This window comes from Pseudomonas corrugata (assembly GCF_001269905.1).
Classification (GTDB): Bacteria; Pseudomonadota; Gammaproteobacteria; order Pseudomonadales; family Pseudomonadaceae; genus Aquipseudomonas; species Aquipseudomonas corrugata.
Window position 1 is genome coordinate 402,213 of record NZ_LHVK01000008.1, and the last position, 55,959, is coordinate 458,171.

Here is a 55,959-nt window from a genome sequence, read left to right on the forward strand (position 1 = left end):
AAATGCGGCCGGATCCCGCCCACCAGCATGTGGTTGCGGTTGTACAGCAGGTGATGCGCGGTGATGGTTGCGCCAACGTTGGCCGGGGCCTCGTTGACGAACTGCACGGCGTCGCCGGTGGTGATGTGTTCGAACACGACCTTGAGTGTCGGGAAGCGCTCCACGACGCGGCGCATGTGCTCGTCGATGAAGATCTTCTCGCGGTCGAATACGTCGACGTCGCCGCGGGTGACTTCACCGTGGATCAGCAAGGGCATGCCGACTTCGGCCATGGCCTCAAGCGCCGGAAATATCTTGTCGATGCTGGTGACACCGGAGTCCGAGTTCGTCGTGGCGCCGGCAGGGTACAGCTTGGCGGCATGGACGAAGCCGCTGGCCTTGGCATCGCGGATTTCTTCGGGCTGGGTACGGTCGGTGAGGTACAGCACCATCAGCGGTTCGAAGCGGCTGCCGGCCGGGCGGGCGGCAAGGATACGCTGGCGATAGCCGTCGGCCTCGCTGGCGTTGCGCACCGGGGGAACCAGGTTAGGCATGATGATTGCGCGCCCGAAGGTGCGCGCGACATCGGCGACGGTATGGGTCAACACAGCACCATCGCGAAGATGAATATGCCAGTCGTCGGGACGCAGCAGGGTCAGGCGGTCGGACATTGGGGGGCTTCCAGGCGGGTCAAACTCTGGGGAATGCTACCGGAAAAGACCGATACAGGCACCCGCTATCAAGTTTTGCCGCAAGTTACCGATAGCCCCTTCAGGTATGAACCGAATCCGTGCAGTGTCTCGGGCCGGCGTCATACTCTCAGCGAGTATCGAATTTCGTATAAAAGCCAGTGGAGCCTCCCGTGCGCCAGCGTTATCTAGCCTTGCTCAGTGTGTTTGCCAGCCTTCCTGCCATGGCGCTCACTTTCCAGACCCGTCTGGAGAGCATTGAGTGGACGGTTGAAGGCGACAAGTTCGAGTGCCGGCTGAGCCAGCCGATCACCGATTTCGGCAGCGGCGAATTCGTGCGTCGGGCGGGCGAGCAGGCCATATTCCGCCTCAAGGCCTATAACCCGATGATGGGGGGCGGGTCGGCTACCCTGCTGGCGGCGGCTGCACCGTGGCAACCGGGGCGGGGCGACATCAACCTGGGATCGGTCAGGATCGGCAGTGGCGATGTGCTGTTCGACAGCTCCCAGATCCAGGCGGGTCGCTTGATCAGCGGTTTGATGGAGGGGCGTAGCCCGGTGGTGCGTCGCAACACCGGGGATGGGCATGTGTCGGAAGTCCGGCTGCTGCCCGTGCACTTCAACAAGGCGTTCAGTGACTACCAGGGCTGCGTGGCGAAATTGTTGCCAAAAAACTTCGAGCAGGTGAAGCAGACCCAGATCGGCTTTCCTGGCGAAGGGACCGACCTCGATGCACGGGCCAAGGCTCAACTGCAGGTGATGCTCGATTTCATCAAGGCTGACCCGAGCGTCAATCACGTCGAACTCGATGGCCATTCCGATAATAGTGGCAACCGGTTGACCAATCGTGAACTGTCGCGCCGCCGAGCGCTGGCGGTCATGGATTTCTTCAAGGCCAATGGCTTCCAGGAGTCGCAGATCACCGTGCGCTTCCATGGCGAGCGTTATCCCCTGGTGCCCAACACCAGCGCCGCCAATCGGGCCAGGAACCGCCGGGTCGTGGTGCAGTTGTCCCGCGTTGCTCCCACCGAAACGCCGGCGCCGCAGCCGGCGGCCCCCGCTGCGGCTCCGGCCAAGGCACCGGCTCCAGCTCCAGCTCCAGGTAAGCCCGCCGCGGCTGCGACCGCACGGACATCCTGAAGCGCTGTCGTCGCGCGGTCGACATAATCTGTCGCTTCGTCGTCATAAGCTGTCGCGCCTCTGTAAATTATCTGCGCCGGACGTTAGACTTCACGGCTTTCCGTACAACCCGTGGAGTGATGGCATGGCGGACGTAAACAAGGTCGTTCTGGCGTATTCCGGCGGCCTGGACACTTCGGTGATCCTCAAGTGGCTGCAGGACACTTATAACTGCGAAGTGGTGACCTTCACCGCTGACCTGGGGCAGGGCGAAGAAGTCGAGCCTGCACGCGCCAAGGCTCAGGCCATGGGCGTCAAAGAGATCTACATCGATGACCTGCGCGAAGAGTTCGTCCGCGACTTCGTGTTTCCGATGTTCCGTGCCAATACCGTTTACGAAGGCGAATACCTGCTCGGTACGTCCATCGCCCGTCCGCTGATTGCCAAGCGCCTGATCGAAATCGCCAACGAAACCGGCGCCGACGCCATTTCCCATGGCGCTACCGGCAAAGGCAACGACCAGGTGCGTTTCGAACTGGGCGCCTATGCCCTCAAGCCCGGCGTGAAAGTCATTGCTCCGTGGCGCGAATGGGACTTGCTGTCCCGCGAAAAACTGATGGATTACGCCGAGAAGCATGCGATCCCGATCGAGCGTCACGGCAAGAAGAAATCCCCGTACTCGATGGATGCCAACCTGCTGCACATCTCCTATGAAGGTGGCGTGCTGGAAGACACCTGGACCGAGCACGAAGAAGACATGTGGCGCTGGACCGTTTCCCCGGAAAAGGCCCCGGATACCCCGCAATACCTGGAGCTGACCTATCGCAACGGCGATATCGTCGCACTGGACGGCGTGGAAATGAGCCCGGCCACCGTGCTGGCGACCCTGAACCGCATTGGTGGCGAACACGGCATCGGTCGCCTGGACATCGTCGAGAACCGTTATGTCGGCATGAAGTCCCGTGGTTGCTATGAAACCCCAGGCGGCACCATCATGCTGCGCGCTCACCGGGCAATCGAATCGATCACGCTGGACCGCGAAGTGGCGCACCTCAAGGACGAGCTGATGCCCAAGTACGCCAGCCTGATCTACACCGGCTACTGGTGGAGCCCTGAGCGCCTGATGCTGCAACAGATGATCGACGCCTCCCAGGTCAATGTGAACGGTGTCGTACGCCTGAAGCTGTACAAGGGCAACGTGATCGTGACCGGACGCAAGTCCGACGATTCGCTGTTCGATGCCAATATCGCGACCTTCGAAGAAGACGGTGGCGCCTACAACCAGGCCGATGCGGCCGGGTTCATCAAGCTCAACGCCTTGCGCATGCGCATTGCGGCGAACAAGGGTCGCAAGCTGTTCTGATCCTGCCGATGTGAAAGCGGCCTGCCTTGAGCAGGCCGTTTTTTTTGCTTTTCCTGCCTGTGCTGCGTTCTGCTGTGGCGCTTTCTCCTGATCTTCATCCGTCCGGCACAACGCCGGTCCTGTCGTTGGTTATACATGACCTACACGACGATCTCTGCGTGCTCCATAGCCTGTTTTGACCCTGTTGCCCGACTGACTTCGATCAGTCGTTCCGAAGGGGAGCACACGAGAAGAATCACACGCTGTGGGTCGTGCTTTGCCCGCTGACGGCGCACCCGCCATTTCTTTATCTTGTAGGGATGACGGAACGCGCGTTTACCGCGGCACGTCGGGTCATCCATGGTCTTGACGAAGTGTTTGTTCTTGCGAAAGTCTGAAGGGGAATACAACGAGCGATAGTTGAAGTTGAGCGTGACGAAAAAAAGAAGCAGGAGATAAAAAGGAAAGCTGATCAGGAACCACAAATAATATTTACGATCCTGATCATCCAGGAACGGCAAGGAAATCGCCGCGGAGGTTTCGGATAAGGTTGCGAATATGGCTATGAGAGTCATGGGGGCTTGCAATGGTTTTCAACGGCTTGTTCATGGTAAACGCTCATGCGTGGTCCAGTTCGATAGTTTAAGTGGGGCAAGGTTTAATGGATTGCAGGGTTCAATGAGTTTGAGTGTATAAGGGGCTGGCTGTCTTGTTGTGATCGCTATTTGAGGGTTCTGTTCTTTTATATGAATTCTGCTGGGGTGGGTGGGAGAAAATGCCATTTATGGATAAATAATTCAGTTACTTTTCATGAGCGGCCGAGTCTCTATGCATATGTACTAAGGACGGTTACACAAGGATAAAGTCGCGCTATTCATAGAGCGGCGGGAGCCATGAAAGCGCAGTCCGCGTTCTGCTGACCCATTCATGGCACATTATTTCCACGGGAATTTGTAGGAATTTTCTGTGTTGCCTGTAGGTTGCGTCTTTCGGTGTGGGCGGCCAGGGGGCGCGGCATGCCAAGGTAGAAATGACTAGGCTATTGTGCCTGCTCTAAAAATTCGAACAGCGAAGTTGGATTTGCCCATGAATAAAGTGCTGATCGTCGATGATCATCCCGTCATTCGTCTTGCTGTACGTTTACTGATGGAGCGTCATGGTTATGAAGTTATTGCCGAAACGGATAACGGCGTCGATGCGTTACAACTTGCCCGGGAACAAGCGCCTGATATTGTCATCCTGGATATTGGAATTCCGAAACTGGATGGGCTGGAGGTCATAGCGCGTCTGACTGCCAACCCCTCGCCGTTGAAAGTGTTGGTACTGACTTCCCAGGCACCCGGGCATTTTTCGATGCGATGCATGCAGACGGGGGCGGCCGGATATGTCTGCAAGCAACAGGATCTCACTGAACTGTTGAGTGCAATAAAAGCAGTCCTCTCCGGCTACAGCTACTTTCCCAACCAGGCGTTGCACACTGTGCGTTCGAGTCTTGGCAATGCCAGCGAATCCGATATGGTGGATCGCTTGTCCGGACGAGAAATGATGGTACTGCAGCAACTGGCTCGCGGAAAAACCAACAAGGAAATTGCGGATGGGATGTTTTTGAGCAACAAGACCGTCAGTACTTACAAGACCCGTTTGTTGTTGAAGCTCAATGCCCGTTCGCTGGTCGACCTGATCGAACTGGCGCAGCGTAACGGGTTGGTGTGAGGTCTCGGTCACGCGTACTCAGTAAAAAGCCTCCACCAGGGAGGCTTTTACGTGTCAGAGGTCAAAATCGTAATCGGCCAGCTGCTTTTGCAGGCGACGCTCTTCCAGCAGGTTGTCGATGGTGCGGCGCTTGCTCAGATTGGTCTTGGGCACTTCCACCACCGGTTCGGTGTCTTCGGTTTCAACAGCGATGAAATCGTCTTCTACATCCAATTGTTCTTTGCCAGTACTCATGGGTTCGACTCCAGGCTAAGACTGCCTTTGGGGCTCCTTATATCGATAAACCACGGGCGGGTAAAAAAGATTTTTTCAATCGATGGATCGATAAAAGCAATAACGCCTCAATCGTCAGAGGTCTTGTCCTTGTATTCGCACAAGTCTTCGATCCGGCAACTGCCGCAGCGGGGCTTGCGAGCCAGGCAAACGTAGCGCCCATGCAGGATCAGCCAGTGATGGGAGTCGAGAAGATACTCCTTGGGTACGAACTTCATCAGTTTCTTCTCCACTTCCACCACGTTCTTGCCCGGCGCCAGGCCGGTCCGGTTGCTGACGCGGAAGATGTGGGTATCCACTGCCATGGTCAACTGGCGGAATGCGGTATTGAGCACCACGTTGGCGGTCTTGCGGCCAACCCCGGGAAGGGCTTCCAGCGCTTCGCGGGTCTGGGGAACGACGCTGCCATGGCGCTCGATCAGCAGGCGGCAGGTTTCGATCACGTTTTTTGCCTTGCTGTTGAACAGGCCGATGGTCTTGATGTACTCCGATAGCCCCTCGACGCCCAAGGCATGGATCGTCTCTGGAGTGTTGGCCACCGGAAACAGCTTGGCCGTGGCTTTGTTGACGCCGACATCGGTGGACTGTGCCGAGAGGATCACCGCGATCAACAGCTCGAACGGTGAGGAATAGGCCAGCTCGGTTTTCGGTTCGGGGTTGTCTTCGTGAAAGCGACGAAATATTTCCAGGCGTTTTGCGGCGTTCATGGGCGCGGCGTTTCCTCAAGAGTTGATTGGGTTTTGGCAGGCCTCCAAGCCTGGTGCGCCGCCAGCAACAGGCCGAGCAGCAGGAATCCTCCCGGGGCCAGCACGGCCAGAGGCGTGCCGTTGCCGATCAGTTCGCGCAGGGCGCCCAAGCCGATCATCAACAGGCCGAACAGCCCTGCCAGCATGATATAGCCTGGCCAGCGTGACTCGATGAAAGAGCGGTCGTGTTCCAGCGCCACACAGCTCAAGGCTATCCAGCCGACGTAAAGGTCCAGCGGCCGGTACCATTCCAGCAGCCAGGCCTGCGCGGCGAGGCTGGCGCAGGCGGTCAAGGTAGCGGCCAGGACGATGGACGTCAGTAAGCGCTGATGAGCGCTCAGGCGCGGCCGCACAAGGCCCATCGCCAAGCCATGGCCGCCGCTGATCAACGTCCACGCCACCCATAGGCCCAGCGCATTGACCAATGAATTGCTGGCGCCAACCAAAGGCACGAGCAGAAGGCCGTGGGTCAGTGACTGTTTATTCATGGGCAACGCCTCTGGTCAAGGATGCCTTGTGTTCGTCGAAATAGCGCAGCGCATCGTGAACGGCCTGGAGCACTGCCCGGGATGTCACCGTCGCGCCGGCCAGTTGATCGAATTGCCCCTGGTCCTTTTTCAAGGCCCAGCCGCTGTCGCTGGGGGCCTCACGGGATTTGCCGTTGAAACTCTGCAACCAGGCGTTCGGCCAACCGGCAATTGCCGCGCCCAGGCCCGGCGTTTCGGCCTGGCGCAGGGTTTTCACGCCCAGCAGGCGACCCAACGGGTCGATGGCGATCAGTAGTTCGATGCTGCCTTCGTAGCCCAACGCCTGACTGCGTAACAGCACGGCAGCGGGCTGGCCGTTACGGGTCGCGAGGTAACCGTCCAGCAGGGTGCTATGGGCCAGTGGGACCGGGTCTGTCAGAACCGGTTGTGACAATGGCTGGTTGTCGTAAAGGTTGGTCGGCAACACCTCGAGCAGCGTTCTGTTCGCGAGGGTCTGTTGCTGGACCTCAATACGCTCGGCAGTGCCGATTTGCGTGAGATAAGTGGCGCCGAGACCCAGAGCGGTCAACAGCGCCAGGAGGGCGAGGCCGCCGGGGTTTCTCATGGCGCTTGCCGTCCTTGCCGGGCTTCGACGAAACGCTCCAGCGCCGGCACCCCGAGGTTCATCAACAACACCGCAAACGCTACGCCGTCCGGGTAGCCGCCCCAGATACGGATCAGGTAGACCAGCAAACCCACGCCTGCGCCGAACAGCAGGCGCGCATGCGGTGCCTTGGGCCCTGAAACCGGTTCGGTCACGATGAAAAACGCTCCCAGCAGGGTCGCCCCCGTCAGCAGATGAAACAGCGGTGAACCATGAGAGTCCGAGCCGGAGCCGTTCCAGCACAACAGGCTGATGGTGAACAGGCCGGCTAGCATCCCCACCGGCGCGTGCCAGCTGAATACACGTTGCTGCAGCAGAAACAGGCCGCCCGCCAGGAACGCCAGGTTGATCCACTCGGCCCCGCGCCCGCCGAAACGTCCGAACGCCGGATTGCTGGCGAACAACTCGTCAATAGTCAGGCTGTTGTTGATGCGCAGGCTGTCCAGCGCTGTCGCGCCGGCCCAGGCATCGGGTGTGGAATGAATGCCTGACACCTGTTGCAGGCTTTCAAGCAAGCCGACGCCGTGGGGCAACGGCCATTGGCTCATGTGGGCGGGAAACGCCACCAGCACCAGGGCGTAACCGAGCATGGCCGGGTTGAACGGATTGTTTCCGACGCCGCCCCAGAGATGCTTGCCGAACAACAAGGCGCAAGCGGCCGCAGTAACCGTCAGCCACCATGGACAGTAGGCCGGCAACGCCAGGGCCAGCAACGTGGCGCTGACCAGCGCGCTGCCGTCGTTCAGCTCGGGTTTGAGCGGTCGATGCCGCAAGCGCAGCACCAGTGCTTCGACTGCCAACGCGGTGATCCCGGACAGCAACAGGTTGAGTAATACGCCCCAGCCATAAAACCACATCAGTGCCAGCACGCCGGGCAACGTGGCCAACAGCACGCGCATCATCGCTTGCCGTAGGCGCTCATCCGGGGCCTCAGGAAGTGACATGGGCGTCGACCTGACGTTCGGCGATTCTTACCGCTTGTTCCAACGCCTGTACCTCTGCGTCCGAGGCTTGCGCCGCCCGGGCTTTGCTGAGTTCGGCGCGCCGCATCGCCAGCTGGATCTTCGCACGTTTCAATTCAGCGTCCTGCGACGGCGCGGGGGCGGGTGCGATGGACGGCGCGGTGTTTTCCAGCTGCGCCAAGGCCTGCTCCGCCGCTTCGTATTGGCGTTGCAGCAGAATCAATTGCGATTGCTGCTCAAAGGTCGGCGGATGGCCGAATGCTTTCAAGGATTTGTTCAATTGTGCCCGGCTCATGGCCAGGTCGACCTTGGCCTTTTTAAGCGCGGCATCGGCACTGGCGGCTTTTTGCGCGCGTACTCGCTCCAGTGCGGTTTGCACCGGATCGAGCTCCTGGGGTTGAGCTTGGCTTTTGGCGGCGTGCTGGGTTCGGGCCAGGCGCTGGGCCTGACGCTGTTCTTCTTCACGATGCAAGCGCGCATTGCGTTGTTCGAAGCGCCGTCGGGCATGGTTGCGCTTGGCCGTACGTGCCTGTTGTTCCTCGGGACTGAAGGCCAGGCCTCCGACAATCGGCAGCACGGTGGTCATCGGCAAGGGTCGCATTTCAATGCAGTCGACCGGGCAGGGGGCCACGCAAAGATCACAGCCCGTGCATTCGTCGATGAGGACGGTGTGCATCAGCTTTGCCGCGCCGACAATCGCGTCCACCGGGCAGGCCTGGATGCACTTGGTGCAGCCGATGCATTCGGCCTCACGGATAAAGGCCATTTGCGCAGGGGCCGAGCCCCGGCTGGTATCCAGCTCCAGTATCGGTATTTTCAACAGGTCGGCCAGGGCGGCGATGGTTTCGCTTGCACCGGGTGGGCACTTGTTGATCGGCTCGCCCTTGGCGATGCCTTCTGCATAGGGCTTGCACCCCGGATGACCGCACTTGCCGCATTGGGTTTGCGGTAACAGGGCGTCGATGCGTTGAATCAGATTCATGTTTTGACCAGCCCGCGTAATCCAAGGAACGCCACCGCCATCAACCCGGCGGCAATCAACTGAACAGGCAGGCCTCGAAAGGGCAGGGGAATATCGTTATCGAGCGTGCGCTGGCGCAAATCGTCGAACAGGCTCAGCACCAGCCAGAAGCCCAGCCCGGCACCCAGGCTCAAGGCGATGGCGTGGGCCAACCCCTGGTCGTCCAGGCTATTGATCAGTGTGACACCCAGTATGCCGGCATTGCCAAGCAACAGTGGCCACAACCCTTCGAATGGCAATGCTGGCTGCCAACGCGCCAGCAGACGCAGCAAAGGCCTGATCAGCAGGATGCTCAAGGGCAGCCAGGCGAACAGGCGCAACGATGTCAGGTTAGCCGGGATCAGCAACCAGTGGTCGATCAGATAACCCAGGGTGCCGACCATCAGCATCAGGCATGTCGAGGCCAGGCCCAGGGCATGGACCTGCCGTCTTCCGCCTGCCTTCAACAGCGAATCGACGCCCAGTGGCCAATGCAACACCAGGTTGTTGATCAGGGCAGTGCCGAGCAATGTGAGAAGGATGTCGGACATGATGTATTAGGCGACAAAAGGACCTGTTACAAGATTAGGCATTATCCGGCAGGCCAGATATGAAAATCCCACAGCCGCTGGCACAGCGTCTGTGGGATCGGTACGGCGCGCAGTCGTCTTATTTGATCCGCTGACCCGGCTTGGCGCCGCTGTCGGGGCTCAGCAGATAGATTTCCTCTCCGCCTGGGCCCGCCGCCATCACCATGCCTTCAGAGATGCCGAAGCGCATCTTGCGAGGCTTGAGGTTGGCGATCATCATCGTCAACCGGCCTTCGAGCTTGGCCGGGTCCGGGTAGGCGCTCTTGATGCCGGAGAACACGTTGCGTTGCTCATCACCGATGTCCAGGGTCAGGCGCAGCAGCTTGTCGGCGCCCTCGACGGCCTCGGCCTTGACGATCAGCGCTACGCGCAGGTCAACGGCGGCAAACGCGTCGAACTCGATTTCTGGCGACAGCGGGTCCTTGACCAGTTCGCCGTTGCCGGTTGCAGCGCCGGTGTCGGTCTGGCTGGCAGCCAGGTCTTCCTTGGAGGCGTCGGTCATGGCTTGCACCTTGGCGGCATCGATGCGGGTCATCAGTGGCTTGAACTCGTTCAACTGATGGTTGCTCAACAGGGTCTGGTGATCGTTCCAGGTCAGCGGCGCGACGTTCAGGAACGCCTCGGCATCGGCGGCCAGCAGCGGCAGCACCGGCTTGAGGAAAATCACCAGTTGGCGGAACAGGTTGACGCCCAGTGCGCAGATCGCCTGGACCTCGTCCTGCTTGCCTTCCTGTTTGTTCAGCGACCACGGCGCCTTATCGGCGATCCAGGCATTGGCACGGTCGGCCAGGGCCATGGTCTCGCGCATGGCACGAGCAAAGTCGCGGGACTCGTAGGCTTCGGCGATGCTTGGTGCTGCGGCCAGGAACGCGTCGGTCAGTTCCGGTGCCGCATTACCCGCTACCAGCACACCGGCGTTGCCCTTGTGGATAAAGCCGGCACAACGGCTGGCAATGTTGACGACCTTGCCCACCAGGTCCGAGTTGACCTTCTGCACGAAGTCCTCGAGGTTCAGGTCCAGGTCGTCGACGCCACGGCCAAGCTTGGCCGCGTAGTAGTAGCGCAGGTATTCCGGCGACAGGTGATCAAGGTAGGTGCGGGCCTTGATGAATGTGCCGCGGGACTTGGACATTTTCTGACCGTTGACGGTCAGGTAGCCGTGGACATTGATGCCGGTCGGCTTGCGGAAGCCGGCACCTTCGAGCATTGCGGGCCAGAACAGGGCGTGGAAGTTGACGATGTCCTTGCCAATGAAGTGGTACAGCTCGGCGGTGGAGTCCTTGCCCCAGAACGCGTCGAAGTCCAGTTCCGGCGTGCGGTTGCAGAGGTTCTTGAAGCTGGCCATGTAACCGATGGGCGCGTCCAGCCAGACGTAGAAGTATTTGCCCGGCTCGTCGGGGATCTCGAAGCCGAAATACGGCGCATCGCGGGAGATGTCCCACTGCTGCAGGCCAGCGTCGAGCCATTCGGCGATCTTGTTGGCGACGGCGTCCTGCAAGGTGCCGCTGCGGGTCCAGGTCTGCAGCATCTGCTGGAAGTCCGGCAGCTTGAAGAAGAAGTGCTGGGAGTCCTTGAGCACCGGGGTAGCGCCGGAGATCGCCGATTTCGGGTCCTTCAGATCGGTGGGTGCGTAGGTCGCGCCGCATTTTTCGCAGTTGTCGCCGTACTGGTCCTCGGTGCCGCATTTCGGGCAGGTGCCCTTGATGAAACGGTCGGCGAGGAACATTTTCTTTTCGGGGTCGAAATACTGGGTGATCGAACGGGTGGCAATGTGCCCGGCGTCACGCAGCTTCAGGTAGATCTGGCTCGACAGCTCACGGTTTTCTTCGGCGTGAGTGGAGTGGAAATTGTCGAAGTCCACCAGGAATTCGGCAAAGTCGGCGCTGTGTTCGGCCTGGACGTTGGCGATCAGTTGCTCCGGGGTGATGCCTTCCTTTTCCGCGCGCAACATGATGGCCGAACCGTGGGCGTCGTCGGCGCAGACATAAATGCATTGGTTGCCGCGATGTTTCTGGAAGCGCACCCACATATCGGTCTGGATGTACTCCAGCATATGGCCGAGGTGAATCGAACCATTGGCGTAGGGCAGGGCGCTGGTGACGAGGATCTTGCGTGGCTCGGACATGGGGCTCGGCTACTTGATGAAACGGAGGTCGGCCACTATAAAGCGGCGGCGGCTTTTTTTCATCCTTCGGGCCGGTTTCGGGGTGGCTAAAGTGTGAACTGTGGCGAGGGGATTTATCCCCGCCGGGGTGCGAAGCGCCCCCAAGTCAGTCGACTCGAATGGGCAGGCACACCGGGTTGGCAGATTCAAGGGGCTGCTTCGCACCCCAGCGGGGCGGTGCGACGTTTCGCTAAATCCCTCACCACAAAAGTATTCACAAATCGGTAATCGGGTCTAGGATAGCGACCTGTTTTTCCAGTCCTGCTATCGGAGTTGCCCATGAGCGCCGTCAATCGCGCAACGGTGGAAGCCGTCCTTCGCCAATACACCGACCCCTACCTGAACCAGGACCCGGTCAGCGCCGGATGCGTGCGCGGTATCGACATCCAGGGTGATCGTGTCAGTGTCCAGCTGGAAATCGGCTACGCTGCCGATCTGTTCAAGAGCGGTTGGGCGCAGATGCTGCAAATGGCTATCGAGGCCCTGGACGGTGTGAGCACCGCCAAGGTCGATGTCACCAGCGTGATCGTCCCCCACAAGGCCCAGGCGCAGGTGCCGGGGTTGGCGAACGTCAAGAATGTGATTGCCGTGGCCTCGGGCAAGGGCGGCGTGGGCAAGTCCACCACCGCCGCCAACCTGGCCCTGGCCCTGGCCCGTGAAGGGGCCAAGGTCGGGATGCTCGATGCGGACATCTACGGTCCGAGCCAGGGCATCATGTTTGGCATTGCCGAAGGCACCCGGCCGCAGGTCAAGGACCAGAAATGGTTCGTGCCGATCCAGTCCCATGGCGTGGAGGTCATGTCCATGGCCTTCCTGACCGACGACAACACGCCGATGGTCTGGCGCGGGCCGATGGTGTCCGGCGCCTTGCTGCAACTGGTGACGCAAACCGCCTGGGGCGACCTGGATTACCTGGTGATCGACATGCCGCCCGGCACTGGGGATATCCAACTGACCCTGGCGCAGAAAGTCCCGGTGGCCGGCGCAGTGATCGTCACCACTCCCCAGGACCTGGCCCTGCTGGATGCTCGCAAGGGTGTGGAGATGTTCCGCAAGGTGAACATCCCGGTGTTGGGCGTGGTGGAAAACATGGCGGTACACATCTGTTCGAACTGTGGGCACGCTGAACATCTGTTCGGCGAAGGCGGCGGGGAGAAGCTGGCGACTCAGTACGGCGTCGAATTGCTGGCTTCGCTTCCGTTGTCGATGCTGATCCGCGAGCAGGCCGACGACGGCAAGCCGACGGTGATCGCCGAGCCGGACAGCCAGATCGCCATGGTCTATCAGGAATTGGCCCGTCATGTGGGCGCACGGATCGTGTTGCAGGAGGCCGCTGCACCGGCGATGCCGAACATCACTGTCAGCGACGATTGACAATAGGCGAGCCGGTGTGGGAGCGAGCAAGCCCGCTCCCACACTGGTTTTTGTGGCGGTATTACATCCGCAACCCGCCATCCATCTCCAGGATTCGTCCGGTGTAGTAGTCGTTTTCGAAGATATAGGCCGCTGAATGAGCGATTTCTTCGGGCCGGCCCATACGCTTGAGGGGAATCCCGGACGTCATTCTTTCCAGGGCCTCGGGTTTCATGCTTTGGGTCATCTCGGTTTCGATAAAGCCCGGTGCGATGCCGGCTACACGAATGCCGTAGCGCGCCAGTTCCTTGGCCCAGGTCACGGTGGCGGCTGCCACACCGGCCTTGGCGGCCGAGTAGTTGGTCTGGCCGATGTTGCCGGCCCGGGAGATCGACGAGATATTGATGATGGCGCCGCTGTTCTTCAGTTCGACCATTTTCGCCGCCACTTCACGGGTGCACAGGAATACACCGGTGAGGTTGACGTCGATCACGGCCTGCCACTGGGCCAGGCTCATCTTGGTCATTTCGCCGTCCTTGACCTTGAGCAGCAGGCCGTCACGCAGGATCCCGGCGTTGTTGATCAACCCGTGGATCGCACCGAAATCCTCGGCGACCCGGGCGACCATGTCGCTCACTTGCTCTTCATTGGCCACGTTGCACAGGTAGGCCCGGGCTTCGACGCCCTTGGCCACGCAGGCGGCAACGGCCTGGTCGAGTTTCTCCTGGTTGAGGTCCACCAGGGCGAGCTTCGCGCCCTTGCCGGCGAAATACTCTGCCATGGAGCGGCCCAGACCCTGGCAACCGCCGGTGATAATGATTACTTTGTCAGTGAGTTGCATTCTTATGTCCAGGTGTCTGAGCGTTTTTAGACGAATTTTATCGAAGGAGTCATAAATTGAGCGTTGACGCTGTCAAGCATGCCCGAGAATTACTGCTCAAGGAATACCGTGGAATGCTCTCCACCCATTCCAAATCCATGCCTGGATTCCCGTTCGGCTCTGTCGTGCCATATTGCCTGGACGAGCAGGGGCGGCCGTTGATCCTGATCAGCCGCATCGCCCAGCACACCCATAACCTGCAGAAGAACCCCAAATGTTCCCTGCTGGTGGGGGAGCGAGGCGCCGAAGACGTGCAAGCCGTGGGGCGCCTGACCTACCTGGCCGAGGCGCGCAAACTTGAAGACAGCGCCGCCATCGACGCTGCGGCCGAGCGTTATTACCGCTACTTCCCGGAATCACAGAACTACCACAAGGCCCACGATTTCGATTTTTGGGTGCTCGATCCGGTGCGCCATCGTTACATCGGCGGTTTTGGCGCCATTCACTGGTTCGATCAGATCACCTTGGCCAATCCCTTTGCCGGCAAAGCCGAGGCGAGCATGATCGAGCACATGAATGCGGATCACGCCAAGGCCATCGCCCATTACGTCGATCTGGCCGACTTGCCCAGGACCGAAGCGGCGCAACTGGTGGGCATCGATAGCGAAGGCATGCACCTGCGCATTGGTCAGGGGTTGTATTGGCTGGCATTTCCGGCGCCCTGCAATACGCCGACACAAGTCCGTGAAGCCTTGGTTTATCTGGCCCACGCCGAAGAATGGCCGAAAAATGCCGAGGCCGACGCTTGAATTCACGAAAGGGCGACGTCATTTAGGTTTTCATAGCTAGTGGTCTGTGTGGCTAATTCGTGCACTCAAATCAACCGTACAGGCCACTAGGCATTCTTGCGTTGAGGAAACCATTTGATGCGCCCTTTTTTATTGCTCTTTCTGCTGTTCCCAGTGTTGGAGCTGTTCGTATTCGTCAAGGTCAGCGGTGCGATCGGGTTTTTCCCGGCCCTGTTGCTGGTCATCCTCGGCTCGATGCTCGGCGTGTTCGTGCTGCGCATCGCCGGTCTCGCCACGGCCTTGCGTGCCCGTGAAAGCCTGAGCCGCGGCGAACTGCCTGCCCAGACCATGCTCGAAGGCCTGATGCTGGCCCTGGGCGGCGGTCTGCTGATCCTGCCTGGTTTCATCAGCGATGTGTTGGGCCTGATCATGTTGCTGCCTTTCCCCCGTCGGTTGCTGGCCAACAAGATGCGCCAGCGTGCCGAAGAACAGGCGATGCGCCAGCGGGCTTTCGCCGACGACCTGCAGCCCCGCGGTGGTCCGGCGCCGCGAGAGCCCCTGGGCCGCGAACCTGATGTGATCGAAGGCGAATTCGAACACCGCGATTCCAAGTAGAACCCAGCGCACGGCACCTTCGGGTGCCGTGTTCGTCTTCGGCTCGATGAAGAAAATTTTTTCGATCCAGCCCTTGTAATCCCCTTGTACGCCCTTATGTATCGGTCACCGCAAGGTTTCCGGTGGCAACACCGGACAGACTTCCGCGGTTCGACTGACGAACCGCACCCGGCTATGCCGGCTTTTGTTAAACCCGCCGGGATTACACCGGCCGATGAAAACCAAAATTAGGAGAGATCGACAATGAAGCTTCGTCCTCTGCATGACCGCGTCGTCATCCGTCGCAGCGAAGAAGAGAAGAAATCCCTTGGCGGTATTGTCCTGCCAGGTTCGGCTGCCGAGAAAGCCAACCACGGTGAAGTTCTCGCTGTAGGTACCGGCCGTGTGCTGGACAACGGTGAAGTGCGTGCGCTGGCCGTGAAAGTGGGTGACAAGGTCGTGTTCGGCCCTTACTCCGGCAGCAACACAGTAAAAGTCGACGGCGAAGAACTGCTGGTAATGGGCGAGAGCGAAATCCTCGCTGTCCTCGAAGGCTGATTTCCCGCTCATCTTCCCGCTACTACACAGTATTTAAGGAATATCGATCATGGCTGCTAAAGAAGTTAAATTCGGCGATTCCGCCCGCAAGAAAATGCTCGCCGGTGTCAACGTCCTGGCTGACGCAGTAAAAGCGACCCTGGGCCCGAAAGGCCGTAACGTGATCATCGAGAAGAGCTTCGGCGCTCCGACCATCACCAAGGACGGCGTTTCCGTAGCCAAGGAAATCGAGCTCAAGGACCGTTTCGAAAACATGGGCGCGCAGCTGGTCAAGGACGTTGCCTCCCGTGCCAACGACGACGCCGGTGACGGCACCACCACCGCCACCGTCCTGGCTCAATCGATCGTCAACGAAGGCCTGAAAGCCGTCGCTGCCGGCATGAACCCGATGGACCTCAAGCGCGGTATCGACAAGGCGACCATCGCCATCGTCAAAGAGCTCAAGGCCCTGTCCAAGCCGTGCGCCGACTCCAAGGCCATCGCCCAGGTAGGCACCATCTCGGCCAACTCCGACAACTCCATCGGCGACATCATTGCCGAAGCCATGGAAAAAGTCGGTAAAGAAGGCGTGATCACCGTTGAAGAAGGTTCGGGCCTGGAAAACGAACTGTCTGTCGTCGAAGGCATGCAGTTCGACCGTGGTTACCTGTCGCCGTACTTCGTCAACAAGCCGGACACCATGGTTGCCGAGCTCGACGGCCCGCTGATCCTGCTGGTCGACAAGAAGATCTCCAACATCCGTGAAATGCTGCCAGTGCTGGAAGCCGTTGCCAAAGCCGGCCGCCCATTGCTGATCGTGGCCGAAGACGTTGAAGGCGAAGCCCTGGCGACCCTGGTTGTGAACAACATGCGCGGTATCGTCAAGGTGGCTGCCGTCAAGGCACCAGGCTTCGGCGACCGTCGCAAGGCCATGCTGCAGGACATCGCCGTCCTGACCGGCGGTACCGTGATTTCCGAAGAAATCGGCCTGAGCCTGGAAAGCACCACCCTGGAGCACCTGGGTAACGCCAAGCGCGTCATCCTCTCCAAGGAAAACACCACCGTGATCGACGGTGCCGGCGTTGAGACTGACATCCAGGCTCGCGTTGCCCAGATCCGTGCACAAGTAGCCGAGACTTCCTCCGACTACGACCGTGAAAAACTGCAAGAGCGTCTGGCCAAGCTGTCCGGCGGTGTTGCGGTCATCAAGGTTGGCGCCGGTTCCGAAGTTGAAATGAAAGAGAAGAAAGCCCGCGTTGAAGACGCCCTGCACGCAACTCGCGCAGCCGTCGAAGAAGGCGTGGTACCTGGCGGTGGTGTGGCGCTGGTTCGTGCCCTGCAGGCCATCAGCGAACTGAAAGGCGACAACGCCGATCAGAACGTGGGTATCACTCTGCTGCGTCGCGCTGTCGAAGCACCGCTGCGCCAGATCGTTGCCAACTCCGGTGACGAGCCAAGCGTTGTGGTCGACAAGGTCAAGCAGGGTTCGGGTAACTACGGTTACAACGCTGCTACCGGCGAATACGGCGACATGATTGAAATGGGTATCCTGGACCCGGCCAAAGTGACTCGTTCGGCTCTGCAGGCTGCTGCCTCCGTTGCCAGCCTGATGATCACCACTGAGGCGATGATCGCTGAAATCAAGGAAGACGCTCCAGCTGGCGGCGGCATGCCAGACATGGGCGGCATGGGTGGCATGGGCGGCATGATGTAAGCCAGCCTTACCCCCTGCACTGAAAAACCCCGCCTGCGAAAGCAGGCGGGGTTTTTTATTGGCTGGCGTTGGAAGTACTTTCGCTATTCAGCCAATTTCTGTGGGCGCCGAGTTTGCTCGTGATAGCGGTGGATCCGTTTGCAATGATGTCGGATATCCCGCTGTCATCGCGAGCAAGCTTGGCTCCCACAGGTTTCAGTCGGATGCTGCTCAGGCATTGACCGGTTGTGCTTCGGCCAGGGGCTCTGCCCTCGTGGCCGGCCGGTAGAGGACGAAGTAATAACACCCCAGGCTAATCAGCCAGCAGAACACCGCTGTCCACACGTTGTGCGAGAAGAAGTGTGCCCCTTGCATCATCCGGCCCACAGAGAACACCGTTCCGAGGGTGAAGGCAAATATGAAGGCTCGTCGGGCCAGGCGTGGTCTGCGATCACGCAATACGAAGAACAGCGCAAACAGTGTAAATCCGGTGGCGGCATGCCCCCCCGGCCAGCACCTGCCCGGTTTGTTGGTGTCTGGACGCGGGCTCAGCAGTTCACTGTAGGTTTCCTTGCCACCGAACTCCTTCAGGCTCCAGGGGCATTGAACCGCGGTCACCGCTTTCATCGGAGTGACGAAGGATGTCGCCAGCGCCAGGGAGAGCACCAGGCAGCCCAACTCACGTTTGAAGGGTTTAAGCCGGCTGATGAAAAAAGCGCCTATGAAGCCGAAGATGGAACACACCGAGAAGGCGATGACCACTTGTTTCGCCCGGTCATGGAGGATGTCCTCCAGGAAAAAACTGTGTCGCCCTATAAAATTGCCAGCGGTCGGGTCATAGAACAGCTGGGCAAGGTTCATGTCCAGGTCGGTCCATTCCAGCAAGATCAGAATGATCGACGTAACGACGGGAATGCCCAGGCATAGCCAGAAATTCAGCGGGCGAGGGGAAGAGCGTGGAACGCTTGACGGCATGACGGATCCTGCACAAAGAAAGCGCCCCAGGCCATCCTCCCGGGGCAGTTCGGTTAACGTTCGCTGACTTGCTCGGCACCCTCCATGGGTGCTCTCCAGCCAAGCAGCTGTTGCTTGAAGCCATAACTGGCGGTTTGGTAATACGTAATGGCGCGGCCGATCAAAGGATCGTCACTGGTTGCCCGGGACTCGCGGCTTTCGGTCAGTGCATCATCATGCCGACGCAGGCCCTGACGCGGGCTGAGGATCGCCAGATCCTTGCCGTCGAACAAGCCCAGATGCTGGTAATTACCGACGACGACGCGGGGCGGTAACGGATTGTCCTGCAACAGGTTGCGACCGAAGAAGGTCGACCTGTAATCCAGATTCAGCAACCCGAGCAAGGTCGGAGCCAGGTCAATCTGACTGGCGAGTTGGGCGTTTTCCCGTGGCTCGATCAGCTTTGGCGCGTAAATGAACAGCGGAATCTGATAGTTACTGATGGGCAGGTCTTCCTTGCCGGCGCTGCCAGCGGTGTGGTCGGCCACGAAGACGAAAATCGTATTATCGAACCACGGTTTCTGCCGTGCCTGTTCCAGGAACTGACCAATGGCATAGTCGGTGTACTTGACCGCCCCATCCCGACCGTTGCCGGATCTGATATCAATCCGGTTATCCGGATAGGTGTATGGGCGATGATTGGAAGTCGTCATCAGTTGCAACAGAAACGGCCGTTGCCTGGCGTAGTTGGCATCGGCCAGTTTCAACGTCTGTTTGTATAGATCCTCGTCGGCCATGCCCCAGGCGTTCTTGAAGTGGATTTCGGACTCCTCGACGCTGCTCTGATCAACGACACGATAACCGTTGCCGCTGAAAAAAGCGTTCATGTTGTCGAAGTAGCCGCGACCACCATAGACGAACACGCTGTCGTAGCCTATCGCGCTCAATTGCTGGCCCAGGCTGGAAAAGCCGCTTTCCCGGCCGATACGCTTGACGATCGAACGTCCCGGCGTCGGTGGAATGGCCAGGGTAATGGCCTCCAGGCCACGGTCGGTACGGGTACCGGTGGCGTAGAAGTTACTGAAATACAGACTTTGCTGGCGCAAGGCGTCGAGGTTGGGGGTCAGGTCGCGTTTGTCGCCATTGCTGCCCAGGTACTTGGCGCTGAGGCTTTCGATGGTCACCAGCACAATGTTCGGTTTGCGGAGGGTGCCGGGATTGTCGATCATCCGCCGGATGTCTTGTGGGTCTTCACCGATAAAACGTGCATTGGGCTCGTTCAGTTCGGCGCGAATCTGCTGGGCGACGGCCGTCGGCGCCAGGCTGCTGTAAAACTGTCCGTAGTCCAATTCGTTGTTACGGAACGCCGCGAAGAACTGGTACGGGCCGTTGCTCGCCAGCTCGTTTTGATAGGCGTTGCCACCCTGGGCGCGTGGCGCGTCCTGGCTGAGCAATTGCAGGCTCAGGCCAGCGAGGGCCATCAGGCCCAGGGCATTGACCAGACGCCCGCGCAAGGTTGGCAATGGGGCGTCCAGCGCGGCCTGGAACGGTTTGCGCAAGGCCAGGCTCAAACCCAACGCCAGTACGGCGAGCATCGTCAGCAAGGTGCCGATCGGGTAGGACTCCAGCACGTTGTTCAACACCTCATCGGAATAGACCAGGTAGTCGACGGCGATGAAGTTGAAGCGCACGCCGAACTCATCCCAGAACAGCCATTCGGCCACCGAGGTGAACAGCATGGCGAACAAACTGACCGTCAACAGTCCCTGAAGCAACCAGCGATGGCCGCGACGGCGCCACAAGGCCGCTGGGCAGAGCAATAGATACAGGCCCATCGGCAGGATTGCATAGGCGAGGAAGCCCAAGTCATACAATAGGCCGATGCCGAAGACCGAGATGGCGCCGCCACCGGATTCATCCAGGTGGGCCAGCAGCAAAACGGTACGGGTCAGAAGAAATACCACCAGCCAGGCGCCGGTGATCAGCAGCAAGAAGCGCATGGGCGCCATTTTCATAAAGTCCATTTACTACATTCCTTATATATCAATCCGATAGCGCGAAAGTATTATCCCCGCACTGTAGTCAGTTTGTGAATCGATAGTGAAAAACGCATAAATAATGTTAGTGCTCGAACGCGTTGACACTTGATGTTTCCAGGCCACTGGCCCTGAGTCGTCATTGGCCGTAAGCTGCGCGGGCCAAGACGGCCGTTAACCGTATACGCAGAGGTGCCCATGCGAATTCTACTGGTCGAAGACAACCGCGACATCCTGGCCAATCTGGCCGACTACCTGGGGCTCAAGGGCTATACCGTCGATTGCGCCCAGGACGGTCTGTCGGGGTTGCACCTGGCTGCGACCGAGCATTACGACCTGATCGTGCTCGACATCATGCTGCCGGGCATCGACGGCTACACCTTGTGCAAGCGCCTGCGTGAAGATGCCCGGCGTGATACGCCGGTGATCATGCTCACCGCCCGGGATCAACTGGACGACCGCCTGCAGGGTTTCAAGTCCGGGGCCGATGATTACCTGATCAAACCCTTTGCCCTGTCGGAACTGGCGGCCCGGATCGAAGCTGTCATGCGTCGGGCCCAGGGAGGCGGGCGGCGTGCGTTGCAGGTCGGCGACCTGAGCTATGACCTCGATACCCTTGAGGTGACCCGCGAAGGTAAATTGCTCAAGCTCAACCCGGTCGGTCTGAAGTTGCTGGCGGTACTGATGCAGAAGAGTCCTCACGTGTTGCGTCGTGAAATCCTTGAAGAAGCCTTGTGGGGCGATGATTGCCCGGACAGCGACAGTCTGCGCAGCCATGTCCACCAACTGCGCCAGGTGATCGACAAACCGTTCGAAAAGCCATTGCTGCATACCGTGCACGGCGTCGGTTATCGCCTGGCCGAGGGCCGCGATGGAGTTTAAGCAGAGCCTTGCCCAACGGATCATCATCGCGTTTGCGTTGATGAGTGCGTTAGTGGCCGGAGCGTTCGCCATGGGGATCGTGGCAACAGTGCACCTGGTGGAAGAGAAGCTGATTTCCTCCGGACTGGGTGGCGACCTGCAACGCCTGTTGCTGATGGACAGCGTCTCGGACTGGAATCATCGTCCGGAACCTGACCAGTTGTTCTATTTCAGCGGCGGCCAGGGTGACTTCGAATTACCCAAGGATCTGCGTCACCTGGAGCCCGGCTTCCACGAGGTGTTTCGCGAACAATTGTCCTATCACGCCATGGTGGAGATCGTTGACGGCCGGCATTACGTGTTGCTGCAGGACCAGAGCGACTTTGAAGAGCGCGAGCGGGTGCTGTTCGCCGTTGTGCTGGTGGGCTTCGTGCTCAGCCTGGCGCTTGCTTTGTTCCTCGGCTGGATCCTGGCGCGTCGGGTGATGGCGCCGGTGGTGCGGCTGGCCAGGCAAGTACGGCATCGTGACCAGCTCCTCGGACTCGCTCCTCCTTTGGCACCTGATTATGCCGCCGATGAGGTGGGTGAGCTGGCGGTGGCGTTCGACGCGACACTGGGGCGGTTACGCCAGGCCTTGACCCGCGAGCGGTTGTTCACCAGTGATGTCAGCCATGAATTGCGCACGCCGTTGATGGTCTTGGCGACCTCCTGCGAACTATTGCTGGAAAACCCGGCGCTGGATCAGCGTGGTCGCATGCAGGTCGAGCGCATCAGCCGAGCCAGTGAAGAGATGCGCGAACTGGTGCAAACCTTCTTGATGCTTGCCAGGGCTCAGCGCGAGGATAACGGCATGTCGCCTCGCCTGACCCTTGGTCAGGTGGCGGAAAATCTCCTTGGTGCATGGCGTGCGGCCATCGAATCCAAAGGCCTGACGCTGATTTTCGAGCCGGGCCAGCCTCTGGATACGCTCTATAACGCCACGTTCCTGACGGCGGTCATGGGCAACCTGCTGCGCAACGCCTTGCACTACACCGACCAGGGCTTCATTCGCCTCACGCTCTGTGAGACCGGGTTCTTGGTGGAGGACAGCGGTGTGGGCATTCCCGAGGAGAAGCGCGAGGCGATGTTCGAACCGTTCGTGCGCGGCAATGAAAAGCGCGGCGAGGGGCTTGGGCTGGGGTTGTCGCTGGTGCAGCGGATTTGCGAGAACCAGGGCTGGGTGGTGAGCCTCAGCACGATGGAGCCCAACGGTTGCCGTTTCGAAGTTGAGTTGAATCCGAAGAAGTGAGTACGTCCTGAAAAATCTTGTAATCATTAAGAAGATTGCATGACTTTTTTTTCACAAAGCGATGACATACCGCTTCATAAGGTTGGACCTGTCTGAAATGGAGGTCCCCTTAATGCCCAAACCCATCAAGCTCGATTTTTCCGAAAAGTATGACGAGCAACATGCCCAGAAGTACTTTCACAAGCATCGAAGCGGCTTGAGTCGCCGTCTCTCCAATTGGCGAGATCAACAACTGGCCAAGCGTGCATTGGCGCTGGCCGGTGACCCTGGGCTGGTATTGGATCTGCCTTGTGGTGCCGGACGTTTCTGGTCCTTGCTGGCGGAAAAACCGAATCGCGTCATCATTGGCGCGGACAATTCCGAGGCCATGATCAAGACCGCAATGGAGTCTCAACCCGCCGAGGTCGTAAAACGGGTACAGCCCTTGCACACTTCTGCGTTCGACATAGCCTTGCCTGATAACGCCGTTGACAGCATTTTTTGCATGCGCTTGCTTCACCATATCGGTGAAGCCGAGCACCGACAGGCGATTTTGAAGGAGTTTGCGCGTGTCAGCCGTGACAGCGTGATTATTTCATTGTGGGTCGATGGCAATTTCAAGGCCTGGAAACGCAAGCGTCAGGAGCGTATCCGCGGGAAGAAAGACTACCAGAATCGATTTGTGTTACCGGTCGCTACAGTAGAGGAGGAGTTTCGGCAGGCTGGGTTTCGCATCCAGGAACAATTGGATTTCCTGCCGCTCTATGCCATGTGGCGAGTTTATGTATTACGCAAGAGGTAACAGCATGGTTGCGCAGGTAGCAGAGACACCTGGGATTTCCCGCAACAGCTTCGACCATTTCTGGAGCATGAAGGGTGAATGGGTGGAAGAGCCCAACGTGCGTCGTGGTGGAGAAAGTGGCGTACAGCGGATCATCAGCAAGGATGGCGAGCTGCTTTATGCCAAGCGTCAGACGGGGCACATTTATCGCAGCTGGCTGCATCCGTTCGGTAGACCTACCGTGTTGCGAGAGCAAGACGCGCTGCTGGCGTTGACCCGGCTTGATGTCCGCGTCCCTCAATTGGTTTTCTGCGGGGCCCAGCGGGACCCGGTCCATAAGTGGCGTGCGCTGCTGGTGACCCGGGCGCTCGAAGGTTTTGAGGAGATCGAGAAATGGTACGCCGCAGGTGGCCGCGAGCGTCATGGCGAAGCGGTGCATGATCAAATCCTCCAGGCACTGGCCGAAAACCTGGCCCGCATGCATAAAGGCCGTTGGCAGCATGGCTGCATCTACATCAAGCATGTATTTGTGCGTGTAACCGGGGAGGGGGAAGCGGCGAAACCCGAAGTCGCCCTGTTGGACCTGGAGAAGTGTCGCCAGCGTTTGACCGCCCGACGGGCTGCATCCCATGACATGAAGCAGCTACGACGCCATTCGTCGTTCAGCGATTCTGACTGGAAAAAACTCGTCTACTTTTATGAGACGGCGTTTGGCAGCGCTATCAAAGGCTTATAGTGATGAAACTTGAAATTGCTAGAGGTGTGTTTTTAGTCGGAGCCCTGGCAGTTGCATCGATGGCGGTGGCTGTGTGGGAACAGCCCCGTTCTCAGATACTCAGTGCCTCCTACTCTGACGCTCACTGCCCTTTACCGCGGGTGGCCAAGGCCAGCGAGGTCATCCGGCCGGATAATGACCTGTTGCTGTTCATGTTCAGTCTTTCCCAAGGCGTGAGGCCACAGAGTTGAGAGTCATGGAGCCCAAATAAAGGCTGCCTTCGGGTAGCCTTTTTTTTATATCTTGTTATTTATAGGGGGAGACATTTGTGGCGAGAGGATCCCCTTCAATAGAGATCAGGCTTTATCCGGCTTGGCCAGCAGCGTGTAGATGCAAGGCAATACGAACAGCGTGAACAGGGTGCCAATCGACATGCCGGTGGCAATGACCGTGCCGATGTCGAAGCGGCTCACCGCTCCGGCACCGGTGGCCAGGATCAACGGCACCATGCCAAACACCATGGCCGCAGTGGTCATCAGCACCGGTCGCAAGCGAATCGACGCAGCTTGCTCCACGGCTTCCCGTGGCGTCAGGCCCTGTTCCTTGCGCAGCTGGTTGGCAAATTCGACGATCAGAATGCCGTGCTTGCTGATCAGGCCGATCAGCGTCACCAATCCCACCTGGGTGTATATGTTCATGCTCGACCAGCCGAGGAACAGCGGAATCAGGGCGCCGCAAATGGACAGCGGTACCGTCACCAGGATCACCAGGGGATCACGAAAGCTCTCGAACTGGGCCGCCAACACCAGAAAGATGATCGCCAACGCCAGGGCAAAAGTGACCCACAAGGCACTGCCTTCCTGGATGAACTGACGCGAGGCCCCGGCATAGTCGAAGGCAAACCCCACCGGTGCCTCTTCCCGGGCGATCTGGCGAACCGTCTCGATGGCCTCGCCCATGCTCACAACGGGGAAGCCCGAAATCGTCACCGCATTGAGTTGCTGGAACTGATTGAGTTGCCGCGGGCGCGCCCGGTCGCTGACCTTGATCAGGGTCGAGAGGGGCAATGACTCACCCTGGGTATTTTTCACGTAGTAGCTGTTCAGCCAGTCAGGATTATCCCGGAATGGCCGTTCGACCTGGGCAATGACCTTGTAGCTACGGCCTTCGATGGTAAAGCGGTTGATCTCCGACTCACCCAGCAAGGTGGCGAGGGTACCACCCAGATCCTGCATCGAGACACCCATCTGGGCGGCCTTGTCACGATCGATGTCGACGACGACCTCGGGCTTGTCGAAGGCCAGGTCAATGTCCATGAATGCAAATTTTCCGGACTCCAGTGCACGCTTCTTGACCCGCTCCGCGACCTCCAGAAGCGTCGCGTAGTCCTTCGGCGAGTTGATGACGAAGGCAAAGGGCAGGCCTTCCCCCGTGCCGGGCAGGGAAGGGAGGTTGAAGCCGAAGATCTGCAAGCCTGGGATGCTTTCCAGCTTGCTCTGGACATCAGGCAGGATTTCCATCTGGGTGCGGCTGCGTTCGTTCCAGGGTTTGAGCAGGAAGCCGCCGATGCCGGACTGCACGCCGTTGTAGCCATTGATCTGGAACGAAGAGTAGTACTCCGGGAACTGCTTGAAGATATCGACGAAGTGGTCCGTGTAGGTGTTCAGGTAGTCGAGGTTGGTCGGCTGTGGCGCCTTGGCCATCATGAAGATGATGCCCTGGTCTTCGTCGGGAGCCAGTTCGGATTTGGTGAACATGAGCAGTACCGGAATCAGCAGCAGAACGATCACGGCGAACACCAGCACGACCGGCCGGGTATTGAGCGTGCCATGAAGCATGCGCTGGTAACGGGTCTTCAAGCGTTCGAAAACCATGTCCAGTCGATGGGCCAGCCCCGAAGGGTTCTCATCGTGGCGCAGCAGCATGGCGCACATCATGGGCGACAGGGTCAGGGCAACGATCCCGGAGATCACCACGGCCCCGGCCAGGGTCAGGGCGAACTCCTTGAACAGGGCGCCCGTCAGGCCTTCGAGCAGGCCGATCGGCGCATACACCGCCGCCAGCGTGATGGTCATCGAGACAACCGGCATGGCGATCTCCCGGGCGCCTTCCAACGCTGCGTCAAACGGGCTCTTGCCTTCCTCGATATGTCGATGGATGTTCTCCACGACGACGATGGCGTCGTCCACCACCAGGCCGATGGCCAGTACCATCGCGAGCAATGTCAGCAGGTTCATCGAGTAGCCCATCAACTGCATGAAGAACATCACGCCGATCATCGACAGCGGGATGGTCACCACCGGGATGAGTACCGACCGCAGGGCGCCGAGAAACAGAAACACCACGACGATGACGATCAGCACTGCTTCGAACAGGGTCTTCACCACCTCATCGATGGATGCCTGGATGAACAGGGTCGCATCGTAGGCAATCTCGGCCTTGAGGTTCGTCGGCAACTGGGCCTCCATTTCCGGCATGATCTTGCGCACTTCCCTGATCACATCCAGCGGGTTCGCGCCGGGCGTGGCCTTGATCCCGATATACACCGAGGGTGTGCCTCCGAAGGAACTGATGGTGTCGTAGTTTTCGGCGCCCATCTCCACCCGTGCCACATCCCGTAGCAGTACCCGGCTGTCACCGTCGGTCTTGAGCGGTATCGCGGCAAAGGCTTCGGCTGATTTCAGTTCGGTGTTGGCGTTGACGCTGGTGACCACATATTCGCCCTTCACCTCGCCAGCGGCCGATAGAAAGTTGTATTGGCGCACGGCATTGGTCACGTCGGCGGCGGTCAGGCCGAAACCGGCGAGCTTGATGGGATCGAGCCACAGGCGCATGGCGAAGACCTGATTGCCAAGGATCTCCGCCTCAGCCATGCCGGGGAGGGTCGCCAGCTTGGGCTGGATTACCCGTGACAGGTAGTCGGTGATCTGCGGGTTGTTCAGTTCCTTGCTGAAAAAGCTGATGTACATCAGGGCAGAGGCATCGGCGGCCTCCCGGCTGAGCACCGGGTCCTCGGCATCCTGGGGCAGCTGGTTCTTGACCTCGTTGGCCTTGGCCAGCAATTCGGTGAAGAGACGGTCGCTGTTGGAGCCAATGCGGGCATAGACCGATATCACCGAGAAGTTCTGGCGGCTGACCGAGGTCATGTAGTCGATGCCCTCGGCGCTGGCCAGGCTCTGCTGCATCGGCTGGGTGATGTAGCCCTGGATGGTTTCGGCATTGGCCCCGGGGTAAGCGGTGGTCACCGTGATCAGGGCGTTTTCCATCTGTGGATACTGGCGCAGCGGCAGCTTGCTCCAGGCCTGGAAGCCCAACAGCACGATCAACAGGCTGACCACGGTGGCGAGCACCGGACGGCGGATGAACGGATCGGTAAAAGCCATGGGGATTCCTTGATCAGTCTGCGCGTCGCAGGCTGTTCTGTTCGGTCAGGGTCTTGTCGTCACTGATGACGATGTGGGTACCGTTATCCAGTTTGATCTGGCCGGCGATCACCACCTGTTCGCCGCTCTGTACGCCCTTGGTAACCAGCACCAGCCCGTCGCGACGTTCGCCGGTCTCGACGAAGCGCCGCTCGACAATCAGGACCGGCTGGCCCTTGTCGTCCTTCTCGAGATTGCCGTCGGCGCCTTTCTTCTGCGTCACCACGTACATGGAATTGCCGTAGAGGGTGTAGGTCACGGCGCTCTCCGGCACGACGATTCCGTCCGCCACGTCCGGCAGGATCACCTGCAGGTTGGCGAACATGCCGGGCAACAGCTTGCCGTCGGGGTTGGCCAGGGTAGCGCGTACCAGCACATTGCGGGTGCTGTCCTCGATCTTGGGGTTGATGGCACTGATGGAGCCGACGAACGTCTGGCCGGGGTAGGCCGAGACGCCGACGTTGATCGCCTGGGCCACGGCCAGCCTTGGCACCGTTTGTTCAGGGATATAGAAGTCCACGTAGAGGCTGCTGAGGTCTTGCAGTGTGGCGATTACCGTGCCGCTGGCGAGATAATCGCCGACATCCACCTGGCGGATGCCGATGGTGCCGCTGAACGGCGCGACGATGCGTTTCTTGTCCAGCGCAGCCTTGAGCTGATTGACCGTGGCCTGGTTCTTTTTCAATTGTGCCGAGAGTCGGTCGAACTCGCCCTTGGAGATCGCCTGGCTACCCACCAGTTGACGGCCGCGGCCGAAGTCCAGTTGCGACAGGCCCAGGTCGGCTTCGGCGGTTTCCAGCTGGGCACTTTCGACCTCGCTGTCCAGTTGCAGGAGCGGTTGACCGGCCTTGACCTTCTGGCCGGACTGGAACAGTACTTTCTGCACGGTCCCGGCAATCTCCAGGCTCAGGTCCACGCCTTGCAACGCCTTGAGGCTGCCGACGGCAGGCAGCAGGCTTTGCCAGGGCTGCTCGGTGGCGCTGGCCACGGCAACACTGACCGGTGGTTTCGGTGCAGAAAACATCTGGATCTGCTGGTAAACGGAGAAGGCCTTGTAGCCGGCCAGCAACAGCACCACCAGCAGGACAACACCCAACATGATCAGCATGCGGCGTCGCAGCATGTTCCACTTCCTTGGAAAGCCGATAGAAAAGACAGTCAGGCGGGCACCTTACCCTGAGTATGCTGGGGATTCCAGATCCCATAAGGCCCGTGTTGCGTAGGATTATTCCCGAAGTACAAGGGGCTCCGCATCGATGGCTTCGCCCCCGCTTAATCAGGCCAGGTGCAAATGGTTGTCCCAGAGCCCTGCCGGCAGGTCCAACGGCTTTGCAACCAGTTGGGTCTGTCGGCAATCGTAATAGCGGCAACGCCCTTGACCTGAGGTCACGACGAAACCGTCTGCCACCGCTCCCACCCCTGCGCAATCCGGCAGAGGGGCATCCAGGCGGACTTCTCCGCTGTCCAGGTCCCAGATGAAAAAGCGATTGCCACGAGGGGCCGTCAGGGCGACCAGGCGCAGGTCGCTGTGCACCGCGACGCTGGCAGTGTAATGCCCCATGGCTTGCAATTGCTGTTCGGACACCGGAAACGCCTTGAAGGGCTGACCCGGACGCTTGATCGCCACCAGTTCCGAGGACTCATGGGCATCCCCCATGAACTGCTGGCCGGAAACGATGGTGCCGTCACTGGCGATGCCCAGATGGCGCACACTGTTCATGGACTGGGGAAGGGTTTCCTTGCTCAACAGCGTGCCGTCGCGCTGCATGAGGACCAGGCTGGGTTCCATGGCATCGAGGTTCATCTCTACCCGGCTCTCGGCCTCGGTTCGGATACCGCCGTTGGCCACCACCAGGGTTTCGCCGTCGGGCATCCATGACACCTGGTGCGGGCCGATGCCGTGGGTGGGGATCTCTCCGCTGTGTATCAGTCGTTCGCCTTCGAAACGGTACACGCCCAATAGGCCGCGTCCGGGATCCGAGGTGTCATTCTCGGTGGCGTACAACCACTCGCCGCTGCGATGGATCACCGCGTGACCGTAGAAATGCCGGTTCGGCAAGGACGTGATGGTCTGCAGCAACGTGCCATCGCGAAGGTCGATCAGGTAGCTCTCGGTGCCCGGGCGACGGGCAACGAACAGCGCAACCGGCTGCGATGGATGATTGACGATGTCATGGCAACGCTGGTCGACCCGGGTGGCGAACACCCGCGTCCCGTCCAGTCGATAACCCACAGCGTAATGCTTGCCATCACCATCGTCCCGTGCCGACAGCAGCAGCGCAGGCGTGTCCTTTTGCTTGAACAGCTTCCAGCCACCCAGGGTAACGGCGCCGAGCAGCAAACTGCCCAGTGCCAGGGCCTGACGTCGAAACATGATCAGTCACCGTCGTTGGCATTGAAGCCCAGTTGGATGCCCAGCGCCTTGGCCAGTTCGCCTTCGTGCAGGCGGTGGACGGCGTTGAGGCTGTCATACAAATCGTTGAGTTGCTGACGCCCGGCGTCGTCGTTGAGCATCTCGGTCAGCGAACGCTGGGTGCTGGCGAACAGTTTCAACGATGCGTCATAGGCCGCGTCGATCTTGTCGGCCAAGGGCTTCTGGTCGCTTGGCAACAGACTGCGCAGGCCCTTGTTATCCACGCCGACCCAGACCGTCCTGGCTGCGCTGAGGCTGGCTTCCAGGCCTTGCAGAGACGACTGGCTGCGCCAGGCATCTGCCTGGAAAGGTTGCGGTACGCCCTTGGTCTGGCGGCCCATCGGGGTGCCGAGTTTCTTCTTCAATGTGTCGAGAGCGGTGACCTGAACACGTAGCAGGTCGGCGATCGCTTCGTGGGAGTCGGCATAGCGCTGGTTCGGAAACTTGCTCATCTGGGCGAGCATGCCGTCGTTGGTGTTCCAGCGTGACAGGATCTCTTCGGCCAGCTGTTTCTGGCGTTCACCGATGGCCATCAGCAGTGGGCAGTATCTGGCTTTCTGCGTGCTGTCAGCCATGTCGATCCTGGCGTCGAACAGCAGGTATTCGTAGGCCGAAAGGCCCTGGACCACAACGCTGGATTTGGCCAAGCCGGCAGCGTCGATCTGCGGCTGGCTTTCGACCAGTTGCTCGACCTGACGGCCCACCAGGTTCTTCTTGTCCGGCCAGAACTGTACTTGCCAGGCGCGATTGCCCTCGGCCAGCGGACCGATCAACAGCGGTTGCAGTTCGGCCCAGGCCTTTTGCGCCTTGAGGAAATCGGCGCGGGCGGTCTCCAGGTTTTCCTTGCCTTGGCAAAACGCCAGGGCGCTGCTCGCCAGTTGCCGGTCGGCATCGACCCAACGGCTGTAGGTCGGCAGGATCACTTGCTTGGCAATGGCGGCCGAAGTGACTGCTTGCGGGTCCTGCGGCGAGCAGGCGCCGAGGGCGAGGGCGGCGAGGCTGGTGAACAACAGCTTGGGACGGAACATGTCGGACTCCCGTTTTCGGAAAAATGATTTAAAGGGAATTCAGGAAAACCAGCAACGCAGCACGTTGCTCGGCATTGAACGCTAAAACCTGGCGCTGCGCCGCTTGCGCTTCGCCGCCATGCCACAGCACGGCTTCGAGCAGGTTGCGGGCGCGACCGTCGTGCAGGAACTGGGTGTGGCCGCTGACGGTTTCGGTCAGGCCGATCCCCCACAGCGGCGGTGTCCGCCAGTCACGGCCGCCAGCCTTGAATTCGCTGCGGTTGTCGGCCAGGCCTTCGCCCATGTCGTGCAACAACAGGTCGGTGTAAGGGCGGATGACCTGGTTCGCCAACTCCGGCTCGGCGGCGGTGGCGGACGTGGTGTACTTCGGCGTGTGGCAGGACTGGCAACCGGCCTGGAAAAACAGACTCTTGCCGGCCAGTACCTGGGGTGAGTTCACGTCCCGGCGCGCGGGTACGGCAAGGTTACGGCTATAGAACAGCACCAGCCGCAGGATGTTATCGCTCACCTCCGGTTCGCCGTCCGGTCCATTGCCGTTGGGTGCGCGCTTGCAATCGATCTGGGCCTCGGTGCAATCGTCGAACGGCCGCAGGCTTGTCGTCAGGCCCATGTCACCGGAAAACGCGTGGACGTTCTGCTGATTGAGGTTGGGTTGCCCGGCTTTCCAGCCGAAACGTCCCATGACGGTTTTCTGCTGGACATCATCCCAGACCCGGTTCGGTCGGCCGGCGATGCCGTTCTTCTCCCGTGCCTGGGCCTCGGCGTTCGCCAGGATGGCTTCATCGGGGATGGCTTCCAGCAATCCCAAGCCGATCATTGGCGGCGCGACCCGTGCGGACAAACGTGTGTCGGGGTGCATCGGGCCGTAGCCCAGTTGGCTGACCTGCAGGCTCGGCTTGCGCAGTTCCACCACCGTGCCGTCCTTGAAACGCACCGGGACAGGTGTGTATTCAACCCGCACCTTGCCTTCCGGGGCGACGCCGGGTACGGACATATCCTGCAACTGCCCGCCGTAGACCGGCTCCGGCACCACGCCCAGGTGCTCGATGACCTTGGCGTAGGGCTGCGCATCGGGGATCGACAGGCGCACCAGCATCGATACCGCGTTAGCCGCATCCGGCGCCGGCGGATGGCCGCGACCGTCCTTGATATGGCAGTTCTGGCAGGCATTGGTATTGAACAGCGGTCCGAGGCCATCCCTGGCGGTGGTGGTCGAGGGTGCGATCACCCAGGGGCTGCGGAAAAAACTGTTGCCGACGCTGAAGTCCACGCGCCGCGAGGGTGGCAGGTTGGCCGAGGGCAGGGAGAATGCGTTCTGGTCGGTCTTGCGTACCGTCGCGGCGCCGCCGGACCGGGCTTCACCGGGTTCGGCCTGGGTAAAGCGCGGCGCATCATCGCAGCCACTCAGGCCCATGGCCGTGGCCAGTGCCATGAACAGCGCGCATAGAAGAGGCAACGACGGCATTGAACATCCTGGAAGACGAGTGAAACGAGGGCGCAAAGTCTAACAGGACGGGGAACTTTGAATAAGAGGAATTATCGTTTGGTTTTGCGGCGGCAGTCCTGTCGCCGCAATCCCTGCGGGAGCGAGCCTGCTCGCGAGACGATGGTCCCTTCGATGATGATGTCGACTGACACGATCCCTTCGCGAGCAGGCTTGCTCCCTCAGTGGTTCTGCGGCGTTCGCGGACCCTTTCGTCATGGCTTAAGGCTGGACAATAGCTCCTGGCACCAACGGCAATTCCAGGCTCGCGATGAAGCCGCCACCGGGATGGTTGGCCAGTACCAGCGCGCCCCCGTGGCGTTCGGCGGCACGGCGGGCGATTGCCAGGCCCAGGCCGTGGCCGGCGGCAGTCTGGCCCGGTGCGCGATAGAATGGTTCGCCCAACTGGCCCAAATGCTCGGCCTCTACGCCCGGGCCATGATCGCGCACGCTCACAATGACTCGTTCGCCCTGGCGCACCGCGCGCATTTCGATGGGTTGCCCGGCGGGATTGAAGCGTTGGGCGTTGCGCAGCAAATTGTCCACCGCTCGCTCGATCATGGTCGGCCAACCCTTGAGGGTCAGGTTCGGCTCGGCGTTCAATTGCACGCTTTGCTCGGGTGAGGCCAGTTGCGCGTCTTTTTGCAGGGCGGCCAGCAAGCCATTGAGGTCCACGTCTTCGGCACTGGCGTTGTCGGCATCGACCCGGGCCAGTACCAGGATTTCACTGATCAACGCTTCCAGGCGGTCGCATTCGCGGGTCAGGCGCGGCCATAGTGCTTCACGCTCCTGGGGGCCGGCCCGCTCCGCCAGCGCCAGGGCGATGCGCAACCGGGCCAGGGGCGAGCGCAGCTCATGGGATACATCCCGCAGCAACTGGCGCTGGCTGCTGATCAGACTTTGCAGGCGCGCGCCCATGCGGTTGAAGTCCGTTGCCAGTACACCGAATTCGTCGCGACGGTTGGCCAGTTTGGCGAGGCTGTTCTGCTGGTAAGTGGTCTGTCCCAGGTCATGCACGGCACCGCGCAGTCGGTTCAGCGGGCGGGTGATGGAGAAGGTCACCAGCAGACTGAACAAGGTCAGCACCACCAGGGCGATCCCCAACGCACTGAGGGGCCAGAGCAGGCTGTCGCGGTGCCAGGCGTCCAGTTCGGGATGGGGGATGCGGTAGATGAACAGGTAAGTGTCGCCGGTCTTGGCGCTGGTGAACTCGTCGGTCAGGCGCCGCCAGGGCAGGCGGCGGTCGTCGTTGTTCTGCCGTGCCTCGAAGGCTGCGGCACGCCGTGGAAAGGTTCCGCGCACTACCGGGTCGCCGCTTTCGTTGAGTACCTGGACGTCAATGTGATATTGGCGTTTGCGCTGTTGCAGGATCTCCTGCGCGGCATCTTCACCCTGGCTTTCGTAGGTTTGCGTCCACTCTTCGGCCAGGGTGTTGAGTCCTGGATGGCGGCTCAGAATCCAGGCGTCCTGGTTCAGTACATGGCCCAGTAGAATCGAAAGCCCTGCAACCAGCGTGATGGCCAGCCAGAAACTGGCCAGGATGCGCCAGAACAATGAACGCACGGTAAATCCTCGAAACAGGGAAAGCCCAGCGGCGCGGAGCCGCTGGGCGGGGGACGTCAGCGCATTATTGCGCTTTTTGCGGCTGTTGCGCCTTCCAGGCCTTGAATTCTGCCCACTCGGCGCGACGTTCGGCCTGTTTCTTCTGGATCGCGTCGAACTCTTTCTGCTGCTCAGGCTTCAACAGCCCACGGATCTGGGCATCGACCTTCTCGTGCCGTGCCTTCATTTCATCCTGCATGGCCTTCTGGTCGGCCGGTGACAGCTTCGCCAAGTATTTCTCGACCAACTCCTGACGTTCGTGACGCTGCTCGCCCATGATCCGGCGGATCTGCTGGCGTTGTTCGTGGGTCAAGTCCAGTTGGCTGTACGGACCTTTGTCGTGCATCTGGCCGCCGTGACGCGGGCCGTCCATCGGTCCCATCGGGCCGGCGCCTTCGGGCATGGCCATCGCGACTGTCGGCAGGGCGGCAGCGAACATCAGAGCGATAAGGGTTTTGCGCATGGTGTATCTCCTTGTCTCGTTCCCGGTCAGTTCCGGATGAGTGCAGATTACGGAGATCAAGGTCAGCGGCGGTCAGGGGTGGGTAAAGCTTGGGTAAAGAGGCTTTGGTGCAGACCTGACAAACACCTGATTTCAAGTCGAACCAATACCTGTAGGAGCTGCCGAGCGAAGCGAGGCTGCGATCTTTCCCCAGGCACTTGGATCGGAGTGAGCCCCCATCCAGATCCAGATCAAGAGATCGCAGGCTTCGCCAGCTCCTACAAGCTGTAGTAGTAACCCCGGCTGCGCAACGCCACGATGCGCGGGCGGCCGTCGGGATGGGGGCCGATTTTCTTGCGCAGGTTACTCACGTGCATGTCGAGGCTGCGGTCGTACAGGGTCAGCTTGCGGCCCAGGGCGATCTGCGCCAATTCCTGCTTGTCCAGCGGCTCGCCCGGCTGCTTGAGCAGCGCCTCGAGCAGGCGACTCTCGGACACGGTGAGGGTCTGTTCCTGTTCATCGATGCTGACCACGCCACGGACCGGGCTGAAGGTCAGGTCGCCCAGTTCGATCTGGCTGGACACCGCCGTTGGATGACTACGGCGCAGCACGGCGCGCAGGCGCGCGGTTAGTTCCCGTGGGTCGCAGGGTTTGGCCAGGTAATCGTCGGCGCCCAGTTCCAGGCCAAGGATGCGGTCCAGCGGTTCGCCACGGGCCGAAAGCATCACCACTGGCAGTTCCGGATGGTCGGTGCGCAGTTGCTTGAGCAACTCCAGGCCGCTGCCGTCGGGCAGCATCACATCCAGCACCACCGCCGCCGGAGCGGTTTCGGCCAGGGCCTTGCGGGCACTCTGGCCATCGTGGCAGGCCCGGACCTGGAAGCCTTCCTGGCCCAGCCAACTGCCGAGGAGCTCACACAGCTCCTGGTCATCATCAATCAGTAACAGCTCGCTCATGAATCACTCAATTTAGCCATTGCCGACGCTGTCTACGTCCACCGCTGGCAAAGATACCGCAGAGTAGGGCCAATAGCGCTACTCCGGCACCGATGACGAACCATTGCTGTTGATCGGTCAACAGGCGCGGCAGCGAGCTCGACTGGGCTTCCTTGAGTTGCAGCTTCAGACGCTGGTTCTCCTGACGCAAGCGGCTTATCAGTGCGGTTTCGCGTTCACTGCTGGCGTTCTGCAATTGTTGGGTCAGTTCTTCACGCAGGCGCTCACTGTCTTTCAAGCGTTGCTGCAGCTCGGTGATCTGCCCACCTGCGCTCAGGGACAAGGGCGTCGAATGACTGGCCTCGGTGTTTTCTTCGCCATGGGCGGGAGCCCCGATCGCCAACATGACCCATAACAGGCACAACGGACCTTTGCGCATTGCCACTCCTGAATTCCAATCGAGACTAGACAGATTAGACAGGTTGTCGGCAGGCAAACGAGAACAATGAGCAATTGAATGCGATGAGCCCCGGGGGCTCATCGCATTCAAGGATTTACGGCAGGACTTGCTTGAACGGCTTGACCACGACATTGGCGTAGACGCCGGCAGTCACGTATGGGTCGGCCTCGGCCCAGGCTTGTGCGGCGACCAGGGACTCGAACTCGGCTACGATCAGGCTGCCGCTGAAACCGGCGGCACCGGGGTCGTTGCTGTCCACGGCCGGGTGCGGACCGGCCAGCACGATACGACCCTCGGCCTTGAGCTGCTGCAGACGCTCCAGGTGCTCGGGGCGGGCGGCCAGGCGTTTTTCCAGGGAGTCGGCGACGTCGGTGGCAATAATTGCGTAGAGCATGTCAGTCCTCGGTTTTTTGCGTGGGGGTGTCGGCATCGTGCAGATGACGGGACAGGTAGATGCCCTGGCCGATCAGGAATAGCAGCGTCATGCCCAGGCTGCCGAAGACCTTGAAGTCGACCCAGTAGTCCTGGAACGTGAACGCGACGAACAGGTTGGCGCCGCCGCAGAACAGGAAGAAGGCGATCCAGGCGATGTTCAGGCGGGTCCAGATCACGTCCGGCAGGCTGACGGCATGGCCCATGATGCGTTTGATCAGCAGACTGTCGCCGATGAAATGACTGCCGATAAAGGCCAGGGCGAACAGCCAGTTGACCACTGGCGCTTTCCATTTGAGGAAGGTGTCGCTGTGGAAGGCCAGGGTCAGGCTACCGAACACAAGACAGGCGATCAGGGTCAGCCACTGGCTTTTCTCCAGCTTGCGCTGGGAGATGAACAACGCTCCGTAGACCACCAGGGAACTGATGATGAGCACCGCGGTGGCGCTGTAGATACCGCCTACAGTCAGGGACTGACCGGCAATGTCGACGGTGCGTGGGTCAAGTTTATAGGTGATGAAAAACAGCAGAAGCGGGATGAAGTCGATGAATTGTTTCACAATGGCAGCCAGAAGCAGGATGTGACGGCATAATAACAAACATCCTTGGCCGCGATAGGGCCAGCTGATTTGAGGTAACACACCCCCGTGAATGTTGATTTGCACTGCCATAGCACGGCCTCCGATGGCGCCCTGGCGCCTGCGATTGTGGTGGCGCGGGCGTTCGAGCACGGCGTGCGAGTCCTGGCCCTGACCGATCATGACACCCTCGAAGGCCTCGACGAGGCCCGCAATACGGCGACGGCGTTGGGCATGCAACTGATCAACGGCGTCGAATTGTCCTGCACCTGGGGCGGGGCGACCATCCATGTGCTGGGCTACGGTTTCGATGTCGACGCGCCGCCGCTGGTCCAGGCCATCGCCCAATTGCGCGACGGTCGCTGGCTGCGTGCCGAGGAGATCAGCCGCAAACTGGCCCTCAAGGGCATGCCCGGGGCGCTGGAGGGTGCCCGGCAGATCCAGCAGGAGCTGGGTGACAGCGGTAACGCACCGGCACGGCCGCACTTCGCCGACTGGATGGTGCGCGAAGGTTTCGTCAAGGACCGTGCCGAAGCGTTCCGCAAATGGCTGGGGGCCGGCAAGCTAGGGGATGTCAAGCAGCATTGGCCCTCCCTGGAACAGACGGTTGAAACCCTGCGGGCCTCGGGGGCCTGGGTCAGCCTGGCGCATCCGTGGCACTATGATTTCACCCGAAGCAAACGTCGCCGCCTTATAGCCGACTATATTCAAGCAGGGGGCCACGCCATTGAGGTGGTCAATGGCCATCAGCCGGCAGAGCAGGTCGGCAGTCTGGCGATTCTGGCCCGGGAGTTTGGCCTGCTGGTCACCGCCGGCAGTGATTTCCATGGCCCAGGAGGCTGGTCCGAGATCGGCGAATACCGTCCGTTACCCGAAGATCTGCCACCGCTTTGGTGTAGATTCAAACATGAACTTGTTACCGACGCCGTCTGAACAGGTAGAACACGTGAGTCAATTTTTCCAGATTCATCCGGAAAACCCGCAAGCGCGCCTGATCAAACAGGCGGTGGAAATCATTCGTGGTGGCGGCGTGGTGGTCTATCCCACCGATTCCTCCTACGCCATCGGCTGCCAGATCGGCGACAAGAATGCCGTGGAACGGGTCAGACGCCTGCGTCAGTTGGACGACAAGCACAACTTTGCACTGATTTGCAGTGACTTGTCGCAGCTGGGCCTGTTTGCCAAGATCGACACTGGCACCTTCCGGCTGCTCAAGGCCCATTTACCCGGCCCTTACACCTTTATTCTCAATGCCACCCGCGAAGTGCCGCGATTGTTGCTGCACCCGAAGAAACGCACCATTGGCCTGCGGGTGCCGAGCCATCCGATTGCCTTGGCGCTGCTGGCGGAACTGGGTGAGCCGTTGATGAGCGTGACGCTGATCATGCCCGGCGAAACCGATCCCCTGACCGATCCCTACGAAATGCGCCAGTTGCTCGAACATCAGGTCGACCTGATCATCGACGGTGGTTACGGCGGCATGAAGGCCTCCACCGTGATCAACCTGGCCGACGGCGAGCCGCAGGTGGTGCGCGTCGGTTGTGGCGATCCGGCGCCGTTCCTGGTCGAGGCCTGAATGTCCGCCGTGGAAACCGTGGTGGATAGCGTAGACAGTCAGGCCGGTGCGCAACAGGAACTGCCGTTTGCCATGGTCTATGGCCAGGCGGTCACCGAAATGCCCCTGGATCTGTACATTCCGCCGGATGCCCTGGAGGTGTTTCTCGAAGCCTTCGAGGGCCCGCTCGATCTGCTGCTGTACCTGATCCGCAAGCAGAACATCAACATCCTCGACATTCCCGTGGCGGAAATCACTCGCCAGTACATGGGGTATGTCGAGCTGATGCAGTCGGTGCGCCTTGAGCTGGCGGCCGAATACCTGGTGATGGCGGCCATGCTGGCCGAGATCAAGTCACGGATGCTGTTGCCGCGCTCGGCCGAGGTCGAAGCGGAAGAAGACGATCCCCGTGCCGAACTGATCCGTCGCTTGCAGGAGTACGAGCGTTTCAAGGGCGCCGCCGAAGGCATCGACGGCTTGAGCCGGGTCGGGCGCGACGTGGTGGTGCCCAAGCTCGATGCTCCCGAGGCGCGGGCACGCAAGTTGCTGCCGGACGTGAGCCTGGAAGAGTTGCTGATGTCCATGGCTGAGGTCCTGCGTCGGGGCGACATGTTCGAAAGCCATCAGGTCAGCCGCGAGGCGCTGTCCACCCGCGAGCGCATGAGCGATGTGCTGGAACGGCTCAAGGGCGGTGGTTTTGTGCCGTTCGTCGAGCTGTTCACTGCCGAGGAAGGGCGGTTGGGGGTGGTCGTCACGTTTATGGCGATCCTGGAACTGGTCAAGGAATCCTTGGTCGAGCTGGTGCAGAATGAGCCGTTCGCAGCGATTCACGTGCGGGCACGAGCCGAATAACGAGCAATCAATGAATCTGACTGAACCCCGTGAGCTGGCACCCTTGCTTGAAGCTTTCCTGTTGGCCTCTGGAAAGCCGCAATCGATGGAGCGTCTGTTCGAGCTTTTCGAAGAAGGCGAGCGGCCGGAACCAGCCGTGTTCAAGAAAGCCCTGACCCTGCTGGGCAAGTCCTGCGAGGGGCGGGCGTTTGAACTCAAGGAAGTGGCTTCCGGTTATCGCTTGCAGATCCGCGAGAAATTCGCGCCCTGGGTCGGACGCCTGTGGGAGGAACGGCCCCAGCGCTATTCCCGCGCCATGCTCGAAACCATGGCCTTGATCGCTTACCGCCAACCGATCACCCGTGGTGAGATCGAGGACGTGCGGGGCGTGGCGGTCAACAGTCACATCGTCAAGACTCTGCTTGAGCGCGAGTGGATCCGAGTGGTCGGCTACCGCGACGTGCCAGGCAAACCGGCGATGTTCGCCACCACCAAGGCTTTCCTTGATCATTTCAACCTGAAAAACCTTGATGACCTGCCACCGTTGGCTGAACTGCGGGAGCTGGAGCCCGAGCCGATGCTCGAGTTCGACGACGCCCCGGTACCCCAGGGTTTGCAAGACCTGGCCGACGCGAGTGCCGAACCGGAGGAGCCCAAGGAAGAAACCAGTTTCCATTCGTTACTGCTGGAGCTGGACACCATGGAGGAGGGACTCAAGACCGATTTCGACGACTTGCTGCGTGACGGTCCGGAACCTGAAGGCGAGGCGCCTGATCACGCAGTTGAACCCGCGGCCGAGGCTGAACCCGAAGAGGACATTCTCGGGGTTGCCGAAGCCCGGGAAAAACTGCTGGCCGCCGTGGCTGCCCTTGAGCCACCCACAGCCGAGCCTGAATTGACTGACGAAGAAGCCGAAGCCCGGGCGCTGGCTGAAGCGATTGAGAACGAACGTCGCCAGTTTGACGATTGATCCAGCTGACACCGCACCCCCTGTGGGAGCGAGCCTGCTCGCGATAGCGGTCGTTAAGCATGCATCGATATAGGACATGCTGCCGTCATCGCGAGCAGGCTCGCTCCCACAGGGGAATGCAGGGACGGTAGACACCCGATCGGCGGAAAAACCACTGAGCACCCATCGATCAACTAGTCTCTGATGCGCAAACGCCTCAACGGGCGTATGATTCGCGACCCTTTGGCGAACGCTTCGCCAGACGACCCTTTTCAAGACCACACCGGGAGGTGCCCAGCATGAAAGACCAAGACAAGAACGACAGCCACGAAATCGGCCCCGCAGGCGAGAAACTGCAGAAAGTCCTCGCCCGCATCGGCGTCGGCTCGCGCCGCGACGTGGAAGCCTGGATCACCCAGGGCCGGATCAAGGTCAATGGCAAAGATGCCACCTTGGGTCTGCGCGTCGACATGCACGACGCCATCACCATCGATGGCAAGGTGATCAAGCGCGAAGAGGCTGCCGAAACAGTGCGCCGCGTGATCATGTACAACAAACCCGACGGCGAGATCTGCACCCGTGACGACCCGGAAGGCCGTCCGACGGTGTTCGACAAGATGCCGCGTCCGAAAGAAGGTCGCTGGATCAACATCGGCCGCCTCGACATCAACACCACCGGCTTGCTGATGTTCACCACCGACGGTGAGCTGGCCAATCGCCTGATGCACCCGTCCTACGAGATGGACCGCGAGTACGCCGTGCGCGTACGGGGCGAAGTCGACGATGAGATGATCGAGCGCCTGAAGGCTGGCGTCGTGCTGGAAGACGGTCCGGCGCGCTTCACCGACATCAAGCAGGCGCCGGGTGGTGAAGGGTTCAACCACTGGTACCACTGCGTGGTGATGGAAGGCCGTAACCGTGAAGTGCGTCGTCTGTGGGAATCCCAGGGGCTGGTAGTCAGCCGTCTGAAGCGCGTGCGTTTCGGCCCGGTGTTCCTCAACTCCGACCTGCCAATGGGGCGCTGGCGCGAAATGAGCCAGCAGGAAGTCGACATCCTGTCGGCTGAAGTAGGCCTTACGCCTGTGGCAATGCCGCAGATGACCGCCAAGAGCAAGGACAAGCTGGAGCGGATGCAGCGTAAATCCTCGCGCCCGATGGGCAAGACCGAGCGCGTGCGAACCTTGCGTCCAGCGGCTGAGGGCGCGGCGCCTGGCCCACGTGCTCCCCGCGAGCCGCAGATCGAAGGCGAACGTCCGGCCCGCAAACCGGGGCCTCGTCAGGATGGCGAGCGCGGTCCACGCACGCCGCGCCCGGCCAATGGCCGGACTGAGCGTGGCGAAGGCCGTGGTACACCGGTGGCTGAGCGTCCGGTCGACGTCAAGCGTCCGGCCAAGCCGACCTCGAAGAAACGCCCGGCCATCACCTTGGTGGATCGGGATGCGCCGTCGGGCAAGCGTCGTGGTGCCCCGGCGGGCTCGGGGCAGCGTCCGGGGTTTGGGCGTCGCAAGCCGGAGTGAGGCCGCTTTGAGTTTCTAGCGGCAAGCGGCAAGAAAAAACGCCAACCCTAGGGTTGGCGTTTTTTTTGGCCTGGCTTCAGCGATGGGGTGTAGCTGAGACCGTCATCGCGAGCAGGCTCGCACACAGGGGAATGGTGGCGAGCACGAGTTTTCCATTCACTGGAGATCAATTGTGGGAGCGAGCCTGCTCGCGAAGAGGCCGGCATCACCAACCACAATCCCCAGCAGACTAAAGCACAAACCGCCCATCAAACATCGGCTCATTATCCAGCGCCAGCACACCGCTCTCGAAAATCAGATCCAGGTGGTGGCTGCCCTTGGCGCCGCCACCCAACCCCAGGTGCAGGCCGCAATGTCGCTCCTCGAATCCGGCGTTGCGGGCATACAGGCTCTTGACCCCTTCGTTGGTGCCGATCCCCAACTCCTCGATGCGCCGGTTGGACGGGTTGGCATCCAGGTATCGGTTGAAGTCATGTTCCAGGCCCGGCACTTCGGTAGCGATTTTCTGGATAGTGGAGTCTTCGATCCACAGCTCCAGCGGCGACTGTAGCACCCCATATTTGCGGGCAAACGGAATGGTGCTCAGGAATGTGCCGACGAAACTCACCCGGCCATTGATGGTGTCACTGTGGGTGGCGATTTCACCAGGGGCCAGGTCGTAGTTGCCGAGGCCGTTGATGTCGGTCCACTTCCTGGCGCTGTCCAGGACCGTATCGAAGTACGAGCCGTGCTCGTCCTGGAAGCTCAATGTACTTGCCTGGGACATGCGCCGGATGAGGTGGCTGTTGAGCCCGGCGATACGTTGTGGGATGACGCTGAAGGTGTCGTAGAAATAGTCGCCGTAGTCCTTGAACAGCAGCGATTTCTTCCAGTTGTCCGCCATCACGCCTTGCAGCGCACGGACAAAGTCCGGGCCGTCGGGCCTAGGGTTGGGCAGGGTGGAAGAGTCGTAGAAGAAAATGTACAGATCGCTGTCGGCAATGGCCTTGGACAGGCGCTCCGTGGGTTCAAGGTCCAGGCGCATGGCGCTGAACCGGAAGGGTGAGGCGTTGCCGGCTTGTTCGGCAATGGCACCGGTCAGTGCTTCATAGTCGGCGGTATGGCCGAGCAGTACCTTGGCGGGCTGGATGCCGGCCAGGGCAGGGTGGTGTTCGAGGTAGTAAAGGAAATGAGAGATGGCTCGTTGTGTGTCCATACTTGTTTTCTTCCCTGATCGATTAGCGTCCCGGACAACCTGCTAAAAGTGGCGGAGCCGACCGGCCGGATCAGCTCCGCCGGGTTGCGCTTACAGAGGCCACATCGCCGTGCCGAACGGAACGACGGCGTCGGCTTGCATCATTTCAACGGCGGCTTCATGGGTTGGCGCTTCAAACCATTCGTCCAATTGCAGTTCGGTTTCCAAGTCTTTGTCCAGTGCTTGCATAGTGAATCTCCTAGATGACTTTTACGGAAAGTTGCGGGCAATCCGGTGAGTGAAAGCTGACCGCATGAGGCCCCGCAAGGCTTGCCGGCACGATGCCCGGGCAAGTCGCTAAAACCTAGTCGACGGTTTTTTGGAATGCAAAAAATAATTTTATTTTTTTGAGATGAACTTTTTGTTCTATTTCTCGTGATTTTTTTTGCTTATTTGAAACAGTTACCTGGGAGGTTTATTCGTTAGGAAGCTTTCTACCGTCAATTTCCAGACGGCCTACAGAAAATTCCTACATGGAAAAAATGTGTTACGCATCGTAAAGAAATATTTACGGAAACTGCCGACTCACTCGATCTGAAATCTGGCATTCCACGAATGTAAGAAAAAGCTTCCATCGGCGCTGTCAAATGTGGCGCTCCTCGGTTCCCGACGGCTTGTTTCAAGGCCGTGGGAAGGGTGAGATGCGCGGCATGCCTTGTGATGGTGTCTGGCAGCGGGAGGTCGGCGGTGTACAATGCGCCGCGTTTTACTGTGACCCTTCGCGTACCCACGCATCTTCAAGGTTATCCGCCTTGCTCATTCCGCCACGCCACAAGCGTGTCGGGTTCGATTTCGTCACAGATAAAAACAAACAGGTGACGCATGACCGTAAAAACGCTGAATTCCTGGTACCTGCGCTGGGGTTTGATTGGCGCTGCTTGAGATCTGATTCGAGCGGCAACGCCTGACGACCATTATCAAACCTTGCGTGAGACCCTTCCCATGAGTGGACAAAACTCGCATTCAGGCGAGCTTAAGCGCGGCCTGAAAAATCGACATATTCAATTGATCGCCCTCGGCGGCGCGATCGGTACCGGCCTTTTCCTGGGGTCGGCGGGGGTGCTGAAGTCAGCCGGCCCGTCGATGATCCTGGGCTACGCCATCTGCGGCTTCATCGCCTTCATGATCATGCGCCAGTTGGGCGAAATGATCGTCGAAGAGCCGGTGGCCGGTTCTTTCAGCCACTTTGCCCACAAGTACTGGGGCGGTTTCGCCGGGTTCCTGTCGGGTTGGAATTGCTGGATTCTGTATATCCTGGTGGGCATGTCCGAGCTGACAGCTGTGGGCAAGTACATCCATTACTGGGCACCTGACATCCCGAGCTGGGTCTCGGCGGCGGCTTTTTTCATCCTGATCAACGCCATCAACCTGGCCAATGTAAAGGTCTTCGGTGAAGCCGAGTTCTGGTTCGCGATCATCAAAGTCGTGGCGATTGTCGGCATGATCGCCTTGGGCAGCTACCTGCTGGTCAGTGGCCACGGCGGCCCGCAGGCTTCGTTGACCAACCTGTGGTCCCACGGTGGGTTCTTCCCCAACGGCGTGAGCGGCCTGGTGATGGCGATGGCGATCATCATGTTCTCCTTTGGCGGCCTGGAAATGCTCGGTTTTACCGCTGCCGAGGCTGACAAGCCGAAAACCGTGATCCCCAAGGCCATCAACCAGGTGATCTACCGGATCCTGATTTTCTACATCGGTGCCCTGGTGGTGCTGTTGTCCCTGACGCCTTGGGACAGCCTGCTGACCACACTCAATGCCTCCGGTGATGCCTACAGCGGCAGTCCGTTCGTGCAGGTGTTCTCGATGCTGGGTAGCAACACGGCGGCGCACATTCTCAACTTCGTGGTGCTGACCGCCGCGCTGTCGGTGTACAACAGTGGTACCTACTGCAACAGCCGCATGCTGCTGGGCATGGCCGAGCAGGGCGATGCGCCCAAGGCCCTGGCCCGTATCGATAAGCGTGGCGTGCCGGTGCGTTCGATCCTCGCCTCGGCGGCGGTGACGCTGGTCGCGGTACTGTTGAACTATCTGATCCCGCAGCATGCGCTGGAACTGCTCATGTCGCTGGTGGTCGCGACCCTGGTGATCAACTGGGCGATGATCAGCTACTCGCATTTCAAGTTCCGCCAGCACATGAACCAGACTCGCCAGGTGCCGCTGTTCAAGGCGCTGTGGTACCCCTACGGCAACTACATCTGCCTGGCGTTCGTGGTGTTCATCCTGGGCGTAATGCTGTTGATCCCCGGCATCCAGGTTTCGGTGTACGCGATTCCGGTGTGGCTGGTGTTCATGTGGGTGTGCTATGTGATCAAGAACAAGCGCAGTGCCCAGCATGGATTGACTGTGGCGGCTGCCAAGTAGGCTTTCCTGAAATACCCCAAACCCGGCTGAATGCCGGGTTTGTTTTTTCTGATTCACCCTCTGCGAGCCTGCTCGCGATGGCGTCGGGTCAGAAGCGTCAATGGTGGCTGGCACACCGCAATCGCGAGCAGGCTCGCTCCCACAGGGATTGAGCGTTGTCCCTGGGATTCGGGGTATTCTGTGGGGCCTGATACCGGACACTTTTCATGCTGGCGATTTCCAACAACGTGCACATCCCCGATGCCGAGATCGAGCTGACGGCCATCCGCGCCCAGGGCGCCGGGGGGCAGAACGTCAACAAGGTCTCCAGCGCCGTGCACCTGCGCTTCGACATCCCGGCTTCGTCATTGCCCGAGTTCTACAAGGAGCGGCTGCTGGCCCTGCGTGACAGCCGCATTACCAGCGACGGCGTGTTGATCATCAAGGCCCAGCAATACCGGACACAGGAGCAGAACCGGGCCGATGCACTGGAACGCCTGGTCGAACTGATCCTCAGTGCCACCAAGGTCGAGAAGAAGCGCCGCCCGACCAAACCGACCCTGGGGTCGAAGACGCGTCGCCTGGAATCCAAGAGCAAGCGTGGCTCGATCAAGGCCGGGCGGGGCAAGGTAGACTTCTAGTGGCCTGTGTGGCTAATTCGCGTACTCGAATTAACCGTACAGGCCACTAGCTTCTGCTCCGTTCCTCGCGATACCTCGGCGCCTGCCGGTACAGGTAGATGCTCAACCCCAAGCCGCCGAGCGCTGCCAAGGCCGCGAACAGGAAGATCGAGGCAAAGCCAAACCCTGCCGCAATCGCACCGGCCAACGGTCCGGTGATCCCCAGCGACAAATCAATGAACAGCGAATAGGCGCCCACCGCCGCCCCACGGCTGGAAGCCGGCACCAGGTTGACGGCCTCGACACCCAGTGCCGGAAATACCAGCGAAAAACCAAAGCCACTCAACGCTGCGCCCGCCAATGCCCACTGCGCATCCGGTGCCAGCCATAAGAGCAACAAGCCAAGGGTTTCCACCGACAGGCAGGCAATCGCGACCCGAAAGCCCCCCAGGCGATTGATCAGATTGCCGAACAGCAAGCGCGCGCCGATGAAGCAGGCACCGAACAGGCTCAGGCACAGCACCGCGTTGTCCCAATGCCGGGTCGCGTAGTACAGGGTAATGAAGGTGGCGATGGTGCCGAAACCGATAGAGCCCAGAGCCAGGCCGCAGCCATGGGGCAGGACGCGCCCCAGCACATGCATGAACGGCAGGCGTTCGCCGACGACGATGGGCGCGGCGGTTTTCGGCCACGCCAGCGCCACCCCCAGCACGGCCAGCAGGATGATGCTGACGCCCATGCTCCACAATCCCAGGGACTTGACCAGCCACACCCCCAGCGGCGCGCCAATCGCCAGCGCGCCGTAACTGGCAATGCCGTTCCAGGAAATCACCTTGGCCGTATTCGCTGCGCCGACCCGGCCAATGCCCCAGCCAATCGAGCCCGAACCCACCAGGCTTTCCGCGCTGCCCAGCACCAGGCGACCGATCAGCAGGCTGATCAGGCTCAGGGTCGGCAGGTCATGAGTCCAGGCGGACGCCAGCATGAACACACCGCTCAACCCACATCCGGCGAGGCCGAAGATGACGGCGCGCTTGCTGCCCAGGTTGTCGATGATCTTGCCCGCGTAAGGGCGGCTGAGGAGGGTGGCCAGGTACTGGACGCTGATCACCAGCCCGGCGATTACCGCGCCAAAACCCAATTCGCCATGGACGAACCCGGGCAGCACGGCCAGGGGGATGCCGATATTCAAATAGCCAATGAAGGTAAAGAGAACGATGGAAACGACTTGCAGCGTGACCGCCAGGGGGCGCTGAGAATCTGACATGGGAGAAGGTCCACGGAGCAGCAGGATAGATAGGCTGCTTATGATAACGGCGCGCGTGGGGGGGAAGAGCAGAAAAGTAAAACTATTTGCCTGTCAGCCGTCGTTTTGCCCGGCGACCAGGTGCGTGGTGATCAGCGCAGCGAGGGCATTCTCTTCAGTACCGAAACGGGCCAGCAGCGCGGCCTGTTTCTCTGGCGAAAGGCGCGTCCAGATCTCGACCATTTTTTCAGTGGTGCCGATCAGCACACTGGCCTGGGCTTCGCTGAAGGTAGGGGTGTCATCGGTCATGGTACGGGGCTCGGGGATTCAGGCAGTGTGGAAAGCGCATCTTAGCGCTTTCCACACGGTCTGGTGGTGCTGATGGATCAGTCTTCGCTGTCGGCCTGATGGCGTTCAGTAGCTTCTTTGGGCTCGGGTTGCCGGGCGTCTGGTTGCCCTCCGGCCTGTAGCGTGGTCGTCTGCTCAGTGTCGTGCAGGCTTGGGAAGGGGAGATTAGGAATCTCGTGCATATCGCGCTCCTCGCAAAGTCTGTTGGTAGATCTGGTAGATCCTCGCTTTCATAAAGCCTGAGCAGGATACCGCAGGAGAGATGACAAACAGACTTTTAAATCCTGCTGTACCGACAGATGGGGTTGTCTGGACAGGTCCAGGCAACCCCATCGATTGCCCTCCAAGGACCGTCGACAATCGGATCAGCGGCGCTCGCGAAGGCTCAAGAACGGGGCCGGCCGGCCGATGCCAAAGACAGTATTCCCACATGCATGCCGTGACGTTTAAGTGAGACATGGACGGTCTGGACGTACTGGGCCGTGGGCCTGGCTTTATTATTCCCGGAGATTCCGTTCCATGCTCCTGCAAAAATCCCTGAGAGCTCAGATCCTTGCCCTGTTGGGTGGCAGTCTGTTGGCGATGCTGCTGATCGCCCTGGCGTCCTTTCATTTCCTTTCCAATGGCCTGCAGGACTATCGGCGCCTGATCGATGGGCCCTTGCACGCCTCGCAGTTGGTCGATGAAGCCAACCTGCAATTCAAGGTGCAGGTCCAGGAGTGGAAGAACGTCCTGCTGCGCGGCAAGCAACCGGCGGAGCTGGAGAAATATTGGAAGCAGTTCGAGGAGCGCCAGCGCGAGGTCCAGGGCATCCTGGGTGAATTGATGGCGCGCGAAGAAGGTGTCCCGGCGAGCCTCAAAACGCGTATCGAGCAATTGCGCAACGAACACCTGCAACTGGGTGCGGCCTATCAGAGAGGGCGTGAAGCGTTTGTGGCGGCAGGTGGCGATGCTGCGGCGGGCGATGCGGCCGTCAAGGGTGTGGACCGTGCGGCCAGTGAGCAAATGAGCGAGCTGGTGGTCGAGTTGCACAAGCTGGGCAACGAGCAATCGCAGCAGATCAGCGCCGGTGCTGATCGCACGATTCTGTCGGGGATCGCGGTCATGCTGCTGTCGGGCCTGGTGATTGGTCTGCTCAGCCTGTGGCTGGTCAATCGCAACCTGGTGCAGCCGATCCGCAGCCTGATCGAGTATGTCACCCAATTGAGCCATGGGCGTTTCGCTGATCGGGTGGTGAGCAATCGCCGGGACGAATTGGGTGACCTGGCCCTGGCGGCCAATACCCTGCGTGACTTTCTGGCCGAGACTTTCACCCGCCTGCAACGTAGCACCACGGAACTGGACAGCGCCAGCGGTGAGCTCAATGCCATCGCCAGCCTGATGAGCCAGGGCACCAACGAGCAGTTCGAGCGCACCGACCAGGTGGCGACAGCGATGAACGAAATGTCCGCCACGGCCCAGGAAGTCGCTCGCCATGCGGCCGAGGCGGCGCGTGCGGCCGACGATGCCGACCAGTCGGCCCAACAGGGCGAGCAGGTCATGCAGGGAACCATCCATACCATCACCCGGATGCGTGGTGAAATCGCTGACACGGCCACGGTCATCCGTCGACTGGAAACTGACAGCGGACGCATCGGCAAGGTGCTGGAGGTCATCCGCGGGATCGCCGAGCAGACCAATCTGTTGGCCCTCAACGCCGCCATCGAAGCGGCTCGTGCCGGTGAGGCCGGACGCGGTTTCGCAGTGGTTGCCGATGAGGTGCGCAGCCTGGCCCAGCGCACGGCCTCGTCCATTACCGAGATCAACCAGATCATTCAGACCGTGCAAACCGGCGCGGTGGATGCGGCCCAGGCCATCGAAAGCGGGCAGTCGCGCAGCGAAGAGAGCGTAGAGCAGGTGACCCAGGCCGGTGCCATGCTCGAACGCATTACCCTGGCCGTCGAGGCGATCCGCGACATGAACCGCCAGATCGCCACGGCGGCGGAAGAACAGACGTCGGTGGCCGAAGACATTTCGCGCAACCTGACCGAAATCACCTGCATCGCCAGCACCAATCTGGGCAACGTGCAACGCACCGAAGCGGCTAGTCGAGACTTGCAGGGCCTGTCGGGGCAGTTGAATGAAGTGACGGCGCGGTTGAGTGCCTGACGGTTCGGCCAGCCTATGGCTGGCCCTCGCTACAGGTGGTCTTGCTGTGGACGAATAGTCGCGCGCCCGGCCTCAATAATCGCGTCGCTTGCGAAATGCCCAGCGACCAGCGATCAGGGTGAATGTCGCCACCAGTGCCACGAGGATCCAGAAGCCTTCCGGGTCAGTGGCCAATGGCACGCCGCCGACGTTCATGCCAAAGAAACCGGCGATGATATTGATGGGCAAGGCCAGTACCGTGACCACCGTCAGGGTGAACAAGGTGCGGTTGGTCTGTTCGTTGAGATTGGCGGCTATTTCTTCCTGCAGCAGCTTGATCCGCTCGCCCAGCGCAGTGAGGTCGTTGATGATCAGGGCGAATTCCTCAGTGGATTTGCGCAGCTCTTTGACGTCTTCCTTCTGCAACCATTGTGGCGGCCGGTTGAGCAGGCGCAGTAATGAGCCTGGCTCCAGTGCCAACAGGCGCTGAAGGCGCACCAGCACTCGGCGTTGGGCACCGAGTTCGGCGCGGTTGGTAGACAGTCGCGAAGAGAGCAACTGATCCTCGATCTGGTCGACGCTGAGGCTGGTCTTGCGCACGATCTGGGTCAGCACTTCGCCTTGGTCGCGCAGCAGGTGCACGAGCAATTCCAATGGCGAGCGAAAGCATTCACCGGCCTTGACCGATGAGCGCAGCTTGTCGACCGAGTGCAGGGGTTGCAGCCGTGCGCTGACAATCAATCGACTGTGGACGCAGACCCATAAGGTGGAGACGTCCGAAGACACCATGTTGCTCAGGTCGAACACGACATCGTTCACCACCGCCAGCAGTGCCGAGTCCACATGCTCGATGCGGGTCGAACGCGAGCCTTCGTGCAAGGCTTCGAAGAACTCCTGTGGCAAGGCCAGCTGACTGTTCATCCAGCGCTCGCAGGCGGCATGGGCCAGATTCAAGTGGAGCCAGAGAAATTCATCTTCATCTTGCGGTTGTTGCAGGCGTCGCAAGGCCTGGGCTGAATCGAGCTCCTGTCCACGCTCGCCAGGACGGAAACGAAACCCGTAAAGCAGGCCGAACAGGTCCGGATCGCGGTGGCTTTGATCGATGCTGTGGTTCATGAAGGCTCGCTGGCGGGAAGTGCCTGTCGCTGCTACAGGTTCACTTGAGTGGCATCATCGCAAGCTTTCTTGATGGTTTTGTGACAGTTGTGGTGATCGGAGGGTTTCTTCCAGGCAAAAAAGAGCCGCGCAACGGGAAGTTGCGCGGCTCTTTTTTGGCCGATGAATCAAGTATCCTGCTTGTTGCTCAGGACTTTACCGGTGGTGGCGTCGAAGTCGACATCGAACTCTTTGCCGTCGGCGGTCTTCAGTTCAACTTCATATTCATAACCGTTGAAGTGATTGTCCAGGTCGGTATCGGTGATGGTCGCGCCTGGGTGTAACTTCAGGGCTTCTGCGTTCATCGACTCAAGGGACTTTATCTTGCCTTCCTTGACCAACTGGGGAATCTGGTCGATCCGCACGTCGGCTTGGGCCAGGCCGGCGGTAAGGGGCAAGACAGCGGCGGTGAACAGGGCAGTCAACGTTTTCATAAGGTCTTTCCTTGGGTGTGTCGTTTAAGTGGGACCAGGTTAACCGTGGCAACTTAATTCACCCTTAATTCGAAAAACCTTTGCGCGGGACTGCTGAAGCAAGGTTCGTTGGGACAAGAACAGTGAACGCCTGTGGGAGCAAAGCTTGCTCGCGACGAACGATAATGCGGTTGTACTGAAACCGCACCGCCCGTATCGCGAGCAAGCTTTGCTCCCACAGTTGATCAGTAACCGTTCTTTTCCAGCAACTGCGTCACACTGCCAGTTTCGGGACGCTTGAAGTACTTGAGCAATTCACTGGCCCGGTTGGTGAAAATGCCATCCACGCCGGCATCCATCACTTTCTTGAAGTCCACCGGCTCATCCACCGTGTAGACATGCACCAGCAAACCCTGGTCGTGGGTGTATTGGTTCATCCATGGCTGCACCAGGTCCGCATAACTCTGGCTGCCGCCGTGGGTCAGTGCGGCGGACGGTCCGGTGCCGATGGCGCCCTGGGCCTTGGCGTACTGGACCCATTTCTCGAACTCGGCGCGGTCCTTGGGTTCTTGCCTGGCGTAGTAGGCCGCCTTGTCGGTTTCACCGGACTCGGCAAATGTCACCTTGGACTTGGGTTCGATGTTGCCTTCGCCCACCCACAGCAGCAGGACCTTTGGTACTTTCGGCATTTCCTTGTGCAGCAGTTCGAGACTGCTTTTCTCGAAGGTCTGCAAGACCACTTTGCCTTTGCCTTGGCCTACGCCGGTAGCACTTTTGGCGAGCTTGGAACCGGCCGGACTCAGCCAGCCGCGGTCCTGCAATTTATCCTTCAGGTCGCGTTCGATGCCGGGGAACAGTTTCGGCTCCTTGGTTTCGATGTACAGCCCCGGCTTGTGCTGCGGATTACTCTCGGCAATGTCGATGACTTCATCGAGGGTCAGGATCTTCAGCCCCGCGAACCCAGGACGCGCGCGCTCCGGGTAGGCGGTGTTGAACCAGCTGCCAGCATCGAGGGTCTTGAGTTCGGCCATGGTGAATGCGTTGGCGCTGCTGTCCTTGCGCTCGGGGAACTTGGCGGCGACGTCCGTGGTGCGCAGCAGGCTGTCATCATGCAGCACGAACAACACGCCGTCCTTGCTGCGTTGCAGGTCGAGCTCCAGGTAATCGGCACCGAGGTCGCGAGCCAGCTTGTAGGACGCTGCGGTGGATTCCGGTGCATCGAACGAAGCACCTCGGTGCGCGATCACCGCCGGCTGGGGAATACCTTGGCGGGTGGCCAAGGCCTTGGGATTCGGCGCCTCGGCGGCCTGAGTCTGACCGAAGCCGAGCAACAGGCTCAGTAACAACGCGCTACGGGTAAAGGTGACAGGCATGCTCGAGATCCTTTCGTCGTTGTGCAAAACCTATCTTTTAACAACTGAACGCTCTGAGCGCTATCGCCAAACCGACATAAACCTATGGGAACGGATTTTTCCCACGTCTTTCCAGGCAGGTTTGCAGTACCCTTGGCAATAGCAGTTTCCCCGACAGAGGGAAACCTGAACCAGCATTCGCATGCCCTGCGTGTAAACCATCGATCAGACGTCCTGCGGGACGCATCCATGAGGTTTACCATGCGCACCACTTCAACCTTCATCTGCCAGGCCGCCGACCAACTTAGAGGCTTTGTCGGCCTGAACCGCAAGAGCGGCCAGTACATCGTGCGCTTCAGCGAAGACGCCTTTGGCATGGACGTGGCCGACGACGGCATCATCCCCACCTGCGAATTCGTCTGGGTACCTGTCACGGACGGCACCATGACCCTCAAGCGTGAGCGGATCCAGCTGCTGCTGGATCAGAACATCGACGATCGCATCAACCTCACCGAACCGTTGCGGGTATACATGGCACGCAGCGACCTGCCGGAAATCCTGGCGATGCGGCAGTTGGTAAAAGGATGATCCCCGCCGCACATCCCTGTAGGAGCGGCCACACTCAGCATGGATGCAAGCAGACCCACCGCTATCGCGAGCAGGCTCGCTCCCACGAGGATTTGTGGTGGCTGTCAGGGTTGGCGTCGGAACGCGTAATCCCGTTCGACCTTGCACACCCGTGTATGACAATGGGCATACCAGGTAGAACGGCCACGCTCGCGGACGGCACGGTGTTCGGGGTGCTGCTTCCAGGCCAGGATTGCCGCCTCGCTGCTCCAGTACGATACGGTAATACCCAGACCATCTTCACCCCGTGCCGATTCGATGCCGAGAAATCCTGGTTGCTCTCTCGCCAGTGTCACCATGCGTTCGGCAGCTTCGGCGTAACCCTTGTCCCCCTCGGTACGCAGGGTGGTGAAAATCACGGCGTAATACTGACCGTTCATGGCATCTCCCTCGCACATGCCTGGACAAAGGCCTTGACCAGCGGCGGCACACGATCTTCCAGTGCTGCGCGTTCGGGCTGGAACAGGGTTGCGACGAAGAACGGATGATCCCGCAGTTCCACGGCCCGCAGCTCGCCCGCGGAGTCCCGGGCCACGGCATGCAGGCGGCCGCTCAGCAAATCCCGCTCAAATGCTGGATTGACGCCAAAGCGGCACCGATAGCCTTCGAACACTGTCCGGCGGCCATAGGCTTCGGCAATCAACGACTGCGCATCAAGCTGAAGGCTGTCGATGGTTTCGACCAATGCACAGCTCAGTGGCGTCAGCAACGCCCGTTCTGCACCGGGGGAGGTTTCGCCGTGGGCGGCATCGGTCCAGCCCATCACGTGACGCGCGTACTCCAGCACGGCATGCTGAAACCCACCGCAGGTACCCAGGAACGGACGACGTTGTTCGCGGGCAAAGCGAATGGCGTGCAAGGCGCCGTTTTCGTCTCGGTAGGGGCTGCCGGGTACGCACCAGATGCCGTCGAAGTCGTTCAGAGAGGTGTCGTCGGCGATCAGATCCGTCGCCAACCATTGAAAGCTGACGCCCTGGCCGGATTGCCTGCTGACCAGGTCAAGTGCAATGGGAATAGCCCGATGGGCCGTTATTTGCGGGTCGTGGTCGCCGATCAGGGCGATGTGCAAAGGACGCTGGGTTTCCATGGAGAGCTCGCCGCTTGTTGATTGCTGGCAGCCACTATAGATTGGCGTTCACGCACTCAATATTGGCGTTTATCCAAGTGTTCAATGCACCGGCGCACTATCGTCTGGATTATCCCGATCTCTCTCTGATCCTGGCGTTGGTCCGTGGCGGCTCTCTGGCTCGGGCTGCGCGCTTGCTTGATGTGGATGTGTCCACGGTATTCCGCTCGGTACGCCGGCTCGAGGCGGCCCTGGGCCAACCCTTGTTCGAGAAAAGCCGTGCCGGGTATTTGCCCACGAGTCTGGCCCAGACGCTGTCCGAACAGGCCGAGCGTGCCGAGCAGGCCCTGGAGGCTGCACGTATCGGTGTGGAGCAGGGCGGTGAGGTTGTCACTGGCACTGTACGCCTGACCTGCACCGACTCTGTCCTGCAAGCGTTGCTGCTGCCCGCACTGGCGCGGTTCATGCCGGCCTATCCAGCATTGGTCCTCGAGTTGAGCACCTCGAACGACTTCGCCAATCTGAGTCGCCGCGATGCCGACATTGCCTTGCGCCTGACCCGCACACCGCCGGAACATCTGGTGGGCCGCCACTTGGGCGATGTCGTCTACCGAGTCTGCGCCAGTCCGACCTACCTGCCTTCGGCGAATAGGGATGACCTGGCGTCCCTGACCTGGATCGCACCGGACGACTTCCTCCCCGATCACCCCACCGTGGCGTGGCGGCGACAGCATCTACCCGGCGTGATGCCTGCCTATCGCTGCAACAGCATGCTCTCTGTCGCCGAGTTGGCGCGGGCCGGTTTGGGTGTTGCCGCGTTGCCTGATTTTCTGATCGGTAAGGGCCAGGGCCTGATCCCCTTCGGCGAACCGCTGGAGGGCTATGACACAGCACTCTGGCTTCTGACACGACCAGACTGCCGCGCCTTGCGTTCGGTAGTGACACTGTTCGACGAGTTGGGGCGAAATCTGCGGCAGAGCTGATGTTTAACGAGCGCAGCGTTGATAGAGGATAATCGCCCAACGGTTATAGTGCCTTCAGCAACAGCCCTTGGCGGAGAACATCACGATGGCGACCCCTTACCACCCCAGCCCCGCAACGCCGGTTGATCACTTGCGTTTTCATCGCCCTCACGCGCATCTGGGACCCACCTTCGGGAATGATCGCTTTGCATTGCGAGCGGAGGCGTTCGCGCGTTTTTTCGGCACTCCGATGTTCCTCGGCGCGCAAACCTTGATTGTGCTGATCTGGATAGGCTTGAACCTGTCGGGTGTCGTTCATTTCGATGCCTACCCGTTCATCTTGCTGAACCTGGCGTTCAGCCTGCAGTCGGCCTACGCCGCCCCGCTGATCCTGCTGGCGCAAACCCGCCAGGCCGCTCGGGACAAAGCCCAAGCGGAAGCCGATGCACAACATCGCGAAGCCCTTGCCATTGCCAACAGCGAGCGTCAGGCCCAGGCGGCGCACAATACGGCGCAGTTGCTCGAATTGCTGGAACAGAACACCCGTCTGACAGAAATGACCAAGGCACTGACCGAGCGTATCGACAGCCTGACCACCGAAATGCACCAGAAATTTGTGAACACGCCCGCGGGGCATTAATCCTCATTCCGCGTTCGTAGCGGGGCGCTCAAGCCTGGTAGCAAATCAGGAACATGTCGAGAGCCGACTCGATCACCTG

At 60.1% G+C, this 55,959-nt stretch carries 58 protein-coding genes and 1 pseudogene (2 of these 59 running past the window's edge); 24 read left to right on the forward strand and 35 right to left on the reverse strand.

Going from position 1 to position 55,959, the window contains the following annotated elements:
• Positions 1–650: the 5' portion of a dihydroorotase gene (gene pyrC / locus AD665_RS12980; protein ID WP_024779509.1), read on the reverse strand. 397 nt of this gene lie to the left of the window's left edge; the window shows 650 of its 1,047 coding nt (coding positions 1–650); the start codon lies at positions 648–650; its stop codon lies off the left edge, out of view.
• Between the two features lie 191 nt (positions 651–841).
• Between pyrC and AD665_RS12985 the strand changes: the two genes are divergently transcribed.
• Together AD665_RS12985 and AD665_RS12990 are read left to right on the forward strand one after the other, a co-directional pair.
• Positions 842–1,807 carry a flagellar protein MotY gene (locus AD665_RS12985; protein ID WP_053192363.1) on the forward strand — a complete coding sequence of 322 codons (966 nt, stop codon included), beginning with the start codon at positions 842–844 and terminating at the stop codon, positions 1,805–1,807.
• 124 nt (positions 1,808–1,931) lie between these two features.
• Positions 1,932–3,149 carry an argininosuccinate synthase gene (locus tag AD665_RS12990; protein ID WP_024779511.1) on the forward strand — a complete coding sequence of 406 codons (1,218 nt, stop codon included), beginning with the start codon at positions 1,932–1,934 and terminating at the stop codon, positions 3,147–3,149.
• 332 nt (positions 3,150–3,481) lie between these two features.
• Here the strand turns inward: AD665_RS12990 and AD665_RS27590 are convergent.
• A pseudogene (locus AD665_RS27590) lies at positions 3,482–3,703 on the reverse strand (hypothetical protein); the annotation flags it as partial.
• A gap of 511 nt (positions 3,704–4,214) precedes the next feature.
• Between AD665_RS27590 and AD665_RS13000 the strand changes: the two are divergent.
• Positions 4,215–4,841: a response regulator transcription factor gene (locus tag AD665_RS13000; RefSeq protein ID WP_024779512.1), complete on the forward strand. Its 627-nt coding sequence runs from the start codon at positions 4,215–4,217 to the stop codon at positions 4,839–4,841.
• 54 nt (positions 4,842–4,895) lie between these two features.
• Here AD665_RS13000 and AD665_RS13005 read toward each other — a convergent pair whose 3' ends face one another.
• From AD665_RS13005 to metG, 8 genes are all read right to left on the reverse strand, one after another.
• On the reverse strand, positions 4,896–5,075 hold the full coding sequence (locus AD665_RS13005; RefSeq protein ID WP_024779513.1) for a PA3496 family putative envelope integrity protein: 180 nt from the start codon (positions 5,073–5,075) through the stop codon (positions 4,896–4,898).
• Between the two features lie 107 nt (positions 5,076–5,182).
• A complete protein-coding gene (nth, locus tag AD665_RS13010; protein WP_024779514.1) occupies positions 5,183–5,821 on the reverse strand; it encodes an endonuclease III in 639 nt (212 codons plus the stop codon).
• On the reverse strand, positions 5,818–6,348 hold the full coding sequence (locus AD665_RS13015; RefSeq protein WP_024779515.1) for an Rnf-Nqr domain containing protein: 531 nt from the start codon (positions 6,346–6,348) through the stop codon (positions 5,818–5,820). Before AD665_RS13015 ends, nth begins: the two co-directional genes overlap by 4 nt.
• Entirely contained in the window at positions 6,341–6,952 is a 612-nt protein-coding gene (locus AD665_RS13020) for an RnfABCDGE type electron transport complex subunit G (RefSeq protein ID WP_024779516.1), read from the reverse strand. The genes AD665_RS13015 and AD665_RS13020 overlap by 8 nt, the downstream gene beginning before the upstream one ends.
• Complete coding sequence (locus tag AD665_RS13025; RefSeq protein ID WP_024779517.1) at positions 6,949–7,935, reverse strand: RnfABCDGE type electron transport complex subunit D; 987 nt, start codon at positions 7,933–7,935, stop codon at positions 6,949–6,951. The genes AD665_RS13020 and AD665_RS13025 overlap by 4 nt, the downstream gene beginning before the upstream one ends.
• Positions 7,922–8,935, reverse strand: coding sequence for an electron transport complex subunit RsxB (rsxB, locus tag AD665_RS13030; RefSeq protein WP_053192365.1), 1,014 nt, complete (start codon positions 8,933–8,935; stop codon positions 7,922–7,924). The genes AD665_RS13025 and rsxB overlap by 14 nt, the downstream gene beginning before the upstream one ends.
• Positions 8,932–9,504, reverse strand: coding sequence for an Rnf-Nqr domain containing protein (locus AD665_RS13035; protein WP_024779519.1), 573 nt, complete (start codon positions 9,502–9,504; stop codon positions 8,932–8,934). The genes rsxB and AD665_RS13035 overlap by 4 nt, the downstream gene beginning before the upstream one ends.
• 118 nt (positions 9,505–9,622) lie before the next feature.
• Positions 9,623–11,668: a methionine--tRNA ligase gene (gene metG, locus AD665_RS13040; protein WP_024779520.1), complete on the reverse strand. Its 2,046-nt coding sequence runs from the start codon at positions 11,666–11,668 to the stop codon at positions 9,623–9,625.
• A gap of 318 nt (positions 11,669–11,986) precedes the next feature.
• On the opposite strand from metG, the gene apbC reads away from it, so the two are divergent.
• Complete coding sequence (gene apbC, locus AD665_RS13045; protein ID WP_024779521.1) at positions 11,987–13,081, forward strand: iron-sulfur cluster carrier protein ApbC; 1,095 nt, start codon at positions 11,987–11,989, stop codon at positions 13,079–13,081.
• 61 nt (positions 13,082–13,142) lie between these two features.
• On the opposite strand, the gene AD665_RS13050 is transcribed toward apbC, so the two are convergent.
• Entirely contained in the window at positions 13,143–13,901 is a 759-nt protein-coding gene (locus AD665_RS13050; protein ID WP_024779522.1) for an SDR family oxidoreductase, read from the reverse strand.
• Between the two features lie 56 nt (positions 13,902–13,957).
• Between AD665_RS13050 and AD665_RS13055 the strand changes: the two genes are divergently transcribed.
• From AD665_RS13055 to groL, 4 genes are all read left to right on the forward strand, one after another.
• On the forward strand, positions 13,958–14,689 hold the full coding sequence (locus tag AD665_RS13055; RefSeq protein ID WP_024779523.1) for a HugZ family pyridoxamine 5'-phosphate oxidase: 732 nt from the start codon (positions 13,958–13,960) through the stop codon (positions 14,687–14,689).
• Positions 14,690–14,806: 117 nt separating this feature from the next.
• Complete coding sequence (locus AD665_RS13060; protein WP_053192367.1) at positions 14,807–15,283, forward strand: FxsA family protein; 477 nt, start codon at positions 14,807–14,809, stop codon at positions 15,281–15,283.
• 243 nt (positions 15,284–15,526) lie between these two features.
• Complete coding sequence (locus AD665_RS13065; protein WP_024779525.1) at positions 15,527–15,820, forward strand: co-chaperone GroES; 294 nt, start codon at positions 15,527–15,529, stop codon at positions 15,818–15,820.
• Positions 15,821–15,869: 49 nt separating this feature from the next.
• The gene (groL, locus tag AD665_RS13070) at positions 15,870–17,513 is read left to right on the forward strand and encodes a chaperonin GroEL (RefSeq protein ID WP_024779526.1); all 1,644 of its coding nucleotides are present in this window, start codon (positions 15,870–15,872) and stop codon (positions 17,511–17,513) included.
• 210 nt (positions 17,514–17,723) lie between these two features.
• Here the strand turns inward: groL and AD665_RS13075 are convergent, their stop codons facing one another.
• Both AD665_RS13075 and AD665_RS13080 read right to left on the reverse strand, forming a co-directional pair.
• On the reverse strand, positions 17,724–18,467 hold the full coding sequence (locus AD665_RS13075) for a phosphatase PAP2 family protein (protein ID WP_024779527.1): 744 nt from the start codon (positions 18,465–18,467) through the stop codon (positions 17,724–17,726).
• 53 nt (positions 18,468–18,520) lie between these two features.
• Entirely contained in the window at positions 18,521–20,470 is a 1,950-nt protein-coding gene (locus AD665_RS13080) for an LTA synthase family protein (protein WP_053192369.1), read from the reverse strand.
• A gap of 210 nt (positions 20,471–20,680) precedes the next feature.
• On the opposite strand from AD665_RS13080, the gene colR reads away from it, so the two are divergent.
• The 5 genes from colR (at position 20,681) to AD665_RS27845 (ending at position 24,357) form a co-directional block, all read left to right on the forward strand.
• Positions 20,681–21,364 (forward strand): two-component system response regulator ColR, encoded by a 684-nt coding sequence (gene colR / locus AD665_RS13085; protein WP_024779529.1) that lies wholly within the window; start codon positions 20,681–20,683, stop codon positions 21,362–21,364.
• Positions 21,354–22,631, forward strand: coding sequence for a sensor histidine kinase (locus AD665_RS13090; RefSeq protein ID WP_024779530.1), 1,278 nt, complete (start codon positions 21,354–21,356; stop codon positions 22,629–22,631). The genes colR and AD665_RS13090 overlap by 11 nt, the downstream gene beginning before the upstream one ends.
• A 112-nt stretch (positions 22,632–22,743) precedes the next feature.
• Positions 22,744–23,412 carry a class I SAM-dependent methyltransferase gene (locus AD665_RS13095; protein WP_024779531.1) on the forward strand — a complete coding sequence of 223 codons (669 nt, stop codon included), beginning with the start codon at positions 22,744–22,746 and terminating at the stop codon, positions 23,410–23,412.
• 4 nt (positions 23,413–23,416) lie between these two features.
• Positions 23,417–24,127, forward strand: coding sequence for a lipopolysaccharide kinase InaA family protein (locus AD665_RS13100; protein ID WP_024779532.1), 711 nt, complete (start codon positions 23,417–23,419; stop codon positions 24,125–24,127).
• A 2-nt stretch (positions 24,128–24,129) separates the two neighbouring features.
• Positions 24,130–24,357, forward strand: a complete 228-nt coding sequence (locus tag AD665_RS27845; protein ID WP_024779533.1) for a hypothetical protein — start codon at positions 24,130–24,132, stop codon at positions 24,355–24,357.
• A 105-nt stretch (positions 24,358–24,462) separates the two neighbouring features.
• Here AD665_RS27845 and AD665_RS13110 read toward each other — a convergent pair whose 3' ends face one another.
• The 11 genes from AD665_RS13110 to AD665_RS13160 form a co-directional block, all read right to left on the reverse strand.
• Complete coding sequence (locus AD665_RS13110; protein ID WP_024779534.1) at positions 24,463–27,489, reverse strand: multidrug efflux RND transporter permease subunit; 3,027 nt, start codon at positions 27,487–27,489, stop codon at positions 24,463–24,465.
• 13 nt (positions 27,490–27,502) lie between these two features.
• Complete coding sequence (locus AD665_RS13115) at positions 27,503–28,651, reverse strand: efflux RND transporter periplasmic adaptor subunit (protein ID WP_024779535.1); 1,149 nt, start codon at positions 28,649–28,651, stop codon at positions 27,503–27,505.
• 153 nt (positions 28,652–28,804) lie between these two features.
• Complete coding sequence (locus tag AD665_RS13120) at positions 28,805–29,902, reverse strand: DUF1513 domain-containing protein (RefSeq protein ID WP_024779536.1); 1,098 nt, start codon at positions 29,900–29,902, stop codon at positions 28,805–28,807.
• 2 nt (positions 29,903–29,904) lie between these two features.
• The gene (locus AD665_RS13125) at positions 29,905–30,969 is read right to left on the reverse strand and encodes an imelysin family protein (RefSeq protein WP_024779537.1); all 1,065 of its coding nucleotides are present in this window, start codon (positions 30,967–30,969) and stop codon (positions 29,905–29,907) included.
• A 28-nt stretch (positions 30,970–30,997) separates the two neighbouring features.
• Entirely contained in the window at positions 30,998–32,434 is a 1,437-nt protein-coding gene (locus AD665_RS13130; RefSeq protein ID WP_024779538.1) for a di-heme oxidoreductase family protein, read from the reverse strand.
• A 240-nt stretch (positions 32,435–32,674) separates the two neighbouring features.
• Complete coding sequence (locus tag AD665_RS13135; RefSeq protein ID WP_024779539.1) at positions 32,675–34,015, reverse strand: sensor histidine kinase; 1,341 nt, start codon at positions 34,013–34,015, stop codon at positions 32,675–32,677.
• A 64-nt stretch (positions 34,016–34,079) separates the two neighbouring features.
• Positions 34,080–34,517, reverse strand: a complete 438-nt coding sequence (locus AD665_RS13140) for a Spy/CpxP family protein refolding chaperone (protein WP_024779540.1) — start codon at positions 34,515–34,517, stop codon at positions 34,080–34,082.
• A gap of 257 nt (positions 34,518–34,774) precedes the next feature.
• A complete protein-coding gene (locus AD665_RS13145; RefSeq protein ID WP_024779541.1) occupies positions 34,775–35,452 on the reverse strand; it encodes a response regulator transcription factor in 678 nt (225 codons plus the stop codon).
• A gap of 7 nt (positions 35,453–35,459) precedes the next feature.
• On the reverse strand, positions 35,460–35,870 hold the full coding sequence (locus AD665_RS13150) for an SH3 domain-containing protein (RefSeq protein ID WP_024779542.1): 411 nt from the start codon (positions 35,868–35,870) through the stop codon (positions 35,460–35,462).
• 115 nt (positions 35,871–35,985) lie between these two features.
• Entirely contained in the window at positions 35,986–36,285 is a 300-nt protein-coding gene (locus AD665_RS13155; RefSeq protein WP_024779543.1) for a YciI family protein, read from the reverse strand.
• Position 36,286: 1 nt separating this feature from the next.
• Positions 36,287–36,883, reverse strand: coding sequence for a septation protein A (locus AD665_RS13160; protein ID WP_024779544.1), 597 nt, complete (start codon positions 36,881–36,883; stop codon positions 36,287–36,289).
• 87 nt (positions 36,884–36,970) lie between these two features.
• Between AD665_RS13160 and AD665_RS13165 the strand changes: the two genes are divergently transcribed.
• From AD665_RS13165 to rluB, 5 genes are all read left to right on the forward strand, one after another.
• A complete protein-coding gene (locus AD665_RS13165) occupies positions 36,971–37,834 on the forward strand; it encodes a PHP domain-containing protein (protein ID WP_024779545.1) in 864 nt (287 codons plus the stop codon).
• A 13-nt stretch (positions 37,835–37,847) separates the two neighbouring features.
• Positions 37,848–38,477 (forward strand): L-threonylcarbamoyladenylate synthase, encoded by a 630-nt coding sequence (locus tag AD665_RS13170; RefSeq protein WP_024779546.1) that lies wholly within the window; start codon positions 37,848–37,850, stop codon positions 38,475–38,477.
• Between the two features lie 132 nt (positions 38,478–38,609).
• A complete protein-coding gene (locus AD665_RS13175) occupies positions 38,610–39,308 on the forward strand; it encodes a segregation and condensation protein A (protein ID WP_173668659.1) in 699 nt (232 codons plus the stop codon).
• Positions 39,309–39,318: 10 nt separating this feature from the next.
• On the forward strand, positions 39,319–40,257 hold the full coding sequence (gene scpB, locus AD665_RS13180) for an SMC-Scp complex subunit ScpB (protein WP_024779548.1): 939 nt from the start codon (positions 39,319–39,321) through the stop codon (positions 40,255–40,257).
• A 278-nt stretch (positions 40,258–40,535) separates the two neighbouring features.
• A complete protein-coding gene (gene rluB, locus AD665_RS13185; protein WP_024779549.1) occupies positions 40,536–41,753 on the forward strand; it encodes a 23S rRNA pseudouridine(2605) synthase RluB in 1,218 nt (405 codons plus the stop codon).
• A gap of 229 nt (positions 41,754–41,982) precedes the next feature.
• Here rluB and AD665_RS13190 read toward each other — a convergent pair whose 3' ends face one another.
• Positions 41,983–42,948, reverse strand: a complete 966-nt coding sequence (locus AD665_RS13190) for a M29 family metallopeptidase (RefSeq protein ID WP_053192371.1) — start codon at positions 42,946–42,948, stop codon at positions 41,983–41,985.
• Between the two features lie 90 nt (positions 42,949–43,038).
• Positions 43,039–43,176 (reverse strand): hypothetical protein, encoded by a 138-nt coding sequence (locus AD665_RS27595; protein ID WP_003178782.1) that lies wholly within the window; start codon positions 43,174–43,176, stop codon positions 43,039–43,041.
• 753 nt (positions 43,177–43,929) lie between these two features.
• Here AD665_RS27595 and AD665_RS13200 point away from each other — a divergent pair.
• Both AD665_RS13200 and arfB read left to right on the forward strand, forming a co-directional pair.
• Positions 43,930–45,345 carry an amino acid permease gene (locus AD665_RS13200; RefSeq protein ID WP_024779551.1) on the forward strand — a complete coding sequence of 472 codons (1,416 nt, stop codon included), beginning with the start codon at positions 43,930–43,932 and terminating at the stop codon, positions 45,343–45,345.
• Between the two features lie 206 nt (positions 45,346–45,551).
• Positions 45,552–45,965, forward strand: coding sequence for an alternative ribosome rescue aminoacyl-tRNA hydrolase ArfB (gene arfB, locus AD665_RS13205; RefSeq protein WP_024779552.1), 414 nt, complete (start codon positions 45,552–45,554; stop codon positions 45,963–45,965).
• A 46-nt stretch (positions 45,966–46,011) separates the two neighbouring features.
• Here the strand turns inward: arfB and AD665_RS13210 are convergent, their stop codons facing one another.
• From AD665_RS13210 to AD665_RS27600, 3 genes are all read right to left on the reverse strand, one after another.
• Complete coding sequence (locus tag AD665_RS13210) at positions 46,012–47,211, reverse strand: MFS transporter (RefSeq protein WP_024779553.1); 1,200 nt, start codon at positions 47,209–47,211, stop codon at positions 46,012–46,014.
• A 93-nt stretch (positions 47,212–47,304) separates the two neighbouring features.
• On the reverse strand, positions 47,305–47,499 hold the full coding sequence (locus tag AD665_RS13215; protein ID WP_024779554.1) for a hypothetical protein: 195 nt from the start codon (positions 47,497–47,499) through the stop codon (positions 47,305–47,307).
• A 77-nt stretch (positions 47,500–47,576) separates the two neighbouring features.
• Positions 47,577–47,720, reverse strand: coding sequence for a hypothetical protein (locus AD665_RS27600; protein ID WP_167355718.1), 144 nt, complete (start codon positions 47,718–47,720; stop codon positions 47,577–47,579).
• Between the two features lie 337 nt (positions 47,721–48,057).
• Here AD665_RS27600 and AD665_RS13220 point away from each other — a divergent pair, with 337 nt between their 5' ends.
• A complete protein-coding gene (locus AD665_RS13220) occupies positions 48,058–49,686 on the forward strand; it encodes a methyl-accepting chemotaxis protein (RefSeq protein ID WP_053192373.1) in 1,629 nt (542 codons plus the stop codon).
• A gap of 72 nt (positions 49,687–49,758) precedes the next feature.
• On the opposite strand, the gene AD665_RS13225 is transcribed toward AD665_RS13220, so the two are convergent.
• From AD665_RS13225 to AD665_RS13235, 3 genes are all read right to left on the reverse strand, one after another.
• Positions 49,759–50,781 carry a transporter gene (locus AD665_RS13225; protein WP_053192375.1) on the reverse strand — a complete coding sequence of 341 codons (1,023 nt, stop codon included), beginning with the start codon at positions 50,779–50,781 and terminating at the stop codon, positions 49,759–49,761.
• A gap of 167 nt (positions 50,782–50,948) precedes the next feature.
• Entirely contained in the window at positions 50,949–51,254 is a 306-nt protein-coding gene (locus tag AD665_RS13230) for a PepSY domain-containing protein (protein ID WP_053192377.1), read from the reverse strand.
• A 224-nt stretch (positions 51,255–51,478) separates the two neighbouring features.
• Positions 51,479–52,606 carry a glycerophosphodiester phosphodiesterase gene (locus AD665_RS13235; RefSeq protein ID WP_053192379.1) on the reverse strand — a complete coding sequence of 376 codons (1,128 nt, stop codon included), beginning with the start codon at positions 52,604–52,606 and terminating at the stop codon, positions 51,479–51,481.
• A 240-nt stretch (positions 52,607–52,846) separates the two neighbouring features.
• Here AD665_RS13235 and AD665_RS13240 point away from each other — a divergent pair, with 240 nt between their 5' ends.
• A complete protein-coding gene (locus tag AD665_RS13240) occupies positions 52,847–53,173 on the forward strand; it encodes a DUF2025 family protein (RefSeq protein ID WP_024779559.1) in 327 nt (108 codons plus the stop codon).
• 104 nt (positions 53,174–53,277) lie between these two features.
• On the opposite strand, the gene AD665_RS13245 is transcribed toward AD665_RS13240, so the two are convergent.
• Positions 53,278–53,592, reverse strand: a complete 315-nt coding sequence (locus tag AD665_RS13245; protein ID WP_024779560.1) for an antibiotic biosynthesis monooxygenase family protein — start codon at positions 53,590–53,592, stop codon at positions 53,278–53,280.
• The gene (locus AD665_RS13250; RefSeq protein WP_024779561.1) at positions 53,589–54,299 is read right to left on the reverse strand and encodes a CTP synthase C-terminal region-related (seleno)protein; all 711 of its coding nucleotides are present in this window, start codon (positions 54,297–54,299) and stop codon (positions 53,589–53,591) included. The genes AD665_RS13245 and AD665_RS13250 overlap by 4 nt, the downstream gene beginning before the upstream one ends.
• Before the next feature lie 14 nt (positions 54,300–54,313).
• On the opposite strand from AD665_RS13250, the gene AD665_RS13255 reads away from it, so the two are divergent.
• The gene (locus AD665_RS13255) at positions 54,314–55,261 is read left to right on the forward strand and encodes a LysR family transcriptional regulator (RefSeq protein ID WP_053192381.1); all 948 of its coding nucleotides are present in this window, start codon (positions 54,314–54,316) and stop codon (positions 55,259–55,261) included.
• Between the two features lie 85 nt (positions 55,262–55,346).
• Positions 55,347–55,880, forward strand: a complete 534-nt coding sequence (locus AD665_RS13260) for a DUF1003 domain-containing protein (protein ID WP_024779563.1) — start codon at positions 55,347–55,349, stop codon at positions 55,878–55,880.
• Between the two features lie 28 nt (positions 55,881–55,908).
• Here the strand turns inward: AD665_RS13260 and AD665_RS13265 are convergent, their stop codons facing one another.
• Positions 55,909–55,959, reverse strand: partial view of a TetR/AcrR family transcriptional regulator gene (locus tag AD665_RS13265; RefSeq protein ID WP_024779564.1) — the 3' portion only. The gene runs 558 nt beyond the window's last position; only the last 51 of its 609 coding nucleotides appear in the window; its start codon lies beyond the right edge, outside the window — the gene reads right to left on this strand; the stop codon is at positions 55,909–55,911.

Excerpts from the sequence above, each read along its gene's own strand:
- AD665_RS12990 (WP_024779511.1), top strand. The coding sequence starts at position 1,932 with ATGGCGGACGTAAACAAGGTCGTTCTGGCGTATTCCGGCGGCCTGGAC.
- AD665_RS13000 (WP_024779512.1), top strand. The coding sequence starts at position 4,215 with ATGAATAAAGTGCTGATCGTCGATGATCATCCCGTCATTCGTCTTGCT.
- AD665_RS13005 (WP_024779513.1), bottom strand. The coding sequence starts at position 5,075 with ATGAGTACTGGCAAAGAACAATTGGATGTAGAAGACGATTTCATCGCT.
- nth (WP_024779514.1), bottom strand. The coding sequence starts at position 5,821 with ATGAACGCCGCAAAACGCCTGGAAATATTTCGTCGCTTTCACGAAGAC.
- AD665_RS13015 (WP_024779515.1), bottom strand. The coding sequence starts at position 6,348 with ATGAATAAACAGTCACTGACCCACGGCCTTCTGCTCGTGCCTTTGGTT.
- AD665_RS13020 (WP_024779516.1), bottom strand. The coding sequence starts at position 6,952 with ATGAGAAACCCCGGCGGCCTCGCCCTCCTGGCGCTGTTGACCGCTCTG.
- AD665_RS13025 (WP_024779517.1), bottom strand. The coding sequence starts at position 7,935 with ATGTCACTTCCTGAGGCCCCGGATGAGCGCCTACGGCAAGCGATGATG.
- rsxB (WP_053192365.1), bottom strand. The coding sequence starts at position 8,935 with ATGAATCTGATTCAACGCATCGACGCCCTGTTACCGCAAACCCAATGC.
- AD665_RS13035 (WP_024779519.1), bottom strand. The coding sequence starts at position 9,504 with ATGTCCGACATCCTTCTCACATTGCTCGGCACTGCCCTGATCAACAAC.
- metG (WP_024779520.1), bottom strand. The coding sequence starts at position 11,668 with ATGTCCGAGCCACGCAAGATCCTCGTCACCAGCGCCCTGCCCTACGCC.
- apbC (WP_024779521.1), top strand. The coding sequence starts at position 11,987 with ATGAGCGCCGTCAATCGCGCAACGGTGGAAGCCGTCCTTCGCCAATAC.
- AD665_RS13050 (WP_024779522.1), bottom strand. The coding sequence starts at position 13,901 with ATGCAACTCACTGACAAAGTAATCATTATCACCGGCGGTTGCCAGGGT.
- AD665_RS13060 (WP_053192367.1), top strand. The coding sequence starts at position 14,807 with ATGCGCCCTTTTTTATTGCTCTTTCTGCTGTTCCCAGTGTTGGAGCTG.
- AD665_RS13065 (WP_024779525.1), top strand. The coding sequence starts at position 15,527 with ATGAAGCTTCGTCCTCTGCATGACCGCGTCGTCATCCGTCGCAGCGAA.
- groL (WP_024779526.1), top strand. The coding sequence starts at position 15,870 with ATGGCTGCTAAAGAAGTTAAATTCGGCGATTCCGCCCGCAAGAAAATG.
- AD665_RS13075 (WP_024779527.1), bottom strand. The coding sequence starts at position 18,467 with ATGCCGTCAAGCGTTCCACGCTCTTCCCCTCGCCCGCTGAATTTCTGG.
- AD665_RS13080 (WP_053192369.1), bottom strand. The coding sequence starts at position 20,470 with ATGGACTTTATGAAAATGGCGCCCATGCGCTTCTTGCTGCTGATCACC.
- colR (WP_024779529.1), top strand. The coding sequence starts at position 20,681 with ATGCGAATTCTACTGGTCGAAGACAACCGCGACATCCTGGCCAATCTG.
- AD665_RS13090 (WP_024779530.1), top strand. The coding sequence starts at position 21,354 with ATGGAGTTTAAGCAGAGCCTTGCCCAACGGATCATCATCGCGTTTGCG.
- AD665_RS13095 (WP_024779531.1), top strand. The coding sequence starts at position 22,744 with ATGCCCAAACCCATCAAGCTCGATTTTTCCGAAAAGTATGACGAGCAA.
- AD665_RS13100 (WP_024779532.1), top strand. The coding sequence starts at position 23,417 with ATGGTTGCGCAGGTAGCAGAGACACCTGGGATTTCCCGCAACAGCTTC.
- AD665_RS27845 (WP_024779533.1), top strand. The coding sequence starts at position 24,130 with ATGAAACTTGAAATTGCTAGAGGTGTGTTTTTAGTCGGAGCCCTGGCA.
- AD665_RS13110 (WP_024779534.1), bottom strand. The coding sequence starts at position 27,489 with ATGGCTTTTACCGATCCGTTCATCCGCCGTCCGGTGCTCGCCACCGTG.
- AD665_RS13115 (WP_024779535.1), bottom strand. The coding sequence starts at position 28,651 with ATGCTGCGACGCCGCATGCTGATCATGTTGGGTGTTGTCCTGCTGGTG.
- AD665_RS13120 (WP_024779536.1), bottom strand. The coding sequence starts at position 29,902 with ATGTTTCGACGTCAGGCCCTGGCACTGGGCAGTTTGCTGCTCGGCGCC.
- AD665_RS13125 (WP_024779537.1), bottom strand. The coding sequence starts at position 30,969 with ATGTTCCGTCCCAAGCTGTTGTTCACCAGCCTCGCCGCCCTCGCCCTC.
- AD665_RS13130 (WP_024779538.1), bottom strand. The coding sequence starts at position 32,434 with ATGCCGTCGTTGCCTCTTCTATGCGCGCTGTTCATGGCACTGGCCACG.
- AD665_RS13140 (WP_024779540.1), bottom strand. The coding sequence starts at position 34,517 with ATGCGCAAAACCCTTATCGCTCTGATGTTCGCTGCCGCCCTGCCGACA.
- AD665_RS13145 (WP_024779541.1), bottom strand. The coding sequence starts at position 35,452 with ATGAGCGAGCTGTTACTGATTGATGATGACCAGGAGCTGTGTGAGCTC.
- AD665_RS13150 (WP_024779542.1), bottom strand. The coding sequence starts at position 35,870 with ATGCGCAAAGGTCCGTTGTGCCTGTTATGGGTCATGTTGGCGATCGGG.
- AD665_RS13155 (WP_024779543.1), bottom strand. The coding sequence starts at position 36,285 with ATGCTCTACGCAATTATTGCCACCGACGTCGCCGACTCCCTGGAAAAA.
- scpB (WP_024779548.1), top strand. The coding sequence starts at position 39,319 with ATGAATCTGACTGAACCCCGTGAGCTGGCACCCTTGCTTGAAGCTTTC.
- rluB (WP_024779549.1), top strand. The coding sequence starts at position 40,536 with ATGAAAGACCAAGACAAGAACGACAGCCACGAAATCGGCCCCGCAGGC.
- AD665_RS13190 (WP_053192371.1), bottom strand. The coding sequence starts at position 42,948 with ATGGACACACAACGAGCCATCTCTCATTTCCTTTACTACCTCGAACAC.
- AD665_RS27595 (WP_003178782.1), bottom strand. The coding sequence starts at position 43,176 with ATGCAAGCACTGGACAAAGACTTGGAAACCGAACTGCAATTGGACGAA.
- AD665_RS13200 (WP_024779551.1), top strand. The coding sequence starts at position 43,930 with ATGAGTGGACAAAACTCGCATTCAGGCGAGCTTAAGCGCGGCCTGAAA.
- arfB (WP_024779552.1), top strand. The coding sequence starts at position 45,552 with ATGCTGGCGATTTCCAACAACGTGCACATCCCCGATGCCGAGATCGAG.
- AD665_RS13210 (WP_024779553.1), bottom strand. The coding sequence starts at position 47,211 with ATGTCAGATTCTCAGCGCCCCCTGGCGGTCACGCTGCAAGTCGTTTCC.
- AD665_RS13215 (WP_024779554.1), bottom strand. The coding sequence starts at position 47,499 with ATGACCGATGACACCCCTACCTTCAGCGAAGCCCAGGCCAGTGTGCTG.
- AD665_RS27600 (WP_167355718.1), bottom strand. The coding sequence starts at position 47,720 with ATGCACGAGATTCCTAATCTCCCCTTCCCAAGCCTGCACGACACTGAG.
- AD665_RS13220 (WP_053192373.1), top strand. The coding sequence starts at position 48,058 with ATGCTCCTGCAAAAATCCCTGAGAGCTCAGATCCTTGCCCTGTTGGGT.
- AD665_RS13225 (WP_053192375.1), bottom strand. The coding sequence starts at position 50,781 with ATGAACCACAGCATCGATCAAAGCCACCGCGATCCGGACCTGTTCGGC.
- AD665_RS13230 (WP_053192377.1), bottom strand. The coding sequence starts at position 51,254 with ATGAAAACGTTGACTGCCCTGTTCACCGCCGCTGTCTTGCCCCTTACC.
- AD665_RS13235 (WP_053192379.1), bottom strand. The coding sequence starts at position 52,606 with ATGCCTGTCACCTTTACCCGTAGCGCGTTGTTACTGAGCCTGTTGCTC.
- AD665_RS13240 (WP_024779559.1), top strand. The coding sequence starts at position 52,847 with ATGCGCACCACTTCAACCTTCATCTGCCAGGCCGCCGACCAACTTAGA.
- AD665_RS13245 (WP_024779560.1), bottom strand. The coding sequence starts at position 53,592 with ATGAACGGTCAGTATTACGCCGTGATTTTCACCACCCTGCGTACCGAG.
- AD665_RS13250 (WP_024779561.1), bottom strand. The coding sequence starts at position 54,299 with ATGGAAACCCAGCGTCCTTTGCACATCGCCCTGATCGGCGACCACGAC.
- AD665_RS13260 (WP_024779563.1), top strand. The coding sequence starts at position 55,347 with ATGGCGACCCCTTACCACCCCAGCCCCGCAACGCCGGTTGATCACTTG.